Source organism: Streptomyces sp. NBC_00654, assembly GCF_026341775.1.
Lineage (GTDB): Bacteria > Actinomycetota > Actinomycetes > Streptomycetales > Streptomycetaceae > Streptomyces.
The window spans coordinates 55,401-113,071 of record NZ_JAPEOB010000005.1; the positions used below are offsets into that span (position 1 = coordinate 55,401).

The window sequence follows — 57,671 nt, forward strand, 5'->3', positions numbered from 1 at the left end:
GGTTGGTCGCCCCGCCGGGGTCTCTTGTCGCTTTTCAACGCCGGCTCGAAACTCCGAAGGAAAGGAACACCTTCATGTCTCTGCACCATTGTCGGCTCCGTCCCCCTGCACGTGCGAATTCGATTGCACGGAAACGGAGTTGCGAACGTATCATCCCTTCCCCGCGCGTGGTTCAAACGCCCCAGCGGGATGTCATGGCTGTCACGGTGCGGGGAAGTCTGCTCATCGTCGCGCTTTCCCTGCCTCTCCTCGCTCTTCCGGGCTCTTCCGCGTCCCGGGCGCTGCCGCTCCTGACGCTTCTCCTGATGGCCTCTCACGGATCGTCGCTGGTCTACCGGCGAATCCGCCTTCGCTGACCCGGCGTGCCGTGCGGCGCGGGCACCCGCCCCGCCGCACGGCACCACGGCCTCAGCCCAGGATCCGCATCCCCGCCAGCCGGCCGGGTGGGCACAGATACCCGCCCCCGGCGCCCCGAAAGAGGTCACCCGTGCCCATCCGTTCACACTCCAGCCCCGACCGCCCGGCCCGGTCCGGCCCCGCTGTCGACGCCGACCGGGCCGCCCGCTGCACCGAATCCCTCCGCGACATCGCCGAGGACATCACCGTGCTCGGCGAAGCGTTCGTCTACAACACCTGCGACAGGGCAGCACCCACCACCGAACTCCTCGAGACCGTCACCGCGCTCCAGGACCTCGTCCAGGAAGCGATCGCAGCGATCGTCGTACGACAGAGGTCCCAGGGCGAGCCGCTCAGCGACCTCGCCCCGATGCTCAAACGGACCGAGGACCGCCTGCGCAAGAAGTACGACCCGCAGGCCGTGGACCAGAACCTGGCAACCCGCACCAGGCCGATGCGCTCGCCCTCCAGCACCCTGCCCCCCGGCGACGTGCCCACCGCGAAGAACCTGCTGCGCCAGCCCCGCCAGCGCCTGGCCAGCGCGCTCACCCTCGTGCGGGCCCAGTCCGGCATTTCCCAGCGAGCGCTCGCCGACCGCATGAACGTCGACCCGTCCTACGTCTCACGCCTGCTCTCCGGCGAACGCGACGTCTCCTGGCCCCACGCAAAGATCATCATCGACACCTGCGACGGCAACAGCGACCTGATCAAACCCCTCTGGGAAGCAGCCATCGGGGTACAACCGGCCAGCGCCGAACCCACCCGCTACCTCCGCACCTACCTGCAAGGCCTCCGGTACGCCGCCGGCTCCCCCGACGACAAGCAGATCCTCAAGTCCACCCACCACACGATCACCACAGCCGAACTGCACCAGGCCTTCGACGGACCCGGCGTTCCCGTCTGGCCGGTGATCAGCCAGCTCACCATGGCTCTTCAGAGCCTGCCGGACATCGCACGCCCGCTCTGGCGCCGGGCCCGCTCCAGCACCGAGACCTGCACGCTCCCCGCCGAAGCCTTCGGCTGACCCACGACCGGCAGGAGAAAGACCATGAAACCCGCCCCGCCCGCCGTACTCACGAACTCCTTCTACGCCTTCTACGACCTGCACCGCCCCGCCTACCACGCCTACGCCGCAGCCCATCTCTCCCCGGAGGAAGCCCGGATAGCCGTCTCCCACCTCTTCGACCTCATCGCCGGCAACTGGACCAGCATCGTCAGCGAGCGGGACCCCTCCGCCTGGGCCTGGGAACAGCACACCCGCACCATCGCCCGCCGCAGCGGCCGCACACCCACCGCCGCAGAGAACACCTCCCTGCTTTATGACCAGCTCCTGCTGAGCATCGACCAGATCGCCACCGTCACCGGCACCGAGACCGCCACCGTCACCGCGCTCCTCGCCGCCGCGAACCGCGCAGACCGCACCAGCATGGCCCGCTCCGGGTCCAGAACGACCACGGCCAGACCTACGGCACCACCCGAAGCACGATGGCGCCGCACACTCGGTCTCCGCACGGCCGCAGTCTGACCCGTGTCCAGCCGGCCGGGTGGCGACGCCGTCGGACGATGTTCCGCCGCGCTGCGGCTCCGCTGCCTACGGTCCGCGCCACGGACGAAACCTCGGAAAGCGAGGGCACGGCGCTCAAGCCGCAACCGGCTACTTGGCCAGTGGGCAGGCGGGCGCGCCGCTCCGGCCGGTTTGCCGTCGTGCCCACTTGGCGGTGACCGCGAGCTGCGCATGGCCCTCACCGTCTGGACCCTGTTGGTGAGGGCCTTCTGTTCTTCCGCCGGGAAGCCTGGGGCCAGACCGCGAGCCGGCGGTTGTCCAGGTCGGTACCGACAGCCGCCGGCTGTTGTGCGAGGTGTCAGTCGCCGGCTGGGGGGAGGCCGTCGTCCAGGACGATGCGGATGGTCTGGCCTTCGCCGTCGATTCCGGTGAGTTCGGCTGCGATGCCGTTGTAGGCGGTCACGGCGAGCGCCCAGTCCGCTTCCAGCGGGGTGGCGGCGGAGCGGGTTTTCCACAGCTTGATGAGCAGGCCGATGAGGGAACGGCCGGACAGGACGGTCTGGACGCGCCCTTCCTTCACGTCCTCGACCGAGGGCGGGGTGCGGAAGTGGTCGTGGTCGACGGCCAGGGCGGTGAGCCACTCCCAGGTGTCGCGGTGCGCGATCAGATCGACGGAGGCCACCCCGGCGGCCTTGAGGAGCAGGACACCGTGAGCGACCCGGGGGTCCTGCCCCTGGCCGGTGGTCGGAGGGGCGGTGGAAGAGGGCGCGGGGGGAGTGCCGTTGCCCTGGTAGGCGGCCTCGATCGCGCGCTTGAGGGCGTCGTCCTGGCCCTCGGGCTCAGGCTGCGCCTGACGGTCGCTGTCCTCCATGGTTCCCCCCTGGGAGTCGGTGCCGGATGAGGTGGGCGGCTGTGCCGCCGCGGAGGCGGTCGGGCCGTTCCCGGGATCTGCTTCGGGTGCCGCAGACGCTGACTCGACACGCGGGCGGGTGCCGTCGCCGGGTTCTTCGGCCGGCCTCTGGAGCGTCGCAAGGGGCCGGAGGATCTCGGCGAGGTCCAGCAGGTGCCGGAGCTCGCCGCGGGTTTCGTTGAGGTCGCTGATCATCCGGTCCTGACGGCGGCGTACCTCGCGGTTCTCCTCCCGCAGCCCGGTGACACCTGTCTGGACGGCCTCCAGGATTTTCAGGCGGCTCTGGGTGAGACCGCCGTGCAGGGCGGTCAGCCCGACCGTCTCATCCTCGAGACGGCCAACAGGAGCCAGCAGGCCCCGTATCGCCTTCAGTTCCTCCATCGCGGCACTGAACGCGTCTTTCCACTTCACGTAACCCCCTGCTTACTCATAGCTGCAACCGGCCGTATCTCCCCATAAGCACTCCATGTGACGCGCCGCTTTCCAGCCCTTCACTGGCCGGGACCACTCCCCACCCCTCCGAACAAACAACGTACGCAATTCGTACGCCAAACGTACGCGCTTCGTACGTTCTGTGGGATAGGGTGGTGGCCAGGAGGTGTTCCATGTCCAAGCTTTTCGACGCGGTCGACGCCCTGGTCGCATCCCGCGCCCCGCTCCCGCCACCGGCGGAACGCAAGCGGCTGCGCGCCGCGCACGGCCTGACGATCGACGAGGTGGCCACCGCACTGGAGGTACGCCGGGCCACGGTCTCCGGCTGGGAGTCGGGCAAGACCGAGCCCCGCCCGCCGGAACGTGACGCATACGCACGGCTGCTGTCGCAGCTCGCGGAGCTCTACCCCACCCCGGCCGACGCGACCGCACCCGCCCCCGACGCCGCGGTGCCCGCCACGTTCACCGGTGCGCCCGCTCCAGCGGCAGCGCGACCGCTGTCCACAGACCCGGCGCCCGAGGCTCCGGTCATGACAGAAACCGAGAACACCCAGACCACCCCTGCGTCCGCTTCCGCCGCTGCTACTCCGGAAGCCGCGCCGCGTCCGGCGCACACCGCCAGGCCGACACCGACGTCGCGGCGGCCGGGCGCGAAGAAGGCCGCACCGGCCCCGGCCGCGACCGCGGCGGGCGAGGTGGACCCGCGGTTCGAGAACGGGCCGCTGGCGGTCGTCGACGTCGAGGACGGAAAGGTTCTGGCCTACTGCGTCGGCGGCCTGGTCCTGGACGTGCCCGCCAAGAGCCTGCCGTCCCTGGTGGACTGGACCCTCAAGGAGGCGAAGCTCGGCCAGCCGAAGCTGTCGTCCGGCCCGGGAAGGCCGGCCGACCCGCTGCTCGTGCTCACCCAGGCCGCCCTGCAGCGCTACGGCCTGCCCGTGACCCTCACCGAGGAGGAGAAGCACGCCGGGCGGATCCCGGAGGGCCACAAGGTCATCAAGCAGCTGACCCGCGCCGACTGGAAGCTCACCAAGCGCGGGTTCGGGCCGTGGGCGCGGATCTACCGCCCCACCAAGGGCTCGGACCGCCAGTGCGTGCAGCTGTGCATCCCGTCGTGGAACGCGCTGGACACCCGGTTCTGAGGCCCTGCTGCGCAGCTTCCGCCGGCGGAGCTCGCCCGCGTCCTGGGCGTCTACGCGACCCGGGTGATGACGCCGCGCGGCTCCACCGCCGTCACCAGCCTGGAACTGATGACCGCGCTGCACCCGCCCACCCACGCCGTACGGGATGAGGAGACCGGCGTCCTGCGGCAGGCCGAGACCAAGACACCCGGCTCCCTGGGCACGGACCCGGTGGACTGCGCGCCGTGCGAGGCCCCGGATGGGCACCCGCTGCTCAAGGACCTGCCGCGCTTCACCGTCCGTGGCCCGGCGGAGAAGCTGTTCGAGGAGGCGTACGACTGGGCGCGGCCGATGACCGACGAGGAGTGCACCCTGCGTCACCTGGTCGGCCTGGACGTGAACATGGCCTTCGCCGCCGGTGCGAACGGGCTGAACGTCGGCCTCGGTGAGCCGACCCGGGTCACGAACCCGGTGTTCGACCCGAAGCTGCCCGGATCCTGGCTGGTCGACCTCTCCCACGTCGACCTGTCGAAGGTGAAGGCCGGCAAGGAGTGGGTGGAACTGGACGGCAGCCTGCTGCCCTCCCCGTTCACACCGAAGGGCGACCGCCCCACCGGCCCCGCCTGGTACGCGACACCGACCGTGGCGTACGCCCTGGAGCTCGGCTACGACGTGACGCCGACCGAGGCGTACGTCCGGTACGACAACGGCCGCTACCTGGACGGCTGGTACCAGCGGCTGCGCGACGCCTACCTCGCCACGATGGCCGACCTCGGCGTCGCTGCCGATCTTTCCCCCGAGGACTTCCTAGCGGCGATGGACGGCTACAAGGCCCGTGACCCTGAGCTGGGCATCGTCATCACGGCGATCAAGGCGACGGTCAAGGGCGGCCTGGGCAAGCTCCGCGAGCGCCCCCGGGGCGAGGGCTGGCGGCCGGGCGAGCCGTGGCGCGCCCTGTCCCGCCCGACGTGGCGGCCCGACATCCGCGCGGCGGTCATCTCCCGCACCCGGACCAACCTGCACCGCAAGATCGTCAAGCACGCGGCGTTCACCGGCCAATACCCGATCGCGGTCCTGTCCGACTGCGTCGTCTACGCCGCCGACGGGCCCTCACCGCTGGACTTCCTCCCCTACCGGGACGGCAAGCCGCTCCCCGGAGGGTTCAAGCTCGGCATCAACCCCGGCCTGGTCAAGCACGAAGGCACCCAGAGCGTGCTGTGGGGCGAAGGAGTCCGCGAGCAGTTCGACGCCCCGCAGCTGAACTTCGCCCGGTTCATCAAGGACGGCACCGTCACCGATGCCGACAACGGAGAGTAGGAGAAGGCCACGATGAGCCTGATCGGGGACGGCCTGGACGCCGCAGTGCAGAAGGCGTTCACCCGCCCGGCGCCGAAGAGCGCGGGTGCGCAGATGCGGTACCTGGTGAAGCAGCTCGGCGGCACCAAGGCGGTCGCGCAGATGCTGCGGGTCTCCCAGCGCACCGTGGAACGGTACGTGAAGGACCAGATCAAAAAGCCCCGCCCCGACCTCGCCGCCCGCATAGAGCGTGAGGTGAAGGCCCGGTGGCAGCCGCAGATCCGAGCCAAGGCCAGGGCGAAGGCGGCGTCCACGGGCGGCATCATCATCGACACCCGCGCCCGCCTCGGCTACACCGCCCCGATCGGGTCGACGGACCAGGACCGCATCCGGCACCTGACCGTCGCCCTGCCTCCGGTCCACGCCGCCCGCCTCTTCGACGCCCAGGAGCAGGGCGCCAGCGACGCCCGTCTCCAGGAGATCGCCGCCGAAGCGCTCAAGGAGGTCTACTTCCAGGACGGCGGCCGCCGCGCCGGCTCCCTAGAGGAGGTCCGCTTCACCGACATCGAACACCTCGAGTTCGACCTGTAGCAGCCATGCCATCCGGACAGCCCTCGGACCGCTACTGGTCCGGGGACTCGGTCGCGTATCGGCTTGCCCCGTTGGCCAGTTGATGCCTGCCGGGGTGGGCGATGATGGGCCGGTGAGTTTGGATCTGAGCAACTACGAGCTCCGCTGGCCGGCGTCACTGTTCGCGTCCGAGGGCGAGCGGGTCCTGCGGGTCCCGAACAGATGGTGGGAGGACCAGGCGGTCTGGCTCCTCACGGAGGCCTTCGCCGGTACTACGGTGGTGGCCGACTTCGAGGAGCTGCCCGACCGCCCCGCACCCTCGGACGACCCGTGGGCCAGCACCACCCCTGGCTGGGGAAAGCGGCAGGGGAGGGACAAGCGGGACTGGCTTTCCGAGCTGGTCAAGCGCGCCTCCGAGCTGCGCCGTGCTGTCGAGCCGCGGCCGTACTGGCCGCAGCGGCAAGGGCGCGGCCTCTCGCGCGACGGCAGCACCCCACGGGACTCCCGGCGCGGCTTCGAACGGATCATCAGTGACTTTGCCGACAGCGGCTACCTGGTGGAGGTCTTCGGCGAGGAGTGCGTCGACGACTCCACCGAGCTGCCGGACGCGGACGCCTCGCGGGTCATCGAACGCCGCTTGGGCATTCCCGGCCTGTGGCCCCTGGCCCCTGTGACGTGGGACGAGGACACCTTCTTCGGGCTGATCGAGGTCTTCCACGACCTGGTCAGCCGCCCCCGGACCCGCCGCTACCACTCCTACAGCGGGTGCGGCTGGCACCACTCGGAGTTCCACAACGGGCCCGCCCGGATCCTTTACCGCAGCAAGGTCAACGAGCTGCTCCGCGAGGCCGGCATCGAGTACGAGCTGGCCGCCGAAGGCGAGGACCTCGGGCGCCTGGTCGCCATCACCGACGACGCCCGCAGCGCTCTGGTCCACCAAGCACTGACCGGCAGTGCCCCGAACATCACGGCCCGGGTCCGTCACGCCGTCGCCCTATTCCGCGCCCGGGACGCGGCCGCGGAGAGCAAACGATCGGCGATCGTGACCCTCGCGGGCATCCTTGAGGAACGCCGCGCACTCCTCAAAGAGCAGCTCGGCAGAGACGAAGGGGCCCTCTTCGAGATCGCCAACCGCTACGACCTGCGCCACCGGAAAGCAGACCAGCGTGGCGACTACGACGAAGCGTTCCTGGACTGGATTTTCTGGTGGTACCTCGGAACGGTCGAGCTCACCAACCGGATCATCGCATCACGGATCGGCGGCTGACACCGCGTCCCGTCCGGAGAGCAGGGGGGCCATGAACTATCCGAGGTTGAGGGCCATACCGGAGGGTCTGGTGATCACGGCATGCCTGCTGGTGCTGTCTGCGTGCAGCAGCAACGATGACCTGCCTGTCAGACGCAGCGACGGCGTGATCAAGGACTTCGGCCGTGTCACAACACCCGAATTGAAGAAGTGGGTCCAGAGGTCTGACCTGCCGCAGAAGGCCAAGAGCCTGATCGACCTTTACGTCAGCGAGATCCGCGTCGCCGAGGGGTTCGCCGGATGCATGACAGAGGGACGGACCGAACCCCTCATGAACGTTGAGCTGGCCTATCCCGACCTCGGGCAATACGACGAACAGGGCCTGGATGAGCAGCGCGACTGGAGCCGCCGAATCATTTCTGGATTGGAAGAGTTCGCCCACACCTTCGAGCCGGGCTATTCCACGGAGGGCGGCTGGATCGGAGGGCCAACGTGGGTAACCGACCCCAGGGGCGGTCTGGACTGCAGCGGCAGCATCGAGATGGGCCAGCTCCTGACCCCAGCGGCGAACATGGGTACGGATTACCACCAGAGGGACAACAACCCAATCCCCTGACAGTTGTGCCGGCCCGACCGTACTACCAATGTTGATGAAGCCGCACGACGCCTGCCTCAGCCCGCCTACGATGCCGTGGTGCGGAAGACGAAGGCGTTCAAGGAAGCTGTTGCCGAGACGCTCGCGGAGCTGGCCCGGCGCGGGGTGACCTTCGCCCCCGCGACCGTGGCGGACACAATCGAGCAGCAGATCACCACCGTGTCCGAGCGGCTCGGGATCCAGGTGCGCTCCGCCTGGAAGTACTTCGACGCACCCGCCACGGCCGACCGCCTCGCCAAGAGCCAGGCCTCTTACGAGGAGAGCAGCAGCGAGAAGGGCGCTGGACAGGCCCCGATGCCGCCGATCGACAACCCTGAGCTCGCCCTGGTCCTCGCCGGGGTACCGGACTCCCTGGCCCAGACCGGCGGCGACCTGTACGCGGTCATCATCAACGTCGCAGTCAACGCCTGAATGGCCGGCCACATCCACGGCGAGGACGGCTGCGCCGGCTGCGAAGGCAGCCGCGGCGATGTCGGGCACGACTGGGAGGAGCGGATGCAGATGATCAGCGAGCTGCAGCCGAACATCACCAAGTGGTTCGACCGCGACGTATGGACCGCCGCAGTCAACGACGCTGGCTATACCGTCACCCGCCTTTGATCGGACGACCGCCCTTCGCTCATACCTGTCCACGAACGTTGGTGCCCGTCAGTCCACTCATACCGGTGCGATCGGCGAGTCCTTTGCTTTCCGCTCCCCACGTTCCCCAGTTGGTTCACGAAGTGAACCAACTGGACGAATAGGAACACCGGGGAAGAATCGAGATCGGCATCAGCGCCACCAGATGGGACAGTCCTTAACTAAAATCTCCATTTATAATATCCCATTTGAGTTCGTACCACAGATTCCCTTCGGTTGCGTACGCCTCCGGATCGATGTGGCGTACAAAATCCTCCACGTCTTGCGCAGCGGCATCCCAACTATCGCCGCCTTCGTCGGCATCAAATGGGTATCGCTCGATGAGGCCGCGGACGCACAGGGAGAATCGCTCAAGATTGGTATTAACCAGCACCACATGGTCCAGGCTTTTACCGGATTGCACCACGTGCCCGGTGCGCGGATCCCATAGGATACTTCCGAACAATCCAGTGCTGCCGAATTTAACAAATTCCCCAAGCGTCTCAATCGTAACAAACTCCAAGAAGTCTAGAGCTTGATACACCGACCCGATCGCCTCATCTGGAACATCGAAATATTCTGGCACACGGGGATCCTCTACGGGTTCACGAAAGTGCAGCTGAATCATCGAAAACTGGGGGGATTCCTCGTCGATACTTTCGTTACTCATTATCATTCTTTCTGTAGTGGTGTAAGCGTGTGGCGCCCGAAGAGGGGCGGGCGCCACACTATTTCACCTCAGGGTGAGTTGAAGAGCGATCTTACCGCATCCTTCAAATCGGCATTAGCCTTATCGCGTATCGCATCCTGCTTGACTCGGTCCGGGTGGTTCCACTTGAAACTCCACGAGACAAACGGAATATCCTTGACCAGGCTCTCACACTTGTTTGAGCAAGGCTCCCGCTCGGAATATAGCTCGACTATTTTCCTCTTCCCGGCTTGCTGAAACAGATGCTCTTCCGCGTGAGCGTGTTTGTTCGACTTTCCGACGATTATGTTGCCGTCGTCCAGTCGGGCGGACGCGTAGTTGGTCGTCGTCCTGTTCTTGTCGATGAGTCGTTGCAAGCGGACCGACTGACCCAGGTCTGTCGTTCCGTAGCCGACCTTCCCCTTTCCTCCTCTTCCCGGCTTGTGCAAAAACATCGCGGCGAGCGCGCCGGGGACTAGGTATGAGTCGCCATCAATATTGATGCCTTGTTGCGCCGCCCAAGCGTCGTACTGAGCCCCGATATCACATCCGCCTGCGACCTGATTGTCGCCCCAGCAGCTGGTATTGACCGATGTATAGACCAGCTCAAGGCTATAGGCGATGTTCCTCAGCAAGCCCGCAAGTACTTCTACGGCGATGCTGACTCCGCTTAGAGCGTGACCTTGGGATCCCCCTGCGTCACCCTGGCCAGCATTTGCTGGGCTTGTCGATCCGGTCCCTGAATCCGTGTTGCCAGCGGTTCCGCCACCGCCGTCGCCACCACCGCCGTCGCCACCGCCGTCGCCACCGCCGTCGTCGCCGCCGCCGTCGTCGCCGCCACCACCGCTTGGACCGCTCGTGATCGGAGGGAAGGCGGGATCGGAGTTGTTCCCGCCGCCGCTGCCCGGTTGGCAGTGTCCGTTGCCTGGGTCGAGGCAGGTGCCTGTGGGATCGGAGTAGGTGACGGGGCTGTTTGCCGCGTAGCTGTAGCCGTTGAGCGTCTGGTGTTTCGTCGTTTCAAGGAGAGCGTCGACGCTGATGAATTGCCCGATGGTGGGGTCGTATTCGCGGGCGCCGATGTGGGTGAGGCCGGTGGTCTTGTCGTCGGTCTTGCCGAGGAAGGACTTGTCGTCTGGCCAGGTGCCGGTGGTATTGCCTCGGGTGGAGCCGAAGGGAGTGGTGTAGCGCTTGGTGACGGTTTGTGTGGTGTCTGAGGTGATGGCGATTGAGCTCGTGCTGTGGTGGTCGGCGGCGAGGAAGCTGATCTTCTCGGTGCCGGTCTGGTTGGAGCGGATGGCGATGGTGGATCCGGCCGCGCTGTAGTAGCGGTTGGCCCACTTCTTGCCGGACTTGAGGTGTACCTCGGTGTCGCCGAGGTAGAGGACGGTTTCTCCGGAGGTTGCGTTGTCGCGGCGGATGAGGAGCTCGCCGTCGGCGTCGTAGACGTAGTCGGTGGCGGTGGTGCCTTCGGTGAGCTTGACCGGCTTGCCCTCGGCGTTCCACTGCAGGGACTGAGTGGTGGTTGAGCCGGCCTTCTCGAGGCGGGTGGTGGTGTTGCCGGTCTTGTCGTAGGTGTACTGGGCGGCGGCTCCGGTGCAAGTGGAGGTGGTGGTGGTGGCGGTCAGGCCATGGGGGTGGTCCGGGTCGTTGTAGCAGTAGGTGCGGGTGACCGGCGTGCCGGTGTTCTGTTTCTCGGTCTGGCGCTGCCCTGCGGTGTTGTAGGTGTAGGAGGTCCAGTAGGGGGCGGGGCCGCCGATGTTGGCGGCGGTTCGGCCTGTCACGGCGCAGTCGGCGGTCTTGGGTGTCCAGGCTTCGGTCAGGCGGTTGTTGCCGTCGTAGGTGAAGCACTGATTGTCCGTGCCGGTGCCGATGTTGGCCTGGTCGGCGATGGCGGTGACGTTGCCCGCCTGGTCATAGGTGTAGTTGAGGTCCTGGACAGGGCCTCGGGTCTGGTCGTCGGTTGCCGCAGTGAGCAGGCGTCCGGTGCCAGCCTCGTAGGTGTTGGTCTGGAAGACCCGCTTGGTTCCGGCGGCCGTGGAGGTGCCGAGCTGGAGCTGGGCGACTTGGCCGAGAGAGGTGTAGCTGGCTCCCAGGAGATACCCGGAGGCGCCGGACAGACCGGTGATCAGGCCGCTGTCGGCGTTGTAGTCGGCAGTGACGGTCTCGGCCGCCAGCCCGCCGCCAGCAGCCGATTTGAGGCTCTTTACCGTGCCGTCAAGACGGTAGGCGACCTCGGTGGTGCTGGTTGCCGTGACCGCGCCGGAGGTGACCAGAGCGTCGGTGGGCGGCAGGGCCACCGTGCCAGTGGTGGCGCGGTTCAGGGCGTCGTAGGCGGTGACCTGCTTGGTGTAGGCCTTGCTGCCGCTCTGGCCCTTGCCTCCCTCATAGCGGGTTGAAGCGACCGGGAGCCCCTTGGCTCCCGTGATTCCGTCGAAGGTCCACTCGGCCTGAAGGTTGCCGTCGGTGCGGCTGGTCTGCCACTGCTTGGTCTTGCGGCCGAGTTCGTCGTACTCGTAGAAAAGGACCTTGTTCTCGGAGTCTGTAATGGAGTCCATCTGGTCGAGCTCGGTGTAGCCGGTGGTCGACTTTCCCTTGTCGGGGTCAGTGGCTGTGCGCTGACGGCCGAAGAGATCGTAGGTGTAGGACCACTGGGTATCGTCGATATTAGTGATCGTCTCGGGCTTGCCATCCCGGGTGTGGGTGTGTGCGGCACGGGTGTACGGGGTGCCGAGTGTGGCGCCGTACTGGGTGTCGTCCGGTTGGGTGCCGGCGTAGGTGCGGGTCTCTTTCACCCGGCCCAGGACGTCGGTGATCGTGCGGCTGGCGTTCCCTCCGGCCGGTGCCGTTGTGGCGGTGGAGTCGCCGGTGTACGTGGTGGTTGTGTCCCACTTTTTGACGCCGTTGACCATGAACGTGGACTTGGTGGCGCGACCGGCACCGTCGTGGTCGGTCAGGGTCTGGGATCCGCTGCCGTAGGGCACCTTGGCGTAGGTGCTCGAGGGGGCGTTGTCCTTGTCGTAGACATCGGCGTACGTCTCGTCGGCGAGGCCTCGGGAGTCGTAGCGGGTGTCGGTGAGGATGCGGCCGCCGTTCGGCGCGGGGCCTTGGGTCTGGACCGGGCGCAGCATCGAGTCGAGGAGCGCGTAGACGGTCTTGTAACTGGTGCCGTCGGCTTTGAGGGTGGCCACCGATGTCCAGGGGGCCTTGTCGCGCTCCAGGCCGTAGGCGTACTTGGCGCTGGGGCTGTCGCCGCCGGATTTGGAGCGGTTGGGCATCCAGGTGGCGGTGATTCGGCCGAGCGCGTCGTAGGTGTTCTCGGTGCGCGGCTACCGCTAATTTCCGTTCGGATACTCCCCGAGGGCCAGAGTGAGATGTGACGTGTGAAAACCCAAAAGAGGGCCTGCTGCTGCGGAGGTGCCGCTGCTCCCTGGTCGGGCTGGCCCGGGGCAGCAGGGTCGCCGTCGGTTTCGGGTGGATGGTGGCCGCTGTGACGGTGGTGCTGGGCCTCCTACGGATCCGACCTGACCGAGGCCATCCGCAGTCTCTGAACGACGCCCGCATCCTCAGAGACCCTCACAACAAGCCCTACGAGCTCCTGTACGAGGAGCGGAACGTGAGGGCGGCCCCGCCACTGCGGCTCATTGACAAGTGGTCACACAGCCCGTCTCCCATGTGACCGATACGGGAGCACCCGATCAACCCGTCCACCACGGGCCTGCTAGGCCTGGAGCAAGCAGTTCGCGGAGCTTGGGGTTTGGCCGCTTGGACTGGGGCTGCTTCGGTCCCTGGCTTGAGTCCCTGAGTAAAAGCGCAGGTCAACATGGTTCCTGCGCCAGAGTCAGGGGCTGAAGGGACTCACTTCCGGGGTTATAACTCCACTAGCGCGTGGGCGCGTATGCGCGAGCGTATGTATGTATGCCTTGTATCAGGGCTGGCTCATAATTAGAGATCTCAGTCCCTTCAGTCCCTTCTTGTAGGGCTGAAGGGCGCTGACCTGCAGTTTTACTCAGGGACTCAAGCCAGGGACCGAAGCAGCCCCGCCCCTGTCCGGGCCACTCAGCCCCTTCCCGGGGGCCGGTCGCGGGCGCCGTTCTTCCGCCGACGACTCGATCTCCCGACGTCGGCGACGCGCCCTCCACCCTGCAGGGCCTGAAGGGACTCAAGGGACCGGGAATCTGATAGAACGGCACGCGGGGCGAATCCGCCTGTCTCTGTGGATCCACGTCATAGACTCTCTTCCGAAAGTGAGTCCCTTCAGTCCCTTCGGGCGCTGAGAAACCCTGCGAGCACCGGCTTCCAGGCAGGGACTCAAGCCCAATGGCCGGACCGACGAGGACAACTTCGTGCAGCGCCCCCGTGAGACAGGCTCAGTTGCTTCCCCTGCCGGGTTGGTGGCTCCGCTTGCTCTTGCACGTTGGTGTGCCGGAAACGGCTGGCCCGTTCACCCCTTGGCTGCGGGCCGGAAGACGCCGGCAGCCAACTGTTCCTCCTGCAGGGAACACCCACACGACGCGGCAGTGTCGGCAACGGCCGAATTTGAGGCCAGTTTGGGCGGTTGAATTGTGGGCCGTTTTGCGGTCTTGGTTGGTTGTCAGTCGTTGTCGGTGGGGGTGGGGACGCGGCCGAGTTTTCGTCCTCGCATGCGGTAGGACTCGCCTTTGAGGGAGTGGACCTCTGCGTGGTGGACGAGCCGGTCGATCATGGCGGCGGCCACGGTCTCGTCGCCGAAGACTTCTCCCCAGCGTCCGAAGGGCTTGTTGCTCGTGACGATCACACTCGCTCTCTCGTAGCGGTTGGCGATCAGCTGGAAGAAGAGGTTGGCCGCTTCGGCTTCGAAGGGGATGTATCCCACCTCGTCGATCACGATCAGCGGGTAGCGGCCGAGTTTGACCAGTTCTTCCTGGAGTTGCCCGGAGCGGCGGGCTGCGGCGAGGCGGTCCACCCATTGGGAAGCGGTGGCGAAGGCCACGCGGTGTCCGCTCTGGCAGGCCCGGACGGCGAGGCCGGTGGCGATGTGGGTCTTGCCGGTTCCGGGCGGGCCGAGGAAGACCACATTCTCTTTGCCCGTTATGAAGTCCAGTGTGCCCAGATGCGCGAGCTGTTGTCGCGTCAGACCGCGCAGATGGGCGACATCGAGTTCCTCGATGGTCTTGATCGCGGGGAAGTGGGCAGCCCGGGTGCGGCCCTCGCCGCCGTGGCTGTCGCGGGCGGACACCTCGCGTTGCAGGCAGGCGACCAGGTATTCGGTGTGGGTCCAGGACTCGGCGCGGGCGCGTTCGGCCAGACGTTCGGCGGCGTCCAGCAGGGTGGGTGCCTTCATCGCGCGGGCGAGAAATGCCAGGTCCGAGGCAGTCTGATGGCCGGTGGGCGCTGTTTTGTCCGCGGTTTTCGCCGGGCCTGGCCGGGAGCCGGCCGCTGGGGTGCGGGGCATCAGGTGTCCGCCTCCTCTTTCCCGCCGCCGCCCTCAATGAGGGTGAACATCCGGTCGTAGGTGTCCAGTTCGCGCTGTTCGACTTCGACGCCGAGGTTGTTCGGTGCCAGGGCGGCAGTATGGGCGGTGGCCGCTCGGGCGGCCTGCTGATGCCAGACCTCTCCGCGCAGGAGGCGGGCCGCCTCGGCGTGCTCGGGGTCGGTGAGCGTCTGGTGGCGGGCCCAGCAGCGCGGGTGCCGCGCCACCGTCTCCGTCCCGGCACCGGCGCTGGGGGTATCGGTGAGGGTGACCGTGATGTCCTCGTTGTCCGCACGGACCAGGACGCGGTGACCGATCGCCCGGGGGTGGACGGAATAGTCGCAGGTATCGACCCGGATGTAGTGGTCACGGCCGATGCGGGTCTGAAAGCGCCACCAGTGGGGCGGGGCGACCGGCGGGACCGGGAGCATCTGGGCCCGGTCGGACTCCCAGCGGTCCGTCGGCCGAGCGGCGATTGCACGATGGGTCCTGCGGTTGGCGATCTGCAGCCAGCCGGTGAGCTGGGTGTTGAAATCGTCGGGGCCACTGAACGTCCGCCCGGGCAGGAAACTCGTCTCCAGGTAACCATTCGCGCGTTCCACCAGGCCCTTGGCCTCCGGGTCACGGGGCCGGCACAAGTGGACCTTCACCGCGAGCAGCCCCGCGAACGCCGCGAACTCGGAAGTCAGCTTTCCTCTGCCGATGCCTGCCTCATTGTCCCAGACAAGCGTCCTGGGGACTGCTTGCCAGCCGTCGGCCAGCAGCCGCCAGTGACCGTCGATCAGGTCGCCGGTCTGCCGGGAGGGCAGCATCCGGGCGGTGATCATCCGTGAGTAGCCCGAGACGATGACCAGGACCGGCGGGCGTCCACTCTGGCCGTAGCCGAGGGGGATATCCACCGGCGGAAACCACAAGTCGCACTGCGCGAGCTCACCGGGCTGATAGACCGTCCGCGATACCGGATCCACCGGCAGATACACCGGCCGCAGCTCACGCACCCGGTCCCGCAGGATCGTCAGCCCGCGTTCCCAGCCGATTCGCTCCGCGATCACAGTCACGGGCATGGTCGGGGTCTGCCGCAGCAGCTCCCGGACCGCAGGTTCCACCGCGTCCACCGCAGACCCCTTCGCCGCCCGCCGGTACTGCGGGGGCCGGTCCGAAGCAAGAGCCCGTAGCACCGTGTTCCGTGAAATCCCCAGCTGTCGGGCAACAGCCCGCGCGGACAGTCCTTGAGCCCGGTGCAACCGGCGGATCTCAGCCCAGTCCTCCACAAGGATCACCCTCTCTTCCTCCCGCTCCAGAGACCCTGAAGCCAGAATGATCAAGAGATCGCAGAGTGGCTCACTTTTCATCCGCCGTCCGTGGTATCCATTTCACCCGTTGCCGACAGGCAGCCTGTCCCTGCCTCCCCGCAGGACGTCCCTGCCATGGTTTTCATGCGGGGACCACAGTCCCGGACAGGATTGAGCGCTGGTGGAATGACAGCCCCCACGCAGGTGTGGGCGTGGCCTGTGGCCCGGCCAGCCTGGTCGTCATCGACATCGACGCGCATTCCGTCGCAGTCCCGGAGCGAAACCGTCTGCTGCCAGGCATCCCGATCCACGAGTCGGTCAACCTCAATGGTCTCGTCTCGGGCTTCGACACCCTGGCGCTGCTCGCCGCGCTCAGAAAGCAGCCGTCCCCCGCGGAGGATACGAACACTCTGAGGGTCCGTACACCGTCCGGCGGGCTGCACGTCTGGTACCGCAACCCGTCTCCTGCCATCCGCTACCGGTCGTCCACCGGGTCAAGCCCGAAGGTCGCGCTCGCCTGGCAGGTCGATGTCCGGGCACACGGTGGGTACATCCTCGCGCCGGCAACCCGCACCTCCCAGGGCACTTACGAAGCCGTCGGCCCCACCCGGCTGCCTGCCCCGCTGCCGGACTGGCTCGCCGCGGAACTGACCCGCACCGGACACGTCCTGACCCCAGACCGACCGAGAACCCCGCGCGCACCGCTTCCCTCAGCGCGTGCAGCCCGCAGCCCGCAGCGCGCGCACCGGGTTCTCGATCCGCTCGTCGCCGCCGTTTCCGAGTGCGCGGCGACATCAGAGGGCGCCGGGTTCACCGAAAAGCTGAACCGTGCAGCCTTCACCGCCGGGGGCCTGGTGGCCGCCGGCCATCTGGACGACCTAGCTGCCCGGCAGCTCTTGGTGAACGCGGCCGAGACTGCCCGGCCCTGGCAGACAGCACGCAACGAGAAGATCATCCATGACGGTCTCGCCGCCGGGACCGTCCGCCCGTTCCACCTCGAAGGACGTTCATGAGCAGCGCCGAGAGCACGCGTTTTGACGCAACTGCCGCCGCTCAGCAGATGCTCGATCTTCAAGAAGAGGCCCCCGCCCTGCCTGCGCAGGCATCGACTCCGAAATCTGCGCCGGGGATCTCAGCCGTTCCGCCGGCCGGGCATGCGGGTGGACAACTGCCCTCCACCCTGACCGACCGCGGTAACGCGAAGCTGTTCGTCCGTCTCTACCGGGACGAGTTCCGGCATGTCGAGGGACTGGGCTGGTTCTCCTGGGACGGCTACCGGTGGAAACGCACCGGAGGAGAGAAGGCTGCTCTATGGGCGGCAGGGGAGATGGCCGAGGAAATGCCGGAGACAGACCCCCGCGGCCTGTTCAGCGACCGCGAGCTCCACGTCCACAAGAAGCGCACGCTGTCGACCACCGGCATGAAGGCACTCCTCGTCCAGGCGAAAGCCTCCCCGGACCTGTCCCTGGATCCCGACACCCTCGACGGGGACCCCTACGCCCTGTGCACCCCCGAAGGTGTCGTCGACCTCCACACCGGCCGGCTCCGCAAGCCGGACGCCACCCGGGACTTCCACTCACGAGCCACCAGCGTCGCCCCCCAGGCCATGCCCACCCCCCGCTGGGACCGCTTCCTCACCGACACCTTCGGCGACGACGCCGAAGGCCGGGAAATGATCGACTTCCTGAAACTGCTCCTGGGCTACTCCGTCACCGGCGACGTCGGCGCGCAGGTCCTGCCCTTCCTCCACGGCCAGGGCAAGAACGGCAAGTCCGTCCTCCTCGACGTGATGATCCAGATCCTGGGCGACTACGCGGACGCCGCCCCACCCGGCTTCCTCATGGACCGCGGCGCCTTCTCCGAACACTCCACCGAACTCACCGAACTCCACGGCCGCCGCCTCATCGTGTGCAGCGAACTCAAACCGAACGACAAGTTCGACGAGGCCCGCGTCCGCCTCCTCACCGGCGGCGACAAAATCAAAGCCCGCCGCATGCGACAGGACTACTTCTCCTTCACCCCCACCCACCACCTCTGGCTCCTCGGCAACCACCGGCCCGAGGTCTCCACCGGCGGCTTCGCCTTCTGGCGCCGCATCCGGCTGCTGCCCTTCGAACGAGTCGTCTCCGACGACCACAAGATCGACAACCTCGCCGTCGAACTCGTCCGCGACGAAGGCCCCGGCATCCTGCACTGGCTCACCGAAGGCGCCCGCCGATACCTCGCCACCCGCGACCCCCTCACCGGACCCGACCGCGTCCGCATCGCCACCACCGCCTACGCCAACACCGAAGACCACATCGGCCGCTTCCTCACCGAATGCTGCACCCGCGACACCGAGACCCACCCCGACCTCCGCGTCGAACAAGGCCTCCTCTACACCGCCTACAGCTCCTGGTGCACCGCCGGAGAAGGCATCCGCCCCGCCACCGCACGCACCTTCGCCACCCGAGTCCGCCAGGAACTCGCCCTCGCCTCACCCTCCGACATGATCAAATCCAACGGCCGAAAGTTCTACCCCGCCCTCGCCCTGGCAGCCGAGTAGATGAAAACCCACCCCCACCACACACCCCTGCCCCCACATCCCGGACCGCTCTACGATGGAGAGGCCCACACCAGCACGGACAACCCACAGCCCCACGGGCAGGAAAACAACCAAAGCACCGGACAGACCACCACCGGCGCAGCCACACAGGAGGGAACGCGGCCATGAGCTCGCTACTGACCGAGAGCGACCTCACCGACGAAGCCCGCATCGTGTGGCTGGAAAACCCCGACACCCTCGACTACGTCCGCCAGGCCCTCGACAAAACACCCCGCCGCCGCAACAAACCCCGCTACGCCCGCGACGGCCGGATGATCGGCTACACCGAACTCGACGAGACCGCGGACGCCGATCCCGACAGCGGCCTCTACCGCAGACGTGTCTTCTTCCTCCTGCCCCACGACCGCGACACGGCTCCCGATGGCGTCTACCGTCAAGGCGCCCCCGGCGAGGCCGTCGACCCACGGACCATCGAGCCCAGGAAAGTCGGGGAGAAAACCCCCCGCTCCCAGCAAGGCGACGCCGCAGCCGTTTCCGCGAACCGATAGCACACCCCACGACCTCGCGAGCGGGTTCGGCGCGGTCACGATGGCGGTGGAGGGCTTCGACGTTTTCGCTGGGCCGGGTCCTCATCGCCTTGATCTCCGCGGACTCCTCCGTGGTTGTCCCCGGACGCTGCCCGGAGTTGATCTCGTTCTGCCTGACCCAGTTCCGCAGAGTCTCGGCCGAGCCGATTCCGACCTTCTGGGCGACCGCCCTCAGCCTGGCCGACTGGTTCGGGAAATCGCCACGAATCTCAGCGGCCATACGGACCGCTCGTCTGCGCAGCTCAAGGGGTACGAGGAAGGGCGTGGAATGCCGTTGTTGGGACGGCGCTCTGATCGGGCTGGTGGAGAGGCAGCCGGCGCCATTCCCGCATAAGGGCTCGTGGGCCCAGGGATTCGTGTCAGGCGTTGCTCCGGCTGCCCGTCGACCAGCCCGACCCGGCTTGGGTGACGGAGAAGGGACACCGCTTCCGCTGCCCAGTTCGACCAACAGCAAAGCGATATGCGGCGTCTGTTCATTGCTGTGCGTCAGTCTGGCGTAGCCGTAGGTTTGAACATGACAATCTCGTTGTAGAGCTGGTCTGTCCGCAGGCAGTGGTGCAGACCGCTGAGGAGTCGGTTGCCCACGTGACGCAGTGCCGCTGCGTACCCGTCACCGCGTTTGCGTCGGGTCTCGTACAGGGCCCGGGATCCGGGGGATCGGGTGAGGGAGCCGAATGCCCAATGATGCACTGCAGCCTTGAGCGTCCGGTTGCAGACATTGCGGTGGACAACTGAGTGGCTGCTGCCGGAGGACCAGGTGATTGGGGCGGTGCCGGCGTACGCGCGGAGCTGTCGGTGTGTGGGGAAGCGGTTCAGGTCGTCGCCGATCTCGGCGAACAGCCGGGCGGCGGTGATCGGGCCGCACGCCGGAAAGCTCCGGTAGATCTTGTAGTGGGGGTGTGCGGAGAAGGCGACGTCGGTCTTCTCCGCGAGTTCGTTGGCGTGTTGACAGACGATGTCCAGTTCAGCGATGAGGAGGCGGGTGCGGGTGCCCATGGCCTCCTCAGTCTCGGGGTGTTGTCGTAGGCGGGGCTGGGAGAACAGGTTCTGCAGGCGTGAGGCCTCATGGTCGAGGAGACGGAGTCGTCCGGCGGCAGCGAGGGCGTTGTAGATATTGAGTTTGGACAGTGCTGCTGCATGGCGAGGAGTTGGGGCCAGTGTGAGCATCGCACGGGCTTCGGGCCGCCGCAGGCCGTGCTGCATGCCTGCCCAGGCCTCGACTGCGGCGGGGAAGAACAGGCCGAGGTGTGCGCGTAGCCGGACCATGATTGTGCGGGCGTTCTCCGCGCTGGCGGCTTGGGCACGGGCGAGCACGGTGATGGCTGCCGCCTGGTCGGACGTTGCGGGTGCGGTCCGACGGCGGGCAGGGTTCTGCCGAATGATGTCGGCCAGCAGGGCTGCGTCTCCCCGGTCGCTCTTGGAGACTGCTGCGGAGTGGCGGCCGCGGTAGCGGGACGTCACGGCCGGGGGAATGACTATCACGGGCTGGCGGTGGCGCAGCAGCTCGGTGACCAGCAGGCGACCACCTTCCTCGATCGCGATCGGGACCTGCCGGCGGGTGAACCGGTGGCTGGTTGGATTGAGTGCGCGCAGCGCGCCGAGTATCTCTCGCACGCCTTCCGGCGATTCGGGCACCCGAAGGTGCGTCACGAGGGAACCCTCATCGTCGAGGATCACGAAGTCCTGCAAGCCCCATGACCAGTCGATTCCGGCCCACCATCGCCGCATCCCAGCACCACCTCCACGAAGGTGGCATGTATGCATCACGCAGCCACCTGCACCACCACCGGGGGTGTTGTGCAGGACAGACTCAGAAAGGGTGATCTACGGCCCACCGGATTTCACCGGCGAGGAGCCCGCCGGCGGGTGACGGCCGCGACGGACAAGGCCGAGTCCTTCAGCCGGTTCTCCCAGTGGGCCGGCTTCGGCATCCAGGGCGTCCTCGCCGACAATGACCCCACCGAGCAGGAGAAGGCGATGAAGTCAACGCCCTGCTCACCAACCCGGTCATTCTTCACAACGCCCTGGACATTGCGGAGATCGTCGGCCAGTTCCTGGAGGAGGGCCGGAAGATCGAACCGGAGGACCTGGCCCACATCTCGCCGTACCTGACCGAGCACATCAAACGGTTCGGCGAGTGCTCCACCCACGAACTCGGCATCCAGCCCGAGGTGTACGACCCGAAGCTCGACGTCGACTTTACCCAGCTCCGCGACCAGGACCTGTGCGCCGAGGGCTTCGGGACAGCGGCCTGATCGGGCGAAGTCGGGCGGCAGTTCGTCTGAGATGTCGGCCATGGCGTCGGTGGTGAACTTGCACTCGCCAAGGGGCGACGCTGTTATTTCTCGGTCTTGAGGCCGTGGGTGTGCCGGATGGTGGAGACGTTGGGGGTGTGCTGTACCGCAGGTGGCTGACGCAGCCCGGGCAGTGCGGGTCCCAGTGGACGTCCCGGTGGCTGAAGGGGGTGCGGCTGACGTGGTGGATCGGGGGTTCGACTGTTGTCGTCCAGGAACAGGCTTAGCAGCGGTCCGCTGAGGGTGTCGGTGTCGAGCGCCGCCTCGGTGTGGTGGGCTACAGCGTTCAGCACGGGTACCAGACCGGAATACTCCGTGCCCGCTGCGTCGAGCTGTTCCTGCACCGCGTCCCACCAGGGGTGTGGTGCAGGTGGTCTGGTGTGGGTGCAGCCGGGCTCGAAACGCTCGGTGCACCGACCGTCGCGCCAGCACGCGAAGCCGTTCATGCCGTCCCCGCCCCGTAGGACGCTGAAGGTCTCGGTGCCTTGGGACAGTGCCGACAGGGGGCCGGACATTGCGCCCATGACCCCGTACTCCTCGAAGCAGAACGACCAGTCGTCCAGGGCCCCGGCGCGTAGCACCGATCCTTCTGTCCCGCTGAGCTGTACGGCCTGCTGTCGAGTCAGGATCTGGGCGGTTCGGCTGTCGGCCCCGTACCGGGCCAGCACGTCGTGCGGTGTGATGCAGCGGGTGAAGGTCACGCACCACATCACCGTACTCGGATCTGTGACCCATGCCCACGGCATGGGCGGGGATTCTTCCACGTCGTTGATCTCCTTCGGCTCCACGGAAGGGCCCCGAAAATCATTCTCGGGGCCCTGGCTGGGCGGTGCGGCGTCCAGTATCAGGCGATGACGTTGACGTTGTACTTCTCGGTGTCCAGGATGCGCTGGTTCTTCACGAAGGCCCCGTACCTGCCGCCGGCGGACTGGTTGGCCTCCAGAGCGACGTGACCACGTATACACGGCTCATTGAAGGTGACAGGCTTGTCCGTACGAGCCTCGTAAATCATCCACTGCCCGTTCTGGAACAGTGGGACGATGTCGGCACACAGAGCACCATCGGTTCCCCCCTCGAACGAGCCGGCGAAGGGGAACTCGTCGCAGGAGTCATTCGGCACGTTCTGCGGGAGCAGCACAAATGGGTCGCTGCTCTGGGATCCGCACGTGCGTGCCCGGTTGGCGTCATTGAGTCCGTCCGCCCGGCTCAGCGGGGCCCAGTCACGCAGGTTGGCCTGGGCGAAGCCGTAGGCAGCGGCGGCCGCCCCGTGATTGGGGTCAGAGAGCGAGTACTCCAGGGCGGCCCTCCTCTCGGGGATGACACAGCCAGGCGTGGCGAGCTCCGCATCGCATCGGATTTTCGCCTGGACTGGGCTGTCCCAGTTGACGTTGGGCTGAGTGGGGATGTTGCCCGTGGTGGTGACGTACATGTGGTATTTCGTCTGGAAGCTGTCCGACGCACCGGAAGCGACGTTGCTGTTGTAGGTGACAGACCCGGACGCCTGCGCACCAACGCCGAGAGTCCTGGCACCCGTCCAGGGGCGGTTGCTGGGCGCGGAACAGGCCGAGGTGCAGGACACGTCGAAGGAGACGTTGAGGCTCGTCACCTGCCCGGTGACGGCAATCACCTTGACGGTGATCAGCTCGTTCCAGCTCACGTTAGTGGCGCTGAGGTCCATGCTGCTCTTCACGTCCATCAGGCCGGTTCCCAAGACCGCGCCCTTGTCATCCCACAGCGTGTATGTGACCTCCTGACCGTTCAGACACATGCCGCCGGTCCGGGTCCAGGTCCAGTAGCCCGGCTGAGTGATGTCGCAGGCTTCGGCGTCAGCGGTCTGTTCGGCAGTCCACGCGGTAGCGGTGCGGCTTGCCGCCAGCGGCCTGGTCTCGACACACGCCATGGCCGCACCGCCAAGAGCGGCCCGCTCGGAGAGCTGAATGGGGGAGCACGACCTTCCGGAGCCGAGTTTGACTTGGCCCTGCTCCGATTCCGGGGCTGGGAGGTCAGCGGCCTTAATCGTGCCAAGCGCCTGGCGCCCAGGAGTATCGGCTGCTGTAGCACTACCCGTGACAGCAAAGGACACGGCGGCTGCCAGCGAGGCAGCCGCCGCGATTATGCGCTGTGTGCGGCTCATCAACTTCCTTCTGTTGAACGGACGTGCACGGTGTGCACACGTTTGCGTGCACACCGTGAAGGACGGTAACGGGGGAGCCGCATGCGTACCGAACTTGATCAAAAGTTGGCGCTCGAAGACCGCCTCTTGTCTTGTGCGGCACTCTTGTGATGGGTGTGCCGCTATGCCCTTGGCGCCCACGAGTGGCGACAAACGAACGAATGCCGAAGCCACTACGACGGACTGCGCGCCGGGCTTGCTGGAGCCGGCGCGTCCGCACCTGTTCCGACGTGGCCGGCAAAGAAGGAGAAGTGCCGAATGACTGGAGACGCTGACGGGCGCTCCCCGACCCGGAGCCGGATAACATCGCGCGCCTCGATCAGTTGGCAGCCCACTGGCGGGAGGCACCGCGGAGATTCGTCAGGGCACCCTCACCGCGGCCGCAGCGGTCCAGGATGCCCTGGAACCCGGCCGGGTCGCCCACCTGCTGGAAACATTCGGCCGCCTGAACCTCACGGACACCCCGGACAGCGCCCCGTGACGCGGGCGGCACCGACAGCGCGAGACCCCGGACGATGATGCCCGGGGTCTCTCTGCGACATGACGTGACGTCGGTGCTGCCGGTTCAGCGACTCGTCACAGCCCGCCCGTGGCGCCGCCCATCCCCCCTGAGCTCCGCGAGCACCTCACGCTGCTCCTGGGCGAGCCGATCATGGCGGCTCTTGGTGTTGGAGCAGAGGTTACGTCTACCGATCGCGGCTCAACTTCTTCGGCCTCTGCGGCCGTCGGTCCATTCGGGGTGGTCGTTGACGGCCTTTCCTTCTCTGAAGGAGAGGTCCATGAGGTGCGCGTCGTGGATGATTCGACATCACCGCTGCCTCCTTCGCCGAGGCCGAGCGGTAGGGACCACGACGGTGCCCGCACCGGTGCCTCCGTGGCCGCTCGCCGCAGGGCTGGGGAACCGAGTCGGGGCTTGAGGAACATCCATGTCAGATCGTGCGCTAAGCCTTCTCGGTGTTGCTTGACGCTTTGACCTGGGGTGATCGCCTGTCAGAGCCTTCGTGGGTCGCTGTTGTCGATCTACGGAGAGTTGTTGTGGCGGTCGAGTTTCTGTCGGGCGAGCAGGCTGGGTACGGGGTGTTTGCCGGGGCCCCGTCCCGTACCGAGTTGGAGCGGTACTTCTTCCTGGACGACGCGGACCGGGAGGCAGCGCAAGCCAAGCGGCGTGCGCACAACCGGCTCGGGTACGCGGTCCAGCTCACGAGCGTGCGCTACTTGGGCCGGTTCCTGCCGGACCCGCGGCAGGTGCCGGCGGAGGTGGCCGAGTACCTGGCCGAGCAGCTGGAGATCGCGGACCCGTCGTGCCTAAAGGAGTACGGCGAGCGGGACGGGACGGCCCGCACCCACGCCGGGGAGATTCAGGAGGCCGGGGGCTGGCGGGACTTCGCCGAGGTCTCGGCCGAGCTGAGTGACTGGCTGGATGCGCGGGCCTGGACGACTGGGGACGGGCCGAAGGCGTTGTTCGATGCGGCGGCGGGATGGCTGCGCGAGCGCAGGGTGCTTCTGCCTGGGGCGAGCCGCTTGTCGCGGCTGGTGGGCAGCGTTCGGGAGGCGGCGAACCAGCGGCTGTGGGACACCCTCTACGGACTTCTGAACACCGGCCAGCGAGCGGTGCTGGACTCGCTGCTGACGGTGCCTGCCGGTGCGCGGGTCTCGGAGCTGGACCGGCTGCGGCGCGGGCCGGTGCGCGTGTCGGGCCCGCAGATGAAATGGTCCCTGGCCCGGCAGAGGAGATCGCTGATCTGGGCATGGGCACCCTGGACGTGTCGGGGATACCGCCGCGCCGGCTGGCGGAGCTGTCGAGGTACGGCGTGGACGGCAAAGCCACGTTGCTCAAGCGGCACAACGACGCGCGGCGCCTGGCGACGCTGCTGGCCACTGCGGTGCACCTGACGACGCGGGCGGTCGATGACGCCCTGGACCTGCTGGAGGTGCTGATCGCCACGAAGCTGCTGGCCAAGGCCGAGCGGGAGACGGCCAAGGAGAAGATGAGGACCCTGCCGAGGGTCGAGCGGGCCGGGGCGAAGCTGGCGACCGCGTTCCAGGTCGTCTTCGACACCACCTCCGAGCAGGTCGACATTGACACCGGGGAGATCAATCCGCCGAAGGTGGAGACGCTGACGGCGATGTGGGAGCAGATCGAGGCGGTGGTGCCGCGCAACGAGCTGGCTGCCGCGATCGCGGCGCTGTTCGAGCTGACCCCGCCGCTGGACTCCGATGCGGATCAGGCATGGCGGGCGATGCTGGCCACCCGGTTCGGCACGGTGCGGCCGTTCCTGAAGCTCCTGGTCAAGGTTGTGGACTCGGGAGGACTCCGGAGGGCGCCCCGATTCTGGCCGCTCTGAAGACCTTGCCGGAGCTGATGGGCCGCAAGAAGGTGGGACCTGCCGAGATCGACACCGAGCTACTGGCCGGGTCCTGGCGGCGTCTGGTGCTGGCCGCACCGAACCTGGAGCCGGGGACAGTGGACTGGAAGGCGTACGTGTTCTGCGTGCTGGAGCAGTTCCACAGCATGCTGCGCCGGCGGGAGATCTTCGCGAAGAACTCCTCCAAGTGGGGCGACCCGAGGGCGAAGCTGCTGGCCGGTGAGGCATGGGAGCAGCCGCAGCAAGCGTGCTCTCTTGCCTTCACCCTTCCCTCAACCACACCTGTCTCTGCACGGCCGAAGCCGCCCTGACAGCCATCCCGGTGCTCCCACGCTGTGACGGGCAACAGCCATCGACACGCTGATCGCCACGGCGGCGGCCGCTAGGTGTATTGATCACGAGCGCTGGGAAAGCCAAGCGACTGCTGCCCTCACGGCTACCGGTACTCGTCATCGGGGCAGTCAGTTCGCTGAAGGTGACCGTCTGCGGACCGGCGAACCGTTCGCGGCATGGGCACTTCGAGCCAGCGACCGTCGAGGAGCATCCACATTCCGAACACGGCATCGTTCTCGTTGTGCAGCAGCAGTTGGACCGAGTGGGGGCACTTCCAGGGCAATGTCTGGAGTGTGCTGCGGAGCTTTCCGGTGTTGAGGTGATTGAACGTGCCTGCGAGGACATGGCATTCAGCGCCCCGGGGGGTGCCTCCCCAGTGCCCGAGCTGCTGGTCCCCGCTGACCCGCTTGAAGCCGCCGGGGTGCAGGCCGGCGTCAAGGGGATCAAGGCTGATGATGTGCTGAAGCACCGAGTCTTCCAGGTAGCTGAACAGCAATATGACGTCGGTGAAGTCGCTCATCAGTTATCTCTTCCACGTTAACGACCAGGGCCTGAGGTGCTGCCACGCACCATCGATCACCGCTCGTCATTCTGCAGCCTGCTCCGCGTTGATCAGGGCATGAAGCGTGGAGATCCGTCTGACGTGCAGTGGGACCGAATGGAGCCGCTGCTGCCGACTGGTCGGAAACCTGGCCGGCCGAGAAAGTGGTCGCGGCGGCTGTTGGACGGCATCCGGTGGAGGACACGGACCGGTGCTCCCTGGCGCGACATGCCGAAACCAACGGCCCGCTCTGGACCGGACCATCGTCTGCTGACGGTTTTGTTGTCTCGTGTTCGGGTGGTGGGGGACGATGTCTCTGTGATCAACGGGGATGTTTCCTTACGTCTGGCGGCGAGGCGTGGCCGTCGCATTGCCCAGCTCGGTGACGCGGCGGCGGGGTGGGGTGGGGAGGTGCCGGAGGATCCGGGTATCGCCGAGTTGGCCGATCTCCTCGAAGCGGCCGCTGCTGATGTTCCCGCCCGGACCGGCGAGACCGGGCACACGGCCAGGACCCTTCTGACCGGTGCGGTCGAGGATTTGAGGGCGGCCGCCCGGCTCGGCGGCCTGCTTCCCGCGGTGACCCTGTGGCACCTGCACCGCGCCATGGAACAGGAACACGCCGCCCACCAACACCTGCACCCCCGGGCACCCACAGGCTGAGCAGACGGTGCGGCTGTCTGCCTTGCCCTCCAGCCCGCCTGCTCCGCGCACACGGCCAGCCCCGCCCGACCGGGCGGGACAGCCCTTAGCCTGCCGCTGTCCGATGACGCCCGTATACGGTGCCGACAGCACGAGACCCCGGGCGATGGCGCCCGGGGTCTCTCTGTGACATGACGTGACGTCTGTCCGACCGGTGCAACGACCAGCCTCGGCTGGTGTTACGCCCACTCCACACCCAGCCCTGCCAGGACCCTCGCGCTGCTCCTGGGGCCTTGTCAACGGCCCCGGACAGGACGTAGGGGGGGCGGGCCTGCTGGTAGGCGCTCTGCCTGTGTTCGTGGGCCCACCGCAGCCGTTCCAGCAGCCCCGAGTAGGGGGCCGCGGAGGGAGCATGTGTCGGTACGGCGGGTTGCGTTATGGCGTGACGGCTCTTGTCACGCTTCCCATGGGCGCGGACGACCGTAGAGCCGTTGGACCTCACTCTCCTGGGATTGGTCCGGCACACGCTGCCGGAAATGCGGAAGCTGGTCCTGAACGAGTGGACCTTGGGGCGGTGGGCGCCTGCGCTTGCTGGAGGAGGTGCCTGCCCGTACGACGGCCGGCCCGGCCCACCACCGCCCACGGACATGACACGATGCCTCTTCTTCGCCGGACCCTGGGGGGATCATGCGCATCCGCACCACCGCCGCCGCCGCCGCGCTCATCGCGGCCGGCCTGCTTGCCGCACTCACCGCATGCGGCAGTGGCCATGACGAGAAGCCTGCCAGCAAGGGAACTGCCAGTGCTCTGAGCGAGGCCGAGCGCGAGGCCGCCCGCAGGGCCGCCGGTCTCCCGCCAGAGCCCAGCGCCACCGCCCGCTACGCGTTCCTCGAAGCCCTGGACGACATCGACGAACGCATCTCGAAGCCCGGCACGGACGAACAGGCCGTGAGCCGCGGTCTGAACCAGTGCAGTTCCATCAAGTCGTTCCCCGACGACAGGGACAAACTGGTGAAGCTGACTCTCGACCGGTTCACCATCCCGACACTCCTGCCCGACATCAACAACGCAGACACCGGCGGCAAGATCCTTGACGCTGTCCACCACCACCTCTGCCCCGACTTCTGACCACCCGCTCGAACACCAGCGTGGCCCTGGCCCGCCGTACCCGGGGTCCGCCGCCACAGTGGGCGGATCCGACCGAGGGAGCGCGACAGTCGCGATCTCCTCGATGGCCGGTCGCCGTACCCACCGGTGGCCGCAGCCCAGGAAGGAGCGCCGCGTGACCTCCTCGACAAGTTCGTGCCGTGCTCCGGCGTTGAGCCAGTCCCCTCCGGCCTCCCGCACGCACTGCTCGACATAAGCGTGCATCTGATCGTCGCTCGCTTCCCAGCCGTAGCGGAGCATCGCCCGCAAGCGGTCCGCCTTGGTGGTCCGCGCAGCGGCGTGCCCGGCAAGTGACGCGTTACGGTCATCGAGCACCACGCCATCGACGATGCAGAGGGCGGCCGATTCCACGAGGCCACTGGCAGCGGCAGCCGTCACCGCGTACCCGCCGGTGGAATGGCCCACCAGCACGGGGCGGTCCCAGCCCATCGCGGTGACACGCCACCGTCTCGCCAGTATTGCTCGGGGCCGGTGGAGTCGAGCCGGGTCTGCCCATGGCCACGCAGGTCGATGGCGATCGGATGACACTCGCTCACCAGATGGGACGCCACATCCGCCCAGGCGGCGGCGTTGTGTCCGTTGCCGTGGACAAGCAGCACCCCCTCACCGTGGCCGCCGAAGTCCACACCCGAGAGGACCCGTCCACGACGGGGAGTTTGATCTCTGCTCCGATCACCACCGCACCCTGACGACCAGAAGCCAACAAGCGCAACTGCTTTTCTCGCAGGAGGCCGGCGCGGAGTGAGGATTCCCTCAGACCGTCGATCGGCCTGCTCATCGTGGCCCGTTTCCCGAGACGCTCGGCGGCCTACGGCTGCTGCGCCATCCGGACAGGCAGGAGTGATCACCTGCGCGGGGTGCTGATCAGCACGAACCTGCGGTCCACTCCTGGTTTCCGCCGTCGGCCGAGGGCATTCCTACGGGCCCGCTGGTGCTGCTGGGGACGGAGATGGGAAGTCGGCCGGCGTCGGCACATCCCTTCGCCTGGCTGTTTCGGCGTGGCTCGGGCGTTGTGCGGCAAGGTGGCCCCGGGACCGGTGGCCGTGTATGGCCGTATCGCGCCAGGCGGCGAAGGCGAGGTCGCACAGCCGGTCACGGAACCGGCCGATTCCGATCCAGCGCAGTACGGCCCCGGCCCCGTCCAGACGGAAGTACGTCTCGCCAGGCCCGGTGGTGCCGGCTTCCGGCTCGCCGGGCGGTTCGGGCGACCATCCCAGGGCGGTGACGGTGTCCATGGAGCGGAGGTTCCCGAGGATGCCCGGCATGCTGCGGGTCTGCCTGGTCAGGTCGAGGTGCTCCACCTGCACCGGCCCGGTGTCGTCCGTCGCGTTCAGGGACGTGGTGAGATCCCCGCCGGTCTGTCCGGCGCGGCCCAGGACGATCTTCTCCTGCATCAGGATCCTGCCGGTGCCGTGCAGGCGGATCCGGGTGTCGCGGTGGGTGGCGATCCCGTCCGAGACCACGAAGGGCTTGCCCGCCCAGGTCAGGATCGCCTCGTCGCCCACAGTGGCGTCAATGGCCCACGATGACGGTGCGTCGCCCTCGTACGCGACCGTGCCGGTCGTCTCCACGATGTCGAGCCAGGCACCGGGCGCGACGTCCACCTCGATACGGACGCCGTCGCCGGACAGCAGCAGCGCCTGGGTGGCGAGAAGGCCCACTCGGGCGCCGTGTGCGTCCTGCTCCATGATCCGCGCCGTCAGATGCCCGGTCGTGCGGTGGACGCGGCTGCGGCTGCCAGTGCGGACGACGCTCAGGCGGGTCGGCCCGGTCACGCGCTCTGCCCTGCATGCGCCGGATCCTGGCCGTGCGCGTGGGTATGCAGGTGGGGTCCCTCGCCGTCCTGGCCGGTGTGGAAGTGCGGGGCCATGGGGCCCGGGTCGACCGGAGTGTGCTCGCCGGTGCGGTAGTCGGCGAGGGTGTCGCGGACCCAGCCGGTCAGCATCCGGATAGACGCCTCGTCGTGCCGGGACAGCGCGACCACCGGAGCACCCTGCCGTACGTTGCGCCCTTCGCGCGTCATGCGCTCGACGTCCACGCCCACGTGCACGCCCAGGTCGGTCTTGTTGATCACGAGCAGGTCGGCGCGGGCGATGCCGGGACCGCCCTTGCGGACGACGTCACCGCCGCCGGCGACGTCCAGGACGAACACCTGGGCGTCCACCAGAGCGGGCGAGAAGGTGGCGGTGAGGTTGTCTCCGCCGGACTCGATGATGACGAGATCCAGTGGGCCGAAGTCAGCCTCCAGGTCCTCAGCCGCCAGCAGGTTGGCCGTCACGTCGTCACGGATGGCGGTGTGGGGGCATGCGCCCGTCTCCACCGGGCGGATTCGTTCGGGGTCCAGCACTCCGGCGCTCCTGAGGAAGCGCGCGTCCTCGTCGGTGTAGATGTCGTTCGTGATGACGCCCAGGCGCAGTTCGCCGGACAGCGCCCGGCACAACGTCGCGATGAGCGAACTCTTCCCGGTGCCGACGGGGCCGGCTACGCCCAGGCGCATGGCACGGGCAGGGGCGATGGCGTTCTCAGGCACTGAAGAGCCTCTCTGTGATGGTGGCGTGGGTCTCGGCCCAGCGCTCAATCAGGGGAGCACCGTGGGCGGGAATCTGTTCCGGGAGGCGCAGAAGGGCGACCTGGTCGGCCATCTCTTCGATGTCCGGGAGGAGTTCACTCACCCACGCTGTGATGGTCAGCGGGTCCTGCGGTTCGAGCTTGAGCAGGGCCGCGGTCACCGTCTGGGCGTCGTCGTACCCGACGAGACGGGCCACGTCGGCCGGGTCCATTCCGGCCCGGTGCGCGAGCAGGCCGAGAACGACGGGGCGTGACCAGGTGCGTGCGCGGGCATCGACAGGGCCGGGCCAGAGCCCTTGCAGGAGCCGTAGGTACCCGCGGCCCAGCCGCCGCCCGTTCGCCCGCAGCGCCGGGCTGGGTGTCCGGGCTGCCCAGGCGGCCTCAACCTCAACGAGGTCACCGGCGTTCGCCGCGACCGCACGCGCGACGACGGCGGTGCCCGCCTCCACCATGGTGATGGTGCGAAGACGCGAGCGCAGGTACGCGGGCACCTCGGCGGGTGCGATACCAGCCCGCAATGCTGGCTCCAGACCGGCGGACTGCGTATGCCCCCCGGACGGGAGCCGGGCATCGCCCAGCAGGGCGAGCAGGAGCGGAGAGGTGCTCACCGGGGCCTCAGAACAGCAGGTATCGCTGGGTGAGCGGCAGGCTCTTCGGCGGTTTCGGCTGGTCGAGGTACCAGAAACCGTTCCGGCTCTTGTGTCTGGTGAGGCTGTGTCCTTCCGACGGGTCGACACCCGGGATTTCCACCGCGATCTTGAACGTGGCCGGGTCGATGTCGATGCCGAACAGCCCATCGTTGAAGACCATGTCCGCCTTCTCGACGTCCTTGACGGGCTTCGCGCCTTTCAGCTCACGCCGCAGGCCGAGAGTGTCCTTCAACGAGTCCTTGAACACGCCTCTGCCTCTCACCGTGCTGTACGGGTCGGTGTCGGAGGGCGGGTTGAGCACCTTCTCGGAGACGAACGAGTAGGACAGCCGGCAGGCGATCGCGGCAGCCATCGCGGGCCGCAGGAAGGTCGGCTGCGGGGTCGACACCGAACCGTTGGGGTCACCCAGGTTGCCGATCACCATGGCACCGGCCTTGATGACCATCTCGGGCCGAACGGCGAAGAACCGCGGGTCCCACAGCACGAGGTCTGCGAGTTTGCCCTCCTTCACGGAACCGACGTACTCATCGATGCCGTGGGCGACGGCGGGGTTGATCGTGTACTTGGCCACGTAGCGCAGCGCACGGGCGTTGTCGCCCTGCCCCTGACCGGCACCGTAGAAGAAGTTCGCGTCCTTGAAGGTCTTGTGGCTCCACTCCTTCATGACGTGGGCGACCTGCCAGGTGCGGGTCACGACCTCGCCGATACGGCCCATGGCCTGGGCGTCGGAGGAGGTGATGGACATCGCACCCATGTCGTGCAGCACGTCCTCGGCGAACATGGTGGTGGAACGGATCCGCGAGTCGGCGAACGCCTGGTCGTTCTTGTTCCTGAGATCGAGGTGGTGGGCAGAGGCCAGCATGTCGATGTGCTCGGCCACCGTGTTCGCGGTGTACGGCAGCGTCGGGTTCGTGGATGCGGGCAGGACGTTCCGCTCGGCAGCCACCTTCAGGATGTCGGGGGCGTGCCCACCGCCGGCGCCCTCGGCGTGGAAGACGTGGACCGCGCGCCCGTCGATGGCGCCGAGGGTGGTCTCGACGAAACCGGACTCGTTGAGGGAGTCGGCGTGCAGGGTGACTTGCAGCCCCCATTCCTCCCCTGCCTTCAGCGCGGCGTCCAGCGCTGCCGGAGTGGCTCCCCAGTCCTCGTGGATCTTGTAACCGCCGGCGCCCGCCAACGCCTGCTCGTCCAGGCCGTCCTTGCTCACAGTATTGCCTTTGCCCAGCAGCATCACGTTGACCGGCAGGTCGTCGAAGCTACGGTGCAGGTTCACCAGATGCTGCGGGCCGGGCGTCACGGTGGTCGCCTTGGACCCCTCGGAAGGCCCCACGCCGCCGCCGATCAGCGTGGTGGTCCCGGTCGACAGCGCTTCCATGACAGCCGAGGGGGAGATGTAGTGCACGTGGGTGTCGACGGCACCCGCGGTGAGGATCTTGCCCGCGCCGGAGATCACGTCTGTGGAAGGACCGATCTCCAGGCCCGGGGTGACCCTGTCCATGACGTCGCTGTTGCCGGCCTTGCCGACCGCGACGATCTTTCCGCCCTTGATCCCGACGTCGGCACGCACGATGGAATTGCCGTTGCCCCGTTCCAGAGCGGGGGTGACGTCCAGAATGATCACGTTGGTGATCACGGTGTCAGGGGCGTCCTGTGCACTGGTGGTCGTCCCTTGCAGCATCGACTCGCGAATGGTCTTGCCGCCGCCGAAGATCGCCTCATCACCACCGAACGTCAGGTCTTCGGTGACCTCGATCCAGAGGTTGGTGTCGCCCAGGCGTAACTGGTCGCCCACGGTCGGGCCATAGGACTTCGCGTACTGCTCGCGGGTGATGTTCGCCATTGCATTCCTCCAGCTGGGTGTACGAAGGCCCTGTCAGTCGAGAGCGACGTCGTCAGCCGGCTTGTCCTTGCGCAGGCCCGGCACACGCCGCCTCCCGCCGATGGGCACGACCTCGATCGCCTCGCTGGGCGCGTTCTCGGGGCTGAAGCGCATGGAGTCCCCCGGAGCGATGTCCAGGCGGCACCCCCAAGGCGCCTTCCCCGGCGTCTTCGACCTGTCGTACGCCAGCTCGCAGGCCGCAGCGATCTGCTCGGACCTCAGGCGCTGAGGGTCAGTCAGAACGGCCTCGGCCTCGGTGGCGGTGTCCAGGTCGGTGAAGAACAGCAGGTCCTCATTGACATCGGCCAGATGGAAGTGCGAACCGATCTGAATGTCGCGGTCACCGACGTTGACCACATAGACAACGGCCTTGCCCTCTTGTGAGTTGAGCACATGCACCGCGGACGGGTCCCTGACCCACACTCCTCCCACCTTGTACCGGGAGAAGCCATGGGGCCGGCCCGGGTCAAGGGACGAGGGCGGTACGGGTTCCGGCTCCTGACAGTGATGGGCCGAGTAGCAGGGGCACGTACCCGGACACGTGACCGACGTGGTCACCAGAGGCTTCGGGGCCAGCGGCTGGAAGTAGGGCATGAAACTCGACCTCAGCGGATGGGAGCGGACAGCGGGGCGGCCTTCGGTGCGCGGATCGGGTCGTAGAGGGTGACAAGCTTGCGCCCGTCGGGGAAGGTCGCCTCGACCTGAAGGATGTCGAGCATCTCGGGCACGCCCTCCATGACGTCGTCGGTCGTCAGGACGCTCTCGCCCCGGCCCTGGGTGTCACCCTTCCGCTGCTCCAGGGGAACGTCGGCGTCGCTCATCATCTGGTCGACGGTGTAGTTGCCCGCCCGCGCCTCCTCTATGACCCAACAGCTGATGTACGCCACCGCCTCGGGGTAGTTCAGCTTGACGCCACGCTCCTTGCGATAGCTGGCCAGCATCCCGGCCACGCTCAGCAGCAGCTTCTCCTGCTCTGAGGGAATCAGGTGCATCCGTGCTCCTCTGCGGTGGTGAGAGTGCCCCGGCCCCAAGAGGGACAGCGGCACCATGCGTGCGTCCCCGACCCACGCCCGACCGGGCCCATCCACCGGGCTCGGCAGGTACGTCCGGTCGGCACATCCCCGCAAACAGGCGCCGCCCTTCGACAAGCACCCTTCGGCGCTGAGTACCGCCGCGTCCCCGGCAGCCGCCACTTGGACGAGCAGGTGCATCTGCGCGTGTGGACTACGCCTGTGCTTTCCCGGATTCAGGGACGAACATGAGTCGGCAGCGCGATGCGGCTCCACCGTTCATCAGCCGAACCATCCCGCGCCGCAGACGATCATCACGCACAAGCCAGCACGCTGCCGCATAACCGCAAAGTCCCCCCCGAACGGATGTCGATGCGATCATTTGACCTAATCTGTCGCCCGTCGCAACGGGAATCGTGCCGACGAATGCTGTCACGCAGCCGATGTCATACGAGATCCGAGGCTCACAAGCTCAAAAGCAACCCACACCACACAGTCGGTCAGACTCCTAACAGGTCTGTTCGCATCACGCACCATCACACCGATGGACGGATTCGGCCCTGAACCGCAGTGGCCTGTCGACGAAAGTGGCGGCGCCGCGCATGTGTCTCATGAGACACAACAAAGTCTGGAGAACGATGGGCACAGGATGGTGCTGCGCCGTACCGGGGAAGTGTGGTGCTGTACGCGCGGATCGTCACCAGCCACTGGATGGACCTCGCGACCGCCGGTATGCACGCCCTGGCCCCGGGGACGGTGCTGGACGGCGTTATGTGACCTGTACGGGTGTCTCAGCCCCAGGGTGTCTCAGGTGGCGTACGTCCGTAGACGAGACGCGCTCGTCGCCGATGGTTCGGGGAGCCGAGGAAGGCAATAGGGCCGTGCGGCCGTCGGCACGGCGCGGATAACCCGCGCGAATGAAGCGGATTCAGCGAGCGGCCGGCGCGGTCGTCGGCTCAGCGGTGGGCGACGCCCTGGGCGCCCCCTTCGAGTTCGGCCCCCCGGGAGTGTTCTCCGCGCGGTTTCCCGCGCCCGGTGCTGGTGGCGAGATGTGCGGAGGCGGTGGCTGGGACCCCGGCGAGGCCACTGACGACACGCAGATGGCCGTCCTGGTCGCGGAGTCCTTGCTGGAGCGGAGCGGACTGGATCTGCCGGACATCTTCGCCCGCTTCCAGCGTTGGGCGGCATCAGAACCGAAGGACATCGGCTTGCAGACCGAAGACGTCCTGACCAACGGCATGCCCTGGGACCTGGCCGCCGCGATCCATTTCCAGGTCAACCCGCGCCCTCGCGCCGCAGTACCGTCACCAGCTTCCTGAAGGCACGGGGGCTCAGCCTGGTGAACGGGGCTGTCCAGGACGGCTCGGACGCCGTGATTACACCAGCCACACCAAGATCATCCCACTTGCCGAGGCTGCCCTGTGTCCTCGATCCTGTGCTCGGCAAGCAGGAGGGCACATGGGACTGGTTCTTTTCCCGGGCGACGGGGACAACAGCAGTCTGGATGTCTCCTGGTCCTACAGCGGCTTTGCCGCGTTCCGGCGGCGTCTGGCCGAGACCGAGGGGATCGTCCTCTCCGAGATGTGGGGCTTCGGCGGCGAGCGCCCGTGGAGCGAGGCGTCCACCGCTCTGGAGTCACTCCTCGATCATCCGGATGACGGCGGTGACGACCTCTCGCCTTCCAAGTGCGCGTCGATTCTGGTCCGGCTGGAGGCGATCACCAATCAGTGGGCACGGGAGGGCGGCGACCAGCTCCTCCAGCAGCACATCAAGGACGCCCGCCAGCTGGCGAGTGTCCTGCGGCTCTGTATCGACAAGAACGTCCCGCTGGTCTTCCTCTGAAGCCCACCACCACGGAACCCACTTACGGGACAACCCTTACCCGGACCGAAAGCGCATGCGAGCAACTCCGCGAGGACCTCGCGCTGCTCCTGGGCGGGCTTGTCCCACCGGGGCCTGGTGGTGGAGACTCACATGCCCAGCTGGACCGGCGTCCCGTCCGGCAACTCCGCGCTCGGCCGCCGTCGCCCGGGGTTTTGCGTTCGGATCAGGCACTACGAGGCCTCGGACGTTGTGAGAGGGAGATCAAGGAATCTCTTCGAGCAGTCGGATGAGCGCCTGCAGTTGAGGGGTCAGTTCGTCCTCGTCCAGCCCGTCCGGCATGGGTGGCCTTTCCGGTGCCTTTCCGAACGTGGGCGTCGTGTTGGCGGCCCGCCAGGCGATGGCCGGCGCGCGGACGTCGCCGCCGGCCAGGTCGTCACGCAGGGGGAGGAGTTCCTCCAGCCAGGGACGTGGGTCGTAGTACAGGTAGGAGAGCTCGCCGTCTTCCTCCCCACGGTGGAGCTCCAGCACCAGGTCGTCGTCGACGATGGTGCTCCTGACGCCGGGTCTGTCTTGGTAGGGGGCTATCCGGTTCGAGAGCGTGGCCGGGAGCCGCAGCCACAGAGTGCGTGATCCCTCCTGGCTGAAGTGGAGGCCGGCGTCGAAGTACTGGGAGACGATCTTGCCCGCAGCCCCGAAGGCCGGGTGTTCGGTGGGGTCGGACCACTGGTCGAGCACGAGGGAATCGGAGGTGACGTCAGCCCAGGGCAGCTTCGCACGCAGTTCGAGCATCTGATGCTCGGTGAGGTGGCGCCCCAGGGTCCGAAACTCGTAGTACCAATGCCTGATCCCCCGACCGCGCTGCCTCTCGCTCGGGACCTTGTCCAGCCGGGGCTGGGGGACTTTCCAGCGAATCTCCTCGCGGTACCGCGACCAGGCCATGAAGGCCCGGACGACAGCTCTCTCGTCGGTGCCGCTGCCCGGTCCGATGCCACACCCGAGGTCTCGCTTCGCCCGTTCACGGCCATCCACGTCATCGCCGTAGGCCCCTTCCAGGTACCAGCCCAGAAAAGCCGTGCGCCGCGCAGCCTGCTGCTCGTCGCCGGCCCGCCCGATCTGGGCGCGGACCGCCTTCACCAGCTCGGCACCATCGGAATGCTCGCACCGCATCCGCGCAAGCTGCACGCGGAACAGCTGCACGAGCACGCCGATGTCCCGATCGGCCTCACATCGGGCCTGATAGCTGTCCGCAGGGCCGGCCAGCCGCACCAGCACCGCAGCCGTCAGATCGCTCAGCACCCGAATGCAGGATGCCGAACACAGCACAACCTCGTACAGCTTCAGCCCCTCGCCCGCCCCGTCGCCGCAACCCCCACGCTCCAGAAACAACAGCACGCCCGCCCGCTCATCCAGCCACAACCGATGCCGGACCCCCCTGTGCGCCGCATACGCCTCAGTAATCCTGTCCAACTCTCGCGCACCAGGGCGATCACCCCGCACACGCTGCACCAGAACCTCAACGTCAACAGCCATCACCCTCGCGATGAGCCGCTGCTCCTTGCCCATGGGTTCGCCCCCCCGTCCAGCGTATGAGAGATCACTATCGTGCCAACTCGCCTGGAGCCCTGCGGCACATCAGCAGAGTTCCTCGGGCCGGTGGGAAGGGGAAGCGGTCCGCGTCCTGGACCTCAACGCCCGACACGTGCGCCCGGACTATCCCCCGCCATCCTCCGGTGGTGGGGGATTCTCCGTCTCCGGCGGACAGGCCGCGGGGCGGGGGTGGCCGTGTACGGCGTCGTCCGCCGCTGTACGTCACCGGGCTGACGTCCAGCGGCGAGCACCAGGAACACGGCGCCGTTCATGAGTTCCGGCAGCAGAAGACCTCAGGCGTGCGCATAGAGGAGGTCCTGGAACTCACCCATCTCAGCATCCGGCAGTATCAACGGCCCAACGGCGAGGTCATCGTCCTGCTCGTCGTTGCTCCCTCCAAGAGCGACCGGGAACGCGTCATCCCCATGTCCGCCGAGCTGTCCGCCGTCATCGGGGCCGTTGTCCGCCGACACCGGCGGCCAGACCATCCCGCTGCTGCCTCGTTACGATCCGAAGGAACGTCAGAGCAGCGCGCCCATGCCGTTCTTGTTCCAACGCAAGATCGGTACCAAGCACGAGGTCATGTCGGACACCACCGTGGTGAACATGCTGAAGCGCCACTGCGTCGAGCTCGCCGAACAGCACCCCGGCTTCCTTGCGACCAGCTTCACCCCGCACGATTTTCGCCGACTCCTCGCCACGGAGCTGGTCAACAGCGGGCTCCCGATCCACATCGGAGCAGCCCCACTCGGACATTTGAACCTTCAAACAACTCGTGGTTACGTCGCCGTGTTCAACGAGGACGTCGTCCGGCACTACCAGGGATTTCTCGACCGGCGCCGCCAGGCCAGGCCAGCCGACGAGTACCGGCCGGTCACCGAACCCGAATGGCTCGGCTTCGAGGAGCACTTCGACCAGCGCAAAGTCGAGCTGGGAGGATGCGCACGCCCCTACTCGACACCTTGCCAGCACGAGCACGCCTGTCTGAGATGTCCCATGATCAACATCAATCCGAAGATGCTGCCCCGCCTCGACGAGATCGAAGTCGACCTTCTGGCCCGCCGGGCCCGGGCCGAGGCAGAGGGGTGGCTCGGTGAGATCGAAGGGATCGACCTCACCCTGTCCTTCCTGCGCCAGAAGCGGGACCAGACCCGTCGACTCGCCAGGGTCGCGCCGGTCGACCTCGGCATACCCGGCATCGCACCGCGATCAGCGGCCAGGCGACAATGAGGGGATGTATTGCCTGCAGGCGGTCATCGCCACCGAATCCGTGCTCCGCGAGTTGGCCGGCTCCACCACAGAGGCGCGCATCGTTCCTCTCGGCCAGGATCTCTGGCTCTTGCCGATGACCGACGCGCTGTTCGATGCGGTCACGGTCGCCGAAGCACCCGAACTCGACGGGTTCTGGAAGGCTCCAGCGGGCTTCGATCGCCTGCTCAGCGCGTGCTCGAAGGCAGGTCCGGTGGCCTACGTCGAAGCCGACTACTTTGGCGGGGTAGGGACCCAGAACGCTCTCACCTGGGATGCAGGGAAGATAGTCCTTGGACCATTGCGCCTGGCCGAAGGGGAGTCAGCGTCGACGGCCGGCACGCCGATCTCCCAGGCGCTTCGGCGACTCGGCGCCGCCAAGGGCAATCACGTCGACGAGTTCGCCGCGGTCGGACTCAGCCGCCACCGCGACACGGACGACTGGCTCCCGCCTGGTGAGGCTTCGTGAAAATGGTTCTGCCCGCAATGGTCACGCACCGGCCTTCGGCACTCTGTGAGACCAGCAGGTCCTGCGACCAAGTGGGATGAGCTGCAGCCCGATGAAGCCGCCATGTCTCGGCATGCCCACTACCCGTCAAGCGATCGGGTGAGGGACTTCGACCGTGCGGAAATTCCCCGACCCCGCAGCGGCAGCTGCGACACAATCGCCGGATGATCGGCAACAAGACCACTCACCGCACGGTGGACGGCGTTCGCATACCTGGCACCTGGCGCCACGCCTTCATCCGCAACGGCGGCACGCACTTCCTCACCGACCTGTTCATCTACGCCGACGGGCTCATCGACTGCTGGGAACTGGTCACCCTCGAGGAGTTCCAGGACAAGCTCCGCAGCGGCTGGGTTGCCACCACCCTGCCGGACGGCGCCAAGGCATCCGCGTTCGAACTGGCCAGCTGGACCTTCAGCGAGCCCCACAGCTACCTCACCCCCGACCTGCTGGTCGCCGAGATTCGAGACACCATCGACCAGCTCAACGGGCGCCCGGATTCGACGGGCCGATGCCTCGCCGCCGTCGACACCTTCCTCGCCGACCGGACCGAGGAGAACCGCACCGCGGCCCGCAACGCCTTCCTGGCCATCCCGCTCTCGCAGCGCCGTTACGCACTGGGGGACATGGACAGCAAAGACTGGCCGCTGCGGGTGCTGGTGGCGGGACCCGGCGAGGAGACGTACATCCCGGCCGAGGGGCCGATCATGCAGGAGGACTACGACAGGGCCGTCGCCTACTTTGAGGAACGGGCGCGATGGGCCGCTGAACGGGCCACGCGCGTCCCGGCGGACGGACCAGTGACCTCCTTCGCCCCGGCGATCAAGCTGTATCACACGTATCCGAGCAAACCGGTCGATGCCCCGGGATTCCGGGGCCTGCGCAACGGCTACCCGGCCCCGATCGTCGTCGGCGAGGTCAGCTACCCATCTGCCGCCCACGCCTACTGGGCGCTGTCAGTCGCTGATCCCGAGGTCCGGACCGCGATCGCCACGGCAGAGACCCATGCCGCCGCACGCAAGGCCGCGACCGCGGCAGCACAGCGTGAGGGCTGGCAGCACGCCCGCACCGCGGTGATGGCGGCCCTACTGCGCGCGAAGTACGACCAGCACCCCGACCTGGCCGAGATCCTGCTGACCACGAACGACGCCACCGTGATCTACGACGACGCCGACTCGGGCTTCTGGGGGGACAACGCCGGACGCGGCCGCAACTGGGCAGGCCGCCTCCTAGAACTCGTCCGCTCGGAGCTGCAGGCACAGCGGGCCGGAATCGCAGGGCTGTGACGGGCCGCCCGCCGCTCGAATCCGAGCTGCGACTGCTCGATGCGGAGCGACCACTTCGTCGCTGACCCGTGGTTGATGGAGCGCTCCATCAACCACCAGCTCCCGCTTGACTTAGAGCGACCGGCAAATGGTGGGCGGGGCTGCCCAGCCGGGCCCGAACGCAAGGCAGGCACGAGCCTGAGTGATCATGGAGTTCTTGACGCTCAGTGATCACCCGGAGGGCTCGTGCCTGCGGTCCCATCATGCCTTTTGGAACCCCTGTGGGACCAATTCGCCGCTCTGCTGCCCGTGCGGAACGAATACGCCGAGAGCCATCCGCTGGGTTGTCACCGGCGACGGGTTCCAGACCGGACCGTCTTCAAGTACATCGTGCTCGCGCTGGTCCACGGCTCCGGCTACGAGCGGATCGCTGGCGCCGGATGCTCCGACCGAACGATCCGACGCCGCGTCAAACAGTGGGCTGAACTGGGGATATCCGAGAAGGTCCATGCCCTCGCACTCGAGGCCTACGACCGCATGATCGGCCTCGGGCTGAGCGAGATCTCGGTGGACGGCTGCATCACCAAGGCCCCGTCCGGCGGTGACAAGGCCGGGCGGTCACCGGTGGACCGGGGCAAGCAGGGGCTGAAACGCTCCGTCGCCTCCGATGCCTGTGGTGTCCCGCTCGGGATCGTCTCCGACGGGGCCAACCGGCACGATTCACCCTTGCTCGGCCCCACCCTGGACGCGGCGCAGGCGCAGGTCGGCGCGATGCCGGAGACCGTCAACGTCAACCTCGACCGCGGCTACGACAGCGCCAAGTCCCGTTTACTGATAGCCGAGTTGGGTTTCACGGCCGAGATCGCCCGCAAGGGAGTGCCCGCCCCGATCCAAGCCGGCAAGCGCTGGGTGGTCGAGCGCACCCACTCGTGGATGAACGACTACGGCAAGCTCCGGCGCTGCACCGAGAGGAGCGGCGAGGTCGTGGACTTCTACCTCTACCTCGCCGCCACTCTCGTCACGCTCCGCATGCTCATCCGACGCTCGACGAGCCGCTACCGCTGGGACGGCCGCCCCACCACCCGACGCCTCAAGTGATCCATTTGCCGGTCGGTCTTAGCGCTGGGCGATCACGGTCTGGCAGGCGTGCAGTGCGGCGGCGAGCAGGTGGACGGCTTCGCCGTCGGTGCGGGACCCGCGCACGGTCTTGCCGTCGACGGCCAGGCCGACCAGCGTGTCACCGGGTTCGTCGACCCGGTCGGCGGCGTATCGGGCGAGCCAGGCGCCCGCTGCGTCGTCCAGGGCGTCGCCGTCCAGGCGGGCGAGGAGTCGTTCCAGCGTGGAGGAGTTCGGTGTGCTGGAGGTCAGTCCGAGTCGTGTCCCCAGGTCGGTGTCGGTATCAGCGGCGAAGCGGGCGATGGCGGCCAGGGACGTGGCTCCGCCGAGGACGGCGACCAGGCACAACGCGAGCAGGGAGCCCAGGCGGTAGCAGCGGCCTCGAACTCGGCGAGGATGGCACGCGAACGCGACCCCTGTTCGTGATCAAAGGCTTCGACCACCTTGATCATCAGGGGTCGCGTCTCTCGTTGCCGAACCGGGCGAATCGCCCCGCTGCCGGCGTCGGATGTGGCCGTGGATGTGAAGCGCCGGGCACCGAGAGATCATCAGCTTCACCTCTGGGCCGCAGCGCAATAGAAGGCAGCACGCCTCCACGTAGGTGACGTCCTCCTAACAGGCCACAACACGGCGCGAACGCTGCGTAGTTCGTAGGTATCTCTCTCGACGTGTCTGCAAGGTGGCCTCAGTTGACCTGCTTCCTCGGATGCGAAGATGCGCTCGGCGCTCGGCGCCCGGGTCTCGGTGGCGCCGTGGGTCCTGGGAAGTTCGTTGATCCCCAGGAATTGAGCTCAGCCTGTGCCGCCGCCCCAGACGTGCCTCACTTGCCTCACACGACTATCTGTCGACTACCAGGAAGTTCGCTTAACAACCCTAGATATGGGGTGCTCGGTGTTTCTTGCCCGGGCGCCCCGCCGCTGCTGTAGGTTCCGCGCTTCGGCGTCCAATTCCAGGCTGTCATGTCCAGCCGATGCCCAATTGGACAAGTCGCATGGAAGTGCTGGCCAGCGCGTTCACTCTTTCGGGCTATCTCGTGGTCGTCGCGGAGACAGCGGTCACGTCCTGGAGTCACCGTGGTCGTGGCGGTTGATGGGGGCTGCGGGAGGCGTGTCCGTGGGAAGTGTTGTTTCGACAGCAACGTTACGAGCGAGGCACGTAGGCGGGCGTGCGTTCGCGGAGTGTGCCTTCAGCGAGGCGTCGTTGAGCGACCTCTTCGAGGCGGCCCCCTGGCGCACGTTTCGCTGGCACCTGGGCCAGAGGCACTACTCGGGGTCCTTCTGGTCGGCGACAGAGCAGGCTCTGGTGATCTACGAGTCCCGGCTGGAACTGACGCGGTTGCTGTTCGCGGATTTCGACCCTGCTGTGTCCCGGATCGTCGCACAGCCGTTCCTGATGACCGCGTACGTCGATGGCGCGGTACGCAAGCACATCCCTGACTTCCTGCTTCGCACCACCAAGGGCCCGCTGGTCGTGGACGTCAAGCCGGCGCGCAGGGTGTCACGTCCGGACGTCGCCTTCACCTTCGACTGGAGCCGACTCGTCATCGAGTCGCGTGGCTGGGGCTACCAGGTGTGGAGCGAGCCGCCGGTGGCGCTGTTGGAGAACGTGCGTTTCCTGGCCGGCTACCGCCGGGCCTGGCTGTTCGACCCGATACTCCTGGACGTACTTCGGCTGGCCGATCTGAACGGCGCGACGCTGGCCGAGGCGTTCGGCTCGGTCCCGGCCTTCGATCCCGATGCGGTGCGCTCATCGGTGTTCCATCTGCTCTGGTCGGGGTGGTTGACCACGGATCTGGACCGTCCGCTGGGGTCGACGCACGTTCTGCGGCGGCGGCCGTGAACTCCGGGGCCGTGAGGCTGGGAGTCGGCACCCGGATGCTCTATGACGGCGAACTGGTGGAAGTCGTCGAGACCGCGGCGACGACGGCTGGCAACGAGGTCGTCCTGAAAGACAGACTCAGCCGGTTGCTGCGGGTATCGGTCAAGGAACTGCTGTTCTCCGACCGGGTGCAGTTCGTGCCCGATGAGCCGGGACCGTCCTCGGCCGACGACGTGGACCCGGCGGCCGTTGTGCTGTCCCAGCTGGGTCTTGAGAAACGACAGCAACTGCTGGACAGGGCTGAGCACGTCCGGGAGGTCCTCTACGGCTACCGGTCGGGCAGCCGTGAGCTGGCTGGCGAGGGTGAACCGCGTCCCGGCTACGATCCGGCGCTGCCGAAGATGGTCCGCTATCAGACCAAGGCCGACGAGCTCGGCGTCTCGGTACGCACCATCGGCCGCTGGGTGGCGGGGCTGGAGAGCGGCGGCGAAGCCGCCCTGGCGACCGCGGCGTTGAGGAAGAGCGTCCTGGATCGGTGTGATCCGCGCTGGGTGGAGACGGCGATCGAGGTGATGGTCGAGTACATCGACCAGGCCACGCCGATGCGCAAGACCGTGATCGACCGAACCCGGGCCAGGCTGGTCGCCCGTTTCGGAGAGGGCGCGGTGACGATGCCCTCGAAATCCAAGGCTTACGAGGCACTGGCACTGCTGGAGAAGCAGCATCCGACGTTCCGGTTGAGTACCAAGCGGAACAGGGACATCGCCAGCCGGCCACGGGAGGCTTACGGCAGACTGCGTGCGACCCGGCCAGGTGAGTACGTCCTGATGGACACCACCCGGCTGGACGTGTTCGCGCTGGATCCGCTGACGCTGCGGTGGGTGAACTGCGAACTGACGGTCGCGATGTGTTGGTACACGCGCTGCATCGTGGGGATGCGCCTGACGCCGGTCTCCACCAAGGCGGTGGACGCGGCTTCGGTCCTTTACCAGGCATACCGGCCGTTGCCGGTGCTGCCGAGCTGGCCGGCCGAGGCGGTCTGGCCCGAGCACGGAATCCCACGGTCGGTGCTGGTCGACCCGCGGGCAATCGAGGGGCCGATCGCGCGGGCCGCTGGGCCCGCATTGGCACCGGAGACGATCGTCATCGACCACGGGAAGATCTACGTCTCGGATCACCTGACCAGCGTCTGCGCGCGGATGGGGATCTCCATACAACCGGTCCGGCTTCGTACGGGCCGGGACAAGGGACCGATCGAGAGATTTTTTCGGACCCTGCGTCAGGACCTGCTCTACGGCTTGCCCGGCTACAAGGGCCCTGACATCTTCTCCCGCGGGGTGGATCCGGAGGGAGAGGCGTTCTTCTTCCTCGACGAGCTCGCCGACAAGATCCGGCAGTGGATCGCGGCGGTCTACCACCACAAGCCGCACCGCAGTCTCGTGGAGCCGGGGGTTCCCGGCCTGCGGTTGTCCCCGGCGCAGATGTTCGCACACGGCATGGCCAGGGCTGGCTATATCGAGGTGCCCCGGGATCCACATCTGGGCTTGGAGTTCCTGGAGACCTCCTGGAGGACGATCCAGCCCTACGGGGTGGAGATCGAAGGGTGCCGCTACGACGGCGCGGGGCTGCCCAAGGACGGGCGGCCGAGTCCCTACCCGAATGGGCTGTGGCCGTTCCAGGTCAACCCGGACGACATCACCCGTGTCTACTTCCGGGACCAGGACCGGCACTGGCGCGTCCTGCGCTGGGAGCACGCCCCGGTTCTGAGCATGCCGATGAGCAGGGACGCACTGCGATATGGACGCGGACTGGCCGCGAAGCAGTACCGGCACCCCAACGACCGTCTGGTGACGGCCGACTTGTTCGAGCGGTGGAATCTGGGCTTCGGCCAGACGCTGGCCGAGCGGCGGATGGCGTTGCGCATGGCCCGCGATCAGGCGGCGTTCGTAATCGACATCGAGGACGACAAGCCCGTGGCCGAGGATTTAGGACCGCCCGCGCAGGAGATCGGCGATGACGACGCGGCCGACTTCGAGGACTTCGACGGCGGCACCGACCTCGACGAGGACGCCTTCTACGCCGACGCCCTGGAAGACCTGTGACCACGGCGGAGGCTAGCCCGGAGGCATCGGAGGATCCGGCGTGGCGCGCGTTGCCCCTGGACAACCTGACGCTCACCAGGAAGGAAGGCTTCGCGGCGTTCGCCGAGGCGAAAGAGACACCCGCTCCGCCCATACTCACCATGGCGGACCTCAAGACGCTCGATCCGCAGGCGCTCGACCACTACAACGATGACCGCCGCAGGTTCCTCGCCAACCTGCGGCCGATCAAGACTATGCAGGCCCGGGAGCTCTCTGCGGACCTCACCGACATCTTCGATGCGGGGGTGCACCAGCCCAGCTGGCAGGCCAAGGGCATGGCCGCGATCGACGCGTTCCCCGGCTTGGGCAAGACCACCGTCGGTCTCTCGTTCGCCAAGAAGGTGCACAACACCCTGATCAGCAAGCACGGGCGGTTCACCGAGGCCGGGCACGAGCGCTGGCCCGTGATCCGGGTCGGCATGATGGGCGACACCAGGGTCAAGGACTTCAACTGGGCGATGCTGGAGTTCTTCGCCCACGCCGGGCGCAACAGCGGCAGCGCCAACTCGTTCCTGTCGCGCGCCCTGGACTGCGCTGTGTCCTGTCAGTCACGGCTCTTGCTGGTGGACGACCTGCAGTTCCTGCAGTTCCGCTCCCGCCGCGGGACCGAGCTGGCCAACCAGTTCAAGACGATCGCCAATGAGTTCCCGCTGATGATCCTGTTCATCGGCCACGACCTTGAGGGCAAAGGTCTCTACGACGATCCACAGCTCGCCCGGCGGATCACGCCGCTCGGACTCCAGGCATTCAGCATCGAACACGAGGTCGGGCGAGAGCAGTGGCGGCGCTTCCTGCTCTCCCTTGAGCAGCGTCTGGTCCTGGCCAACAAATACCCCGGGATGCTCGCCGATGACTTGTCCGACCAGCTCTACGCCCGCTGCAGCGGGCACATCGGCTCGCTCATGTCGCTGATCAGGCTCGGCTGCCTTCGCGCGATGCGCACCGAGCAGGAGCGCCTGACCAAGGACCTGCTCGCCCAGGTCAAGCTCGACTGGGCAGCCCAGCAGCAGCTGGCCGAGTGGGAGGCGTTCCTTGCCTCCGGAAAGGCGACCAGCAAACCGAACAAGGGCAGAAGGCGGCGTTGACGGCGATGCCCCGGACGCTGCCCATCCGGCTGCCCCCGCTCCCGGGCGAGGCCCTGAACTCGTGGCTGGGCGCCCTCATGCGCCGCAGCAACATCAGCCTGCGCGACCTGCTCATCGCCGCTGGATCGCCGTTCCCCACCCGAACCGACCACACACCGGACTACACCACCTACCTCACCCCCGAGGAAGCCGACCGGCTCGCCCACATCACCGGCACCGACACGAGGCTCCTGCACGCCATGACACTGCGCCGCTACGACGGCTACGCACTCGCGTTGCACGACACTCGCCGGGTGGTACGTCGTGTCAGACTCTGGGGCCGCAGCATCGGCTCCCGATACTGCCCGCGGTGCCTGGCCGAAGGCGCCGGCCGCTGGCCCCTCCGCTGGCGTCTGACCTGGTCGATCGCCTGCCCCCGGCACCAGGTGCTGCTCGCGCACGCCTGCCCGGTCTGCGGCCGATGGCCGCACCGCCGCCCCTCCAACAGCCACCAGGTCCGCCAGCACGAATGCTCGGCACGGGCCCGCGACGGGCGGACATGCCGAGCCGACCTGACGCAAAGCGAGGTCATTCCGTTGCCGTCGGACAGCCCAGTCCTTGACGCGCAGGAATGGATCAACGGCTTGCTGAGCCGGATCGAGGCCGGCGACGACGATCCCTGCCTGCATGACGCCTTCACCGATGTCACCGCTATCGCCGCCCGCAGTCTCCTGCGAGCCGAGCCGGGCGACTTCACCGACTGCGGTCCGCAGATCGAGCGGGCACGCCAACTCCACGGGAACAGTGCCCTCTACGCGCCGGTCGACGCGGCTGTGATCGCTGGCCCCTTCAGCGTGGCGGTCGGGATTGTCCGTGGCCCTCTCGCTGAGGCCGCCTTCACTGCCATACGCACCCTGGTCGACCGCGAGGTCGCGGTCATGCCGAAGGGACCGACAGAGCAGATACGCCGCGGCATCACACGGCTGGCCTCTGCCGATCTGGAACAGCAGTTCTGGCGAGCCGCCGACCCCCACCTGGCCATAGGTCCCCGGCTTCGCTACCGCACCTGCACCGCCCGGCCCCGTGTCCCGCAGCACCGCGACCACACGGTCATCATGCGGACGCACTCGCTGCCACAGTTGCTCTGGCTGGACTGGGCTCTGCTTCTGTTCCCCCCGCAAACCAATCTCGCCGGCCGCTACAACTACCACTTCTGGCGCGCCGCCCTGTCCGCCGCCGTCATGCTCCCCGGCTGGTGGCAGCAGCGCTACGACCTCGCGACCTCGCTCCTGCACGGCAATCGGCCGATTCCCTTGGGACAATTCCTCCCCAAAATCGCCCCGGCCGGCACCGGTCTGCCCACCGCGATCTGTCTTCTCGCCGAGTATCTCGACCAACACCCAGCACCCATCGACTACGCCCGTCGGCGGAAGTTGAAGGGCAGCGACCTGCTGCCCGAGGCCATCTGGATCGACATTCGCCACCGGACCGGCGCCCCGCCTGACGACCAGTACCGACTCACAGCGGTACGCCGATACCTCTACCAGCGCCTGACCGGCTCTGACCTCTACTCGCCCTCTGGTTCCCTGAACCTGGACTCCACCGACAAGACCCGGAACCTGCCGGTCATCATGACGCCGTCGCTCCTGGAGGCTCTGGAAGAGCACGCCGCGCACTACCTGGCCTCGCACGGCATCGATGAGCCCGTCACCTGGTCACCGCCTTTGGCGCTGGTCGACCACCTCGACCTACCAGGCCGAGGCATGCGCCTGCCCGATACCGAGCACGCATCCAAGCTGATCAGAAGCCGCCTGCCACCGTCCGCCGCCGCCAGTGCGCTCGGCACCAGCCTTGAGCACCTCAGGATCGCCTTCGAACCCCGGAACCCAACGCCGGGGCCCTGGCCGCGGCATCGACCAGATCGCTGCGAAAGAGTTGAAGAACCCGTGCCCGAGGACACCCGTGCCACCTCCGACACCGTCGAGGACGAGCATTGTGCGGCCCTGATCGACCGAGTGCGTTCGGACGAAGCCCGTGCCAGGCCGTCGGACAGGACCACGGCCAAACGGACTCCAGCCCAGGTGTTGCGCGAGACGAGAAAGCGCGACAGCGAGATCAAACGAGGCCGCGTACTCAAGGCCCTCGACGAGATGGTCGCAGCCGGAGAGAAGATCACCTTCCTCGGACTCGCTCGAACTGCGCGGGTCTCGAACTGGCTGGTATACGCCGAGGGACTACGCGAGCGCATCGAGGAGGCGATCGAGAAACAAGGCAGGGCCGTTCGCGAAGTGGAGGCAGGCTCAGGCACCTCAGCCGAATCGCTGAGGGCCGACCTGGAATTCGCCACAGCCGAACTCAGAACCTTGCGCGCGGAGCGCGACCGACTCAAGGCGGACATGACCCGGCTGCAGGAGGCGTTGAAGGAGACCAAAGAGAAACTGGAGGCCGCGCTGAAGGAGTGTGCCCTGGAGTCCTAACTCAGACACCAGACGAGTAGCAGACGCGCTCAGACGGGAGGCGGTACCGTCATGCGATTGCCCACTCCCGACCAGAAGGCGACCGCATGACGACCTGGTCCTACGACCCCCGGTTCCCCTGGGACGAGCACGACGAAGCCCTCCGGACCAGCTACCGCGACGAGCTACAGGGACTGATAGCCCAGTTCGCCCGGGGAGAGATCGATTACGCAGACCGCGAGTTGCGGGTCTCGTCTCAGCTCACGCGGACGAATTTGCGCCGGTACACCGACCCCGACCCGCCGACGAACCGCCTCTACGTCGCAGGCTTCCACGGTGGACACGGGTGGTACGTGAAGGCAGGGAAGGCCGCCCCCGGCGTCTGGGAGAACCGGGTCAAGCAACACCGCAGGATCGCCCGCGTTCACGGCTACGTCGCAACAGGACTGTGGGTGTCGCCGTGGCTGGAGCCCTCCTAGGTCAGCGGAGGCGAGACCCAGCTACTCAACTCGCTCTACTCAGAGTGCATGCGCATCGCCCACAGCCACGCCATACCTGAGGAGGACCGGCACGACTCCCGACGCGACGGCGAGTACTTCATCGGCATGCACTTCGACGAGGCCGAGCCCGTCGCCGAGAACGTCATCCGAATCCTTGCGGAACACCCGGTGTAGAACAACTGGAGGCTACCGGCGGGTTACTTGCTGCCTGATGTCTGAGCTAGAACTCCGGGGCCGAGAACAGCCGCTCGCTTCCAAGACACCGTCCGGGGGAAGCGACACGACCCGGAACGATCAAGGTGACACGGCGCGCGGACTCAGCGGAACGCACAGCTCACGGACTCGCCATATGACATCGGAACGCGGAACCTACACGCGAGGTGTCCGAGGTGTATGTCGGCCTCCTCCAGCCGGTCCCCGGTCCTGAAGGTCGTCGATCTGCTTGCGGAGATCCTCGGGTTGGGCTTGGGCAGCCTGTTCCATGAGGCAGGATGCGCTCATGATAATTCGGGGGCGTGCCGGGGGAGTCACGGCGATGGTGCTCAGCGTTGCGGTGTGCGTGGGGGGCTTGTTGTGGACGGTGTTAGCGCTGCCGGGGGTGAAAGGAGGGGCCGACCAGGGATCGGTGCTGGCCCTCCTGCCCAGCGTGGTGGGTACGGTCCTCGGGGGATGGGGGACGTGGGCGGGCCTCCGGGCCCTTCGGGACCAGAGCACGGCCTCGGTGATCGCGGAGGAATTCGCCAGACTGGTGGCGCGGGTGGAGGGCGCGCAGTACCGGCAGTTGCTGGGCAGTGGCCTGGCAGTGCCGAACGGGCGGATCGACCTCACGTTCACGGCCACGACCACAGGGATGAGCAGTTCGCGCGCCGACGGAACTCTGGAGGCAATCGCCAACTACTACCAGGGCCTGCAGCCTGGGCGGATGGTCATCACCGGCACACCGTCCGAGGGCCGGGACAGACAGATTGGCGGTGACGCGGGAACAGGCAAAACCGTGCTCGCCCTGGCCCTGATCCTGGGCTTGGCCGACAAGAAACGTTCCCCGCAGGAGCCGGTGCCGGTACGTCTGACAGCGGCATCCTGGCCCGGCAGCGACATACGTGACTGGTTACGGACACACCTGACCGACGTCTACCGTCTTCCCCGCCGCGAAGCCGCCCGCCTGGTGGACGCCAATCTCGTTCTGCCGGTCATCGACGGTCTGGACGAAATGGACCCGGGCACGGCCCCCGGCTACACCTCACGCGCCGCCGCCCTCCTCCGCCGTATCGAACAGTTCGAGCACGGTGGCGCACACTGCCCAGTCGTCGTGACCTGCCGGCACGCCCACTATCAGGCCCTGGTGGCGGCAGGAACAGAACCCCGCATCGTGGCACACATTGCCGTGGCCCGCGTCGATGCCTCCCGTGCTCGCAGCTACCTGTCGCAACGCGTCGCCGGTACGGAGCAGAGCCGGGCCCGCTGGCGGCCGGTCCTCTCCGCCCTGGAAACGGTGGCAGCGGGTCCGGCCGGCACCGTTCAGCCGGAACACACCTTGCTGGCCGAAGCGCTGGATACGCCCTGGCGACTGACCCTGGCCGCCACCGTCTTCGAGGAGCGGACCGCCGATGGGCGATACCTGCGTGACCCCGCCGATCTCCTCGTGCTGGCTACCGACGGGCTTCTTTACGAGTACCTTTTGGACCAGTACATCGGTGCCGCGGTGGCCGCCCCCCACCGGGGCTCGGACGACATCTCCCATCCGTCGGCCACCGATGCCCGTCCGCAACTGGATGCCGACGCCACCTGGCGCCGCCTGGCATTCCTCGCCCGCTACCTCAATGACAACAGCGGCCCTGGAGACAGCTCGCACCGCCGCGTCGCAGGGCGTGCGCTGAGCAGCACCGACCTGGTCCTCCACGAACTGTGGCCCCTGGGCGGGAAGTATTGGACACGGTGGACCGAACGCCTTCTAGCCGCAGTGGCGCCACTTCCCCTGCTTGGTCTTGGCTTGCTGCTGGAACCGGATTACTTTCCCGGCGGGATAGTAATCTGGGGGCTACTTTACTGCGTGACGGTGCTCTACCGCCCAGCATGGCCGAAGCCACGGCGGATCGACCTGGGCCGTCTTCGTACCCCTGACGGCCGGCGTGCTCTCATGCTGGGTTTTACGACCGGCTTCCCGATCGGCTTTCTGAGCATCTTCGGCCTCGGCTATGGGACGAGTGACGAGTCGCTTCAGGTAAGCGTTGCGCTCGGCCTGGTTGGCGGCTTCCTACTCGGTCTCGTAGTCGGTCTCGCACGGGGACTCATGATCAAGCAGGAGAGTGTGGGACTCCTTCCACGTCACCTCATCCGCATGGACTTCACCGCTGCGGTTGTTTTCGGGCCTGTGATGGTGACCGGGGCCTTACTCGTGAGCCAATTCGCATCCGATCTCACGTTCAGGATCCTCGTGCCCAATGTTAGCCTTGATGCACAATATATGGTGGAATTCGTCTACTCGCTGACGGTCGGCGTCTTCGTGTTTTATATCCCCGCTGCGGGTGGCCCGGCGGCTCTGCGGTATTTCTCGCTACTCCTGCACACGCGCAGAAATCTGCCGTGGCGGCTGGGACGATTCCTCGATGACTGCTACGAACTCGGTATCCTGCGCGTGTCTGGGACGGCATGGCAGTTCCGCCATCGTGAACTCCAGGACCACCTCGCCACCCACCCCGCGCCACCACCCCGCTCATGAAGAAGCATTCCGATGTGGGACTGGCGTGGGTTCGCTGGCAAATCAAACCCAGTCAAAGACCCCCAAACCACCCTCTAACGGATGCCAGCAAAGACTTTGCAGGTCTCTTCTGACGGCGGAGGCTCTCGCATCTCGATGGAACGAGGGCCTCCGCCCTGCCTGTCTACTCGGCGGCCGTGGTAACCGTGGTGGCCTTCTTCGGCCGGCCGGGGCCGCGCTTGCGGGCGATCAGGCCAAGCTCGGTGAACGTCTCCTCGGACGCGATGGGCAGCCCAGCATGCGGTGTGGGAGCAACAGCTCACCGCTGCCGGGGCCGGGTTGGACGAGACCCCGGCCAAGTGCATGGAGTCCATCCGCTGGCAGGTGCTGCGGGCCGGCACTCCGCTGCGGCTGATGGCGCAGAACCGGGAGGTCGGGCCGATTCCCATCGCGGCGGCGCACGCGACGACCGGGCTGCACCAACTGCTCGGTGTGATCGCTGCGAGCCAACTGTCCTGATCGAGGAGTGCTGGCGCGAGATCAGCACGGGCCTCGCCAATCATGCCATTCCGGTATGGCACTTCGTCCTCCACGCCGACCAGGGCACCCTCCCTGAGCGCATCGCGGGCGACACTGTTCTTGGCCCCAACTCCCCGTTCCGTCTCAAATACCTTGAGCCCTATGCCGAGGCGGCTCGCACGTGGCTACACGGTGAGGCCGAGGTCATCGACACCACCCACCTCACGCCCGCACAGGCAGCCCTGCGGATCGCAGAGGCCGTCAAGAGTTGAGGCCCGCCCGCCGCGCGAAACAGGCCCGCCGAGGATTGGACACGGTTCTGCGGAACGCGTTCGGAGGACACGAGCGCGGAATGCCGAAGCCCTGCAGGTCACGGCGATGCCGTTGGGCACCGAAACACGGAACCTACAGCTGCGGGGGAAGGGGCCGACGACCGATCCGACAACTTCGATCCCGACAACTGGCTTGCCTAATGAAGGGCGTGGAGATCGCCGTGGGTCTCCACCCACTCCAGCGGTGGCAGGCCTTCGGCCTGTCGGACGAGGTCGCGGACGAACTCCTCATCGCCCGGGAGTAGACGGGGCCGTGCTCCGGCCAGGTGCCGGTCGGCCTTGGCCACGGACGGGCCGCTGCCCGGGGGAGCGGGCCGTGGGGGAGCGGACTGGTGGATACGGCGGGTCAGTGCGCCGATCCGTTGGAAGATCGCCCTCTCCCGCTCCGGTGCCAGGACCGTGCCGTGCAGCGGGCGGCCCGGCACCGCGGTGAGAACCACCGTCCGCAGCGTCTCGTCGGCGGCGACCAGCCGTGGCGCCGCCGCTCCCAGCGAGGTTGCCCACGTCCGTAGCCCTCGCACTTCCCTGCCGTGGAATCGCTCGTTCTGATGGACCTTCACGTACCAGGTGCCGCTCTGGACTCCGTGGACCCGCCATACGCGACTCTCCTCACGTGCCCATGAGGTATCCGTCCACTGCGTGATCCGGCCGACCGCGCGCTCCGCGAACTCCACGACCGCCTCGTCGGGACGGGCGCCGGACGTCTGGGCGCCGGTCATGTCCGGTACGACCCGCAGCCGGTCGGCGCCGGGGTCGAAGGCGATGGTGTCGCCGGGCGGTTGGAAGTGCACGGCGAGGCGCGCGCCGGCGGCGTAGGCGTCCAGGCCGGCACGGCAGTACGCCACCATCCGGACGGGCAACGCGTGAACGGGGAACCAGTCCATCGCGTCGCAGACGTCCGGCTCCGCGATCCCTGGCTCGCCCTTCCACCGCCGGACCTCGAAAAGGTACCCCGACCGCGAGTCACCCTTGGGGCTGCGGTGGTGCACGGTCACGGCGGCCCGCACGTCGGCCGGGTCGATGACGACACCGGTCTCCTCCCTGGCCTCGCGGATCAGGGCGGTGACCACGTCCTCGTGCGGACCGTCCAGATGCCCAGACGGCAGGTGCCACAGGCCAGCCGCGTACACCTTCCCGGCCCGACGCGACAGCAGGACCTCAGGACCATCGCCAGTTTCCCGGCGCAGGATCAGGTGGACGTCCACCGGCTCGGCATGCCGCTCGCCCCCGCTCACCGGGCGCTTCCCGGGCGGCGGGCGAGGAGCACCCGGAACTCGGCCTGCTCCACGAGCGGCCCCTCCTGGTCGGCGATCCCGGTGAGCAGGGCGTGGGCGTCCGCCTCGAACGCGTCATGCCGGGCGCTGTCGGGGAACAGGCCCGCGTTCGCGAACGACGTGGTGCGCAGGTATCCGAGAACGCCGCGGGGTGTCCACGTGCGGGCGACCGGGAACCGGTGCTCGGCGACGTCGCTCCAGACGGATGCGGCGAGGTCGTCCTCGTAGGAGCGGGCGGGAGCGGTGTAGGCGGTGCCGGTCCCCGCGCGGCGGGCGGCCCCCAGGTGGCGCTGGATCAGCTCGCGCAGCTGCCGGGTCCATCCGGCGTCGTGGGTCCAGAGGCTCCCGTCGCCCATGATCGCCACGGTGGCGTGCGGGGCGGCGACACGGTCCGCCATCGCGAGGGCCCCGGGCCCGTCCATCCAGTGATAGGACCGGCAGAAGGTGACCAGATCCGGCGCCGGAACAGCCATTCCGGGCGCAGGGGCGTAGGCGTGTGCGGAGCCGTGGACGAGGGTCAGGGTGCAGCCGCCGAGCAGCGGCCCGAGAGCGCGGCGGGCGTTGACCAGCATGGCCCGGTTGACGTCGACCGCCTCGACGTGGGCGAGGTGAGGGACCGCGGCCAGCAGGGCGCGCGGCACCTGTCCGGTGCCGGTGCCCAGATCCAGCAGCGCTGGTCCCGTGCGCCCGGCCAGGGTGCCGGCCAGCAGGTGCACGGCGGGGTCCGGAAGGCCGGGCCGGTGCCGGGCGTAGTGCTCGGCAGCGGTCGAGAACAACGCTTCCTGCTCGGGCCGGACATCGGGTTCGGAACGGGTCACGAGAACGCTCCTTCCTCAACGGGGCCCGGGGCGGACAGTGGCCAGGCCAGGTCCCCGTTCACCGACGACACCCGCTGGCCGCCGTCCTCGGTGAAGTCCAGCCGGTAGCGGTCCGGGGAGCCTGCGGCCCGCCACCGGTCGGCGAGGTCGTGCAGCTCCGCCCAGATGTCGCGCGGGCCGTGAGCCGCGACGTGCCAGCCCTGCTCGCCCGGTGCGGCGCGCAACCATGACCCGCAGCCCGGCGCGCCGAGGGCCAGGTACTCGGCCCCGAAGTCCCGCACCAGGCCGCCTCCGAGGAGATGATCGGCTGCCAGCCAGAAGCCGCGGTCGGTGCCCGACGGCAGTTCCCGCGCGCTCACGTACGCCCGCGTGCCGAGCTCGGTCGCGATGCGATGACGGAAGTCCTCGGTGAGCCAGATCCGGTCCACGCCGTGCCCGGCGCGGTGTGCGAACTCCACCGCCCGCAACTCGCTTCTCAAGAAGCCGTCGGCTGTGCGCTCGACGACGGCGAGCGCCGGCCACGACGGCGAAGCGGTCGTCACATGCACCAACAAACGGCCTCCCGGGGCCAGTTGCCCGGCCAGGGCGGAGGGCACCTGTCGTACCGCGTACGACAGGAAGATCCGGTCGAACGGTCCGCGGCCCGGACAGCCCTCCCCTCCCGCCCCGCACACCAGATGCGGATGGAACCCGAGATCAGCCAGACGCGCGGCCGACGACTCGACAAGATGCCGGTCCCGGTCGAGAGAGACCACCTCCTCATCGCCGCAGACATGGCAGGCCACCGCCGCGGTGAAGCCCGCCCCAGTCCCGACGTCCAGCACCCGCTGTCCCCGGCGCAGATCCAGCTCCTGCAGCAGCTCGGCGGTCATGCCCGTCACCGACGACATCGAGGAGATCACCCCACCCGACCGTGCCCCGCGCGCCCGACCGAGCAACGGCTCCCCGTCGTGCTGCACCAGCACACTGCCACCCCCGTACAGCAGAGCGAGGAGCTCCATCCGGTCGGACGGCGCGCCCCAGTCCAGCAAGTCCCACCGCGGCGGCTCTTCCCCCGGAGCGCTGCGCCGGACGTATGCCTGCGGGATCAGGACCTCGCGGCGGATAGCCAGCAGCGCCTCGCGAACGGCCCCCGGCCCGAGCTGGCCGGCCGTCTCCAGCCGGGCGACCATCGCCTCCCGCGCCGCGACCGGATCCGCCGCACCGGGCGCATCGCACCGTTCCCCACCGACGGAAGCAGTCGTGTCCGTGGCCGTCATCGTGTCCATCCCATGTCCGAGTACGGGCGGCCGTCGAGGATGGCCCCGATGGCCTGCCGGGTGTACGGCACGGTGTTGTCCGGCAGATCCTTCGGGTCGAACCACCGCCATTCCACGCACCGGTCGGGCTCCAGCACCTGCGGCACACCGGACCAGATCCAGGGCCGGAAGAACAGCTGGATCCTCGGCCTCGCCGAGGGCGAGTCCTGACTGTGGACCAGGTGGACGAGTTCGATCCCTTCGGGATCGAGGATCAGACCCGCCTCCTCCTTTGCCTCGCGAATCAGGCAACTGACAGCGTCCTCCCGCTCACAGTGA

The 57,671-nt window shown here is 67.4% G+C and carries 47 protein-coding genes and 8 pseudogenes (1 of these 55 only partly in view); 31 read left to right on the forward strand and 24 right to left on the reverse strand.

Annotation, left to right across the window (positions count from 1 at the left end; translation table 11 throughout):
• The first annotated feature begins 487 nt into the window (after positions 1-487).
• Together OHA98_RS40035 and OHA98_RS40040 are read left to right on the forward strand one after the other, a co-directional pair.
• Positions 488-1,420 carry a helix-turn-helix domain-containing protein gene (locus tag OHA98_RS40035; protein ID WP_266933148.1) on the forward strand — a complete coding sequence of 311 codons (933 nt, stop codon included), beginning with the start codon at positions 488-490 and terminating at the stop codon, positions 1,418-1,420.
• 24 nt (positions 1,421-1,444) lie between these two features.
• Positions 1,445-1,921 carry a hypothetical protein gene (locus OHA98_RS40040; protein WP_266933150.1) on the forward strand — a complete coding sequence of 159 codons (477 nt, stop codon included), beginning with the start codon at positions 1,445-1,447 and terminating at the stop codon, positions 1,919-1,921.
• Positions 1,922-2,258: 337 nt separating this feature from the next.
• Here OHA98_RS40040 and OHA98_RS40045 read toward each other — a convergent pair whose 3' ends face one another.
• Complete coding sequence (locus OHA98_RS40045) at positions 2,259-3,221, reverse strand: hypothetical protein (RefSeq protein ID WP_266933152.1); 963 nt, start codon at positions 3,219-3,221, stop codon at positions 2,259-2,261.
• Positions 3,222-3,415: 194 nt separating this feature from the next.
• On the opposite strand from OHA98_RS40045, the pseudogene OHA98_RS40050 reads away from it, so the two are divergent.
• From OHA98_RS40050 to OHA98_RS40075, 6 genes and pseudogenes are all read left to right on the forward strand, one after another.
• A pseudogene (locus OHA98_RS40050) lies at positions 3,416-5,677 on the forward strand (helix-turn-helix domain-containing protein).
• Between the two features lie 12 nt (positions 5,678-5,689).
• A complete protein-coding gene (locus OHA98_RS40055) occupies positions 5,690-6,247 on the forward strand; it encodes an XRE family transcriptional regulator (RefSeq protein WP_266933154.1) in 558 nt (185 codons plus the stop codon).
• A 112-nt stretch (positions 6,248-6,359) separates the two neighbouring features.
• Complete coding sequence (locus OHA98_RS40060) at positions 6,360-7,493, forward strand: hypothetical protein (protein ID WP_266933155.1); 1,134 nt, start codon at positions 6,360-6,362, stop codon at positions 7,491-7,493.
• 31 nt (positions 7,494-7,524) lie between these two features.
• Positions 7,525-8,088 (forward strand): hypothetical protein, encoded by a 564-nt coding sequence (locus OHA98_RS40065; RefSeq protein WP_266933157.1) that lies wholly within the window; start codon positions 7,525-7,527, stop codon positions 8,086-8,088.
• 78 nt (positions 8,089-8,166) lie between these two features.
• Entirely contained in the window at positions 8,167-8,538 is a 372-nt protein-coding gene (locus OHA98_RS40070) for a hypothetical protein (RefSeq protein ID WP_266933158.1), read from the forward strand.
• Complete coding sequence (locus tag OHA98_RS40075) at positions 8,539-8,727, forward strand: hypothetical protein (protein WP_266933160.1); 189 nt, start codon at positions 8,539-8,541, stop codon at positions 8,725-8,727. It begins immediately after the preceding gene.
• Positions 8,728-8,923: 196 nt separating this feature from the next.
• Here OHA98_RS40075 and OHA98_RS40080 read toward each other — a convergent pair whose 3' ends face one another.
• The 4 genes from OHA98_RS40080 to istA all read right to left on the reverse strand — a co-directional run bounded on the left by OHA98_RS40080 (position 8,924) and on the right by istA (position 16,162).
• Positions 8,924-9,415 (reverse strand): SUKH-4 family immunity protein, encoded by a 492-nt coding sequence (locus OHA98_RS40080; protein ID WP_266933162.1) that lies wholly within the window; start codon positions 9,413-9,415, stop codon positions 8,924-8,926.
• 68 nt (positions 9,416-9,483) lie between these two features.
• Complete coding sequence (locus tag OHA98_RS40085; RefSeq protein ID WP_266933164.1) at positions 9,484-12,708, reverse strand: RHS repeat-associated core domain-containing protein; 3,225 nt, start codon at positions 12,706-12,708, stop codon at positions 9,484-9,486.
• Positions 12,709-14,024: 1,316 nt separating this feature from the next.
• Complete coding sequence (gene istB / locus OHA98_RS40090; RefSeq protein WP_266922050.1) at positions 14,025-14,864, reverse strand: IS21-like element helper ATPase IstB; 840 nt, start codon at positions 14,862-14,864, stop codon at positions 14,025-14,027.
• Positions 14,864-16,162 (reverse strand): IS21 family transposase, encoded by a 1,299-nt coding sequence (gene istA / locus OHA98_RS40095; RefSeq protein ID WP_266922051.1) that lies wholly within the window; start codon positions 16,160-16,162, stop codon positions 14,864-14,866. Before istA ends, istB begins: the two co-directional genes overlap by 1 nt.
• 86 nt (positions 16,163-16,248) lie before the next feature.
• Here istA and OHA98_RS40100 point away from each other — a divergent pair, with 86 nt between their 5' ends.
• The 3 genes from OHA98_RS40100 to OHA98_RS40110 all read left to right on the forward strand — a co-directional run bounded on the left by OHA98_RS40100 (position 16,249) and on the right by OHA98_RS40110 (position 19,267).
• Positions 16,249-17,187, forward strand: a complete 939-nt coding sequence (locus OHA98_RS40100; protein WP_266933250.1) for a bifunctional DNA primase/polymerase — start codon at positions 16,249-16,251, stop codon at positions 17,185-17,187.
• Positions 17,184-18,719 (forward strand): phage/plasmid primase, P4 family, encoded by a 1,536-nt coding sequence (locus tag OHA98_RS40105; RefSeq protein WP_266933166.1) that lies wholly within the window; start codon positions 17,184-17,186, stop codon positions 18,717-18,719. Before OHA98_RS40100 ends, OHA98_RS40105 begins: the two co-directional genes overlap by 4 nt.
• Positions 18,720-18,883: 164 nt before the next feature.
• Positions 18,884-19,267: a DUF6009 family protein gene (locus tag OHA98_RS40110; protein WP_266933167.1), complete on the forward strand. Its 384-nt coding sequence runs from the start codon at positions 18,884-18,886 to the stop codon at positions 19,265-19,267.
• A gap of 525 nt (positions 19,268-19,792) precedes the next feature.
• Here OHA98_RS40110 and OHA98_RS40115 read toward each other — a convergent pair.
• Positions 19,793-21,034 carry an IS110 family transposase gene (locus OHA98_RS40115; RefSeq protein ID WP_266933169.1) on the reverse strand — a complete coding sequence of 414 codons (1,242 nt, stop codon included), beginning with the start codon at positions 21,032-21,034 and terminating at the stop codon, positions 19,793-19,795.
• A 311-nt stretch (positions 21,035-21,345) separates the two neighbouring features.
• Here OHA98_RS40115 and OHA98_RS40120 point away from each other — a divergent pair, with 311 nt between their 5' ends.
• On the forward strand, positions 21,346-21,561 hold the full coding sequence (locus OHA98_RS40120; RefSeq protein WP_266933252.1) for a Tn3 family transposase: 216 nt from the start codon (positions 21,346-21,348) through the stop codon (positions 21,559-21,561).
• A gap of 83 nt (positions 21,562-21,644) precedes the next feature.
• On the opposite strand, the gene OHA98_RS40125 is transcribed toward OHA98_RS40120, so the two are convergent.
• Together OHA98_RS40125 and OHA98_RS40130 are read right to left on the reverse strand one after the other, a co-directional pair.
• Positions 21,645-22,346: a DUF6461 domain-containing protein gene (locus OHA98_RS40125; protein ID WP_323179719.1), complete on the reverse strand. Its 702-nt coding sequence runs from the start codon at positions 22,344-22,346 to the stop codon at positions 21,645-21,647.
• 98 nt (positions 22,347-22,444) lie between these two features.
• Entirely contained in the window at positions 22,445-23,500 is a 1,056-nt protein-coding gene (locus OHA98_RS40130; protein ID WP_266933171.1) for a hypothetical protein, read from the reverse strand.
• A gap of 1,308 nt (positions 23,501-24,808) precedes the next feature.
• On the opposite strand from OHA98_RS40130, the pseudogene OHA98_RS43035 reads away from it, so the two are divergent.
• Positions 24,809-26,375: pseudogene (locus OHA98_RS43035) on the forward strand (DUF4158 domain-containing protein); the annotation flags it as partial.
• A 200-nt stretch (positions 26,376-26,575) separates the two neighbouring features.
• Here OHA98_RS43035 and OHA98_RS40150 read toward each other — a convergent pair.
• The gene (locus OHA98_RS40150; protein ID WP_266933179.1) at positions 26,576-26,992 is read right to left on the reverse strand and encodes a hypothetical protein; all 417 of its coding nucleotides are present in this window, start codon (positions 26,990-26,992) and stop codon (positions 26,576-26,578) included.
• A gap of 99 nt (positions 26,993-27,091) precedes the next feature.
• Here OHA98_RS40150 and OHA98_RS40155 point away from each other — a divergent pair.
• The 3 genes and pseudogenes from OHA98_RS40155 to OHA98_RS40165 form a co-directional block, all read left to right on the forward strand.
• Positions 27,092-27,238: pseudogene (locus OHA98_RS40155) on the forward strand (transposase); the annotation flags it as partial.
• 186 nt (positions 27,239-27,424) lie between these two features.
• The gene (locus tag OHA98_RS40160; protein ID WP_266933261.1) at positions 27,425-27,673 is read left to right on the forward strand and encodes a hypothetical protein; all 249 of its coding nucleotides are present in this window, start codon (positions 27,425-27,427) and stop codon (positions 27,671-27,673) included.
• Positions 27,674-28,339: 666 nt separating this feature from the next.
• Positions 28,340-28,780: a hypothetical protein gene (locus tag OHA98_RS40165; RefSeq protein WP_266933180.1), complete on the forward strand. Its 441-nt coding sequence runs from the start codon at positions 28,340-28,342 to the stop codon at positions 28,778-28,780.
• An 84-nt stretch (positions 28,781-28,864) separates the two neighbouring features.
• Here OHA98_RS40165 and OHA98_RS40170 read toward each other — a convergent pair.
• The 7 genes and pseudogenes from OHA98_RS40170 to ureA form a co-directional block, all read right to left on the reverse strand.
• A pseudogene (locus OHA98_RS40170) lies at positions 28,865-29,495 on the reverse strand (alpha/beta fold hydrolase); the annotation flags it as partial.
• 241 nt (positions 29,496-29,736) lie between these two features.
• Positions 29,737-30,594 (reverse strand): urease accessory protein UreD, encoded by an 858-nt coding sequence (locus OHA98_RS40175; protein ID WP_266933182.1) that lies wholly within the window; start codon positions 30,592-30,594, stop codon positions 29,737-29,739.
• Positions 30,591-31,316, reverse strand: a complete 726-nt coding sequence (gene ureG / locus OHA98_RS40180) for an urease accessory protein UreG (protein WP_266933256.1) — start codon at positions 31,314-31,316, stop codon at positions 30,591-30,593. Before ureG ends, OHA98_RS40175 begins: the two co-directional genes overlap by 4 nt.
• Positions 31,317-31,341: 25 nt before the next feature.
• On the reverse strand, positions 31,342-31,995 hold the full coding sequence (locus tag OHA98_RS40185) for an urease accessory protein UreF (RefSeq protein WP_266933183.1): 654 nt from the start codon (positions 31,993-31,995) through the stop codon (positions 31,342-31,344).
• A gap of 7 nt (positions 31,996-32,002) precedes the next feature.
• Positions 32,003-33,877 (reverse strand): urease subunit alpha, encoded by a 1,875-nt coding sequence (gene ureC, locus OHA98_RS40190; RefSeq protein ID WP_266933185.1) that lies wholly within the window; start codon positions 33,875-33,877, stop codon positions 32,003-32,005.
• A 33-nt stretch (positions 33,878-33,910) separates the two neighbouring features.
• Positions 33,911-34,339 (reverse strand): urease subunit beta, encoded by a 429-nt coding sequence (locus OHA98_RS40195; RefSeq protein WP_266933187.1) that lies wholly within the window; start codon positions 34,337-34,339, stop codon positions 33,911-33,913.
• A gap of 182 nt (positions 34,340-34,521) precedes the next feature.
• On the reverse strand, positions 34,522-34,908 hold the full coding sequence (gene ureA / locus OHA98_RS40200) for an urease subunit gamma (RefSeq protein ID WP_266933189.1): 387 nt from the start codon (positions 34,906-34,908) through the stop codon (positions 34,522-34,524).
• Between the two features lie 935 nt (positions 34,909-35,843).
• Here ureA and OHA98_RS40205 point away from each other — a divergent pair.
• Positions 35,844-36,206: pseudogene (locus OHA98_RS40205) on the forward strand (ADP-ribosylglycohydrolase family protein); the annotation flags it as partial.
• A gap of 1 nt (position 36,207) precedes the next feature.
• Here OHA98_RS40205 and OHA98_RS40210 read toward each other — a convergent pair.
• Positions 36,208-36,315: pseudogene (locus OHA98_RS40210) on the reverse strand (IS5/IS1182 family transposase); the annotation flags it as partial.
• Positions 36,316-36,384: 69 nt separating this feature from the next.
• On the opposite strand from OHA98_RS40210, the gene OHA98_RS40215 reads away from it, so the two are divergent.
• On the forward strand, positions 36,385-36,768 hold the full coding sequence (locus tag OHA98_RS40215) for a hypothetical protein (protein WP_266933191.1): 384 nt from the start codon (positions 36,385-36,387) through the stop codon (positions 36,766-36,768).
• Between the two features lie 243 nt (positions 36,769-37,011).
• Here OHA98_RS40215 and OHA98_RS40220 read toward each other — a convergent pair whose 3' ends face one another.
• Both OHA98_RS40220 and OHA98_RS40225 read right to left on the reverse strand, forming a co-directional pair.
• The gene (locus OHA98_RS40220; RefSeq protein WP_266933192.1) at positions 37,012-38,313 is read right to left on the reverse strand and encodes a hypothetical protein; all 1,302 of its coding nucleotides are present in this window, start codon (positions 38,311-38,313) and stop codon (positions 37,012-37,014) included.
• A 317-nt stretch (positions 38,314-38,630) separates the two neighbouring features.
• Positions 38,631-38,825: a hypothetical protein gene (locus OHA98_RS40225; RefSeq protein WP_266933194.1), complete on the reverse strand. Its 195-nt coding sequence runs from the start codon at positions 38,823-38,825 to the stop codon at positions 38,631-38,633.
• A 49-nt stretch (positions 38,826-38,874) separates the two neighbouring features.
• Between OHA98_RS40225 and OHA98_RS40230 the strand changes: the two genes are divergently transcribed.
• From OHA98_RS40230 to OHA98_RS40245, 4 genes are all read left to right on the forward strand, one after another.
• Positions 38,875-39,567 carry a tyrosine-type recombinase/integrase gene (locus OHA98_RS40230; protein WP_266933196.1) on the forward strand — a complete coding sequence of 231 codons (693 nt, stop codon included), beginning with the start codon at positions 38,875-38,877 and terminating at the stop codon, positions 39,565-39,567.
• Positions 39,568-39,571: 4 nt separating this feature from the next.
• On the forward strand, positions 39,572-40,054 hold the full coding sequence (locus tag OHA98_RS40235) for a hypothetical protein (RefSeq protein ID WP_266933198.1): 483 nt from the start codon (positions 39,572-39,574) through the stop codon (positions 40,052-40,054).
• 203 nt (positions 40,055-40,257) lie between these two features.
• A complete protein-coding gene (locus OHA98_RS40240; RefSeq protein WP_266933200.1) occupies positions 40,258-41,379 on the forward strand; it encodes an NADAR family protein in 1,122 nt (373 codons plus the stop codon).
• 225 nt (positions 41,380-41,604) lie between these two features.
• Positions 41,605-42,456, forward strand: a complete 852-nt coding sequence (locus tag OHA98_RS40245) for an IS5 family transposase (RefSeq protein ID WP_266933202.1) — start codon at positions 41,605-41,607, stop codon at positions 42,454-42,456.
• A gap of 18 nt (positions 42,457-42,474) precedes the next feature.
• Here OHA98_RS40245 and OHA98_RS40250 read toward each other — a convergent pair.
• Positions 42,475-42,858, reverse strand: a pseudogene (locus OHA98_RS40250) (transposase family protein); the annotation flags it as partial.
• 816 nt (positions 42,859-43,674) lie between these two features.
• On the opposite strand from OHA98_RS40250, the gene OHA98_RS40255 reads away from it, so the two are divergent.
• The 9 genes and pseudogenes from OHA98_RS40255 to OHA98_RS40295 all read left to right on the forward strand — a co-directional run.
• On the forward strand, positions 43,675-44,313 hold the full coding sequence (locus OHA98_RS40255; protein ID WP_266933204.1) for a TnsA-like heteromeric transposase endonuclease subunit: 639 nt from the start codon (positions 43,675-43,677) through the stop codon (positions 44,311-44,313).
• 11 nt (positions 44,314-44,324) lie between these two features.
• Positions 44,325-46,394 (forward strand): transposase, encoded by a 2,070-nt coding sequence (locus tag OHA98_RS40260; RefSeq protein ID WP_266933206.1) that lies wholly within the window; start codon positions 44,325-44,327, stop codon positions 46,392-46,394.
• On the forward strand, positions 46,391-47,518 hold the full coding sequence (locus OHA98_RS40265; protein WP_266933207.1) for a TniB family NTP-binding protein: 1,128 nt from the start codon (positions 46,391-46,393) through the stop codon (positions 47,516-47,518). Before OHA98_RS40260 ends, OHA98_RS40265 begins: the two co-directional genes overlap by 4 nt.
• Positions 47,519-47,523: 5 nt before the next feature.
• Positions 47,524-49,974: a DUF6262 family protein gene (locus OHA98_RS40270; RefSeq protein ID WP_266933258.1), complete on the forward strand. Its 2,451-nt coding sequence runs from the start codon at positions 47,524-47,526 to the stop codon at positions 49,972-49,974.
• An 86-nt stretch (positions 49,975-50,060) separates the two neighbouring features.
• Positions 50,061-50,432, forward strand: coding sequence for a hypothetical protein (locus tag OHA98_RS40275; protein WP_266933209.1), 372 nt, complete (start codon positions 50,061-50,063; stop codon positions 50,430-50,432).
• A gap of 48 nt (positions 50,433-50,480) precedes the next feature.
• A complete protein-coding gene (locus tag OHA98_RS40280) occupies positions 50,481-50,627 on the forward strand; it encodes a hypothetical protein (RefSeq protein ID WP_266933211.1) in 147 nt (48 codons plus the stop codon).
• 361 nt (positions 50,628-50,988) lie between these two features.
• Positions 50,989-53,172: an NACHT domain-containing protein gene (locus OHA98_RS40285; protein WP_266933213.1), complete on the forward strand. Its 2,184-nt coding sequence runs from the start codon at positions 50,989-50,991 to the stop codon at positions 53,170-53,172.
• 282 nt (positions 53,173-53,454) lie between these two features.
• Positions 53,455-53,670, forward strand: coding sequence for a DUF6245 family protein (locus OHA98_RS40290; RefSeq protein WP_266933215.1), 216 nt, complete (start codon positions 53,455-53,457; stop codon positions 53,668-53,670).
• Positions 53,661-53,942, forward strand: a pseudogene (locus OHA98_RS40295) (ATP-binding protein); the annotation flags it as partial. The gene OHA98_RS40290 and the pseudogene OHA98_RS40295, both read left to right, overlap by 10 nt.
• A 197-nt stretch (positions 53,943-54,139) precedes the next feature.
• Here OHA98_RS40295 and OHA98_RS40300 read toward each other — a convergent pair.
• The 4 genes in view from OHA98_RS40300 to OHA98_RS40315 are tightly spaced (each overlapping or abutting the next) and all read right to left on the reverse strand, a layout consistent with a single transcriptional unit that may run on beyond the window.
• A complete protein-coding gene (locus OHA98_RS40300) occupies positions 54,140-55,237 on the reverse strand; it encodes an NUDIX domain-containing protein (RefSeq protein WP_266933217.1) in 1,098 nt (365 codons plus the stop codon).
• Complete coding sequence (locus tag OHA98_RS40305) at positions 55,234-56,094, reverse strand: class I SAM-dependent methyltransferase (RefSeq protein ID WP_266933219.1); 861 nt, start codon at positions 56,092-56,094, stop codon at positions 55,234-55,236. Before OHA98_RS40305 ends, OHA98_RS40300 begins: the two co-directional genes overlap by 4 nt.
• A complete protein-coding gene (locus tag OHA98_RS40310; RefSeq protein ID WP_266933221.1) occupies positions 56,091-57,353 on the reverse strand; it encodes a protein-L-isoaspartate O-methyltransferase in 1,263 nt (420 codons plus the stop codon). The genes OHA98_RS40305 and OHA98_RS40310 overlap by 4 nt, the downstream gene beginning before the upstream one ends.
• Positions 57,350-57,671 carry the 3' end of an NUDIX domain-containing protein gene (locus OHA98_RS40315; protein WP_266933223.1) on the reverse strand. Its footprint extends 1,154 nt past the window's final position, so the window shows 322 of its 1,476 coding nt (coding positions 1,155-1,476); its start codon lies beyond the right edge, outside the window; it ends in the stop codon at positions 57,350-57,352. The genes OHA98_RS40310 and OHA98_RS40315 overlap by 4 nt, the downstream gene beginning before the upstream one ends.

Bases quoted from the DNA above. Each gene is read 5' to 3' on its own strand.
- OHA98_RS40040 (WP_266933150.1), top strand. From the start codon at position 1,445: ATGAAACCCGCCCCGCCCGCCGTACTCACGAACTCCTTCTACGCCTTC.
- OHA98_RS40055 (WP_266933154.1), top strand. From the start codon at position 5,690: ATGAGCCTGATCGGGGACGGCCTGGACGCCGCAGTGCAGAAGGCGTTC.
- OHA98_RS40065 (WP_266933157.1), top strand. From the start codon at position 7,525: ATGAACTATCCGAGGTTGAGGGCCATACCGGAGGGTCTGGTGATCACG.
- OHA98_RS40075 (WP_266933160.1), top strand. From the start codon at position 8,539: ATGGCCGGCCACATCCACGGCGAGGACGGCTGCGCCGGCTGCGAAGGC.
- OHA98_RS40080 (WP_266933162.1), bottom strand. From the start codon at position 9,415: ATGAGTAACGAAAGTATCGACGAGGAATCCCCCCAGTTTTCGATGATT.
- OHA98_RS40085 (WP_266933164.1), bottom strand. From the start codon at position 12,708: ATGCCCAACCGCTCCAAATCCGGCGGCGACAGCCCCAGCGCCAAGTAC.
- istB (WP_266922050.1), bottom strand. From the start codon at position 14,864: ATGCCCCGCACCCCAGCGGCCGGCTCCCGGCCAGGCCCGGCGAAAACC.
- OHA98_RS40105 (WP_266933166.1), top strand. From the start codon at position 17,184: ATGAGCAGCGCCGAGAGCACGCGTTTTGACGCAACTGCCGCCGCTCAG.
- OHA98_RS40110 (WP_266933167.1), top strand. From the start codon at position 18,884: ATGAGCTCGCTACTGACCGAGAGCGACCTCACCGACGAAGCCCGCATC.
- OHA98_RS40115 (WP_266933169.1), bottom strand. From the start codon at position 21,034: ATGCGGCGATGGTGGGCCGGAATCGACTGGTCATGGGGCTTGCAGGAC.
- OHA98_RS40125 (WP_323179719.1), bottom strand. From the start codon at position 22,346: ATGCCGTGGGCATGGGTCACAGATCCGAGTACGGTGATGTGGTGCGTG.
- OHA98_RS40130 (WP_266933171.1), bottom strand. From the start codon at position 23,500: ATGGCGTGTGTCGAGACCAGGCCGCTGGCGGCAAGCCGCACCGCTACC.
- OHA98_RS40150 (WP_266933179.1), bottom strand. From the start codon at position 26,992: ATGAGCGACTTCACCGACGTCATATTGCTGTTCAGCTACCTGGAAGAC.
- OHA98_RS40165 (WP_266933180.1), top strand. From the start codon at position 28,340: ATGCGCATCCGCACCACCGCCGCCGCCGCCGCGCTCATCGCGGCCGGC.
- ureG (WP_266933256.1), bottom strand. From the start codon at position 31,316: ATGCGCCTGGGCGTAGCCGGCCCCGTCGGCACCGGGAAGAGTTCGCTC.
- ureC (WP_266933185.1), bottom strand. From the start codon at position 33,877: ATGGCGAACATCACCCGCGAGCAGTACGCGAAGTCCTATGGCCCGACC.
- ureA (WP_266933189.1), bottom strand. From the start codon at position 34,908: ATGCACCTGATTCCCTCAGAGCAGGAGAAGCTGCTGCTGAGCGTGGCC.
- OHA98_RS40215 (WP_266933191.1), top strand. From the start codon at position 36,385: ATGGGACTGGTTCTTTTCCCGGGCGACGGGGACAACAGCAGTCTGGAT.
- OHA98_RS40220 (WP_266933192.1), bottom strand. From the start codon at position 38,313: ATGGGCAAGGAGCAGCGGCTCATCGCGAGGGTGATGGCTGTTGACGTT.
- OHA98_RS40225 (WP_266933194.1), bottom strand. From the start codon at position 38,825: ATGGTCTGGCCGCCGGTGTCGGCGGACAACGGCCCCGATGACGGCGGA.
- OHA98_RS40230 (WP_266933196.1), top strand. From the start codon at position 38,875: ATGCCGTTCTTGTTCCAACGCAAGATCGGTACCAAGCACGAGGTCATG.
- OHA98_RS40235 (WP_266933198.1), top strand. From the start codon at position 39,572: ATGTATTGCCTGCAGGCGGTCATCGCCACCGAATCCGTGCTCCGCGAG.
- OHA98_RS40240 (WP_266933200.1), top strand. From the start codon at position 40,258: ATGATCGGCAACAAGACCACTCACCGCACGGTGGACGGCGTTCGCATA.
- OHA98_RS40270 (WP_266933258.1), top strand. From the start codon at position 47,524: ATGCCCCGGACGCTGCCCATCCGGCTGCCCCCGCTCCCGGGCGAGGCC.
- OHA98_RS40275 (WP_266933209.1), top strand. From the start codon at position 50,061: ATGACGACCTGGTCCTACGACCCCCGGTTCCCCTGGGACGAGCACGAC.
- OHA98_RS40280 (WP_266933211.1), top strand. From the start codon at position 50,481: ATGCGCATCGCCCACAGCCACGCCATACCTGAGGAGGACCGGCACGAC.
- OHA98_RS40285 (WP_266933213.1), top strand. From the start codon at position 50,989: ATGGTGCTCAGCGTTGCGGTGTGCGTGGGGGGCTTGTTGTGGACGGTG.
- OHA98_RS40310 (WP_266933221.1), bottom strand. From the start codon at position 57,353: ATGACGGCCACGGACACGACTGCTTCCGTCGGTGGGGAACGGTGCGAT.